Below are 57,251 nucleotides of genomic sequence, written 5' to 3' on the forward strand. Positions count from 1 at the left end.
ACCGACAGCCCGGCGGCCGACGGCGGGACCACCGGCGCGGAGGCGGCCGAAGCCGAGTCCGTCGAAGCCGAGTCCGCCCGAGCCGAGGCCGACGCCACCGAGCCGGCCGGTCCCGAAGCGACCACCACCGAAGCACCCGAAGCCGGTGCGCCCGAAGCCGGTGCGCCCGAAGCCGGTGCGCCCGAAGCCGGTGCGACGGAAGCCGAAGAAGTGGCCGAAGCCGGGCAGCCGACCGGTACCGAGGTGCCGGACGCCGAAGCTGTCGCAGCCGCCGAGGCCCCCGCGCCCGAGGGCGAGGCCGCCGACACGGCAGCTGCCGACACCGAGGCGCCCGCGACGGAGGCGCCCGCGACAGAGGCGCCCGAGCCCGGGACCGAGCCCGCCGACGCGGAGGCGGCCGACGCCGGATCCGAGCCCGTGGAAGCCCCCGAACCTGTGCAAGCCCCCGCACCCGTGGGAGACCCCGCGCCCGGGTACGCGGAGGCGGAGCGGGAGGCCGTGCATCGGCTGATGCGTGAGCGGCGCGACATCCGTAACGGCTTCCGGCCGGACCCGATCCCGCACGAGGTGCTGCTCCGGGTGCTGGAGGCGGCGCACACGGCGCCCAGCGTCGGCCACTCGCAGCCGTGGGACTTCGTGGTCATCCGCTCGGAGGAGACCCGGCGCACCATGCACGAGCTGGCCGAGCGGCAGCGCCAGGCGTACGCCAAGTCGCTGCCCAAGGGCCGGGCCAAGCAGTTCAAGGAAATGAAGATCGAGGCGATCCTCGACACCCCGGTCAACATCGTCGTCACCGCCGACCCGACGCGCGGCGGCCGGCACACGCTCGGCCGGCAGACGCAGCCGCAGATGGCGCCGTACTCCTCGGCGCTCGCCGTGGAGAACCTGTGGCTCGCTGCGCGGGCCGAGGGGCTGGGCGTGGGCTGGGTCAGCTTCTTCGACGAGCGGGAGCTGGTCCGCGCGCTGGAGCTGCCCGAGCATCTGGAGGTCGTCGCCTATCTGTGCGTCGGCTACGTCGACGAATTCCCGGACGAGCCCGAGCTGATGCAGGCGGGCTGGTCCAAGCGGCGCCCGCTGTCGTGGGTCGTCCACGAGGAGTCGTACGGGCGCCGTGCGCTGCCCGGTGCCGAGCCGACCGGCATGCTCGCGGAGACCCTGGGCACCATCCGCCCGCTGGACGCGAAGGCGCTCGGCGAGGCGTGGGAGCGGCAGAAGCGGATGACCAAGCCGTCCGGGGCGCTCGGCATGCTGGAGATCATCTCGGCGCAGCTGTGCGGTCTGTCCCGTAAGTGCCCGCCACCGGTGCCCGAGCCGGCCGCCGTCGCGGTCTTCGCGGGGGACCACGGGGTGCACGCGCAGGGGGTCACGCCCTGGCCCCAGGAGGTCACCGCGCAGATGGTGGCCAACTTCCTGGGCGGCGGGGCCGTCTGCAACGCGTTCGCCAACCAGGTGGGCGCCGAGGTGTGTGTCGTGGACGTCGGTGTGGCGGCCGAACTGCCCACCACCCCAGGTCTGCTGCCCCGAAAGGTCCGGGCAGGCACCGCGGACATGACCGCCGGGCCCGCGCTGACCCAGGAGGAGGTCGAACGTGCCCTGGAGGTGGGCATCGAGACCGCCCGCGATCTCGTCGCGGCGGGCAACAAGGCCCTGCTCACCGGCGAGATGGGCATCGCCAACACCACGGCGTCCGCGGCGCTGATCGCCGCCTGCACGGGAGCCGACCCGACAGAGGTCACCGGGCGCGGTACGGGCATCAACGACGAGACGCACGCCCGCAAGGTCGAGGTCGTCCGCAGGGCGCTGGAGCTCCACCAGCCCGATCCGGCCGATCCTCTGGGCATGCTCTCCGCCTTCGGCGGGCTGGAGCACGCCGCGATGGTCGGGCTGATCCTGGGCGGCGCCTCCCTGCGCACGCCCGTGATCCTCGACGGTGTCAGCGCCGGGGCCGCCGCGCTGGTGGCGCGTGCTGTGGCGCCCGAGGCGCTCGCCGCCTGCATCGCCGGGCACCGCAGCGCGGAACCCGGTCATGTCGCGGCCCTGACCAAGCTGGGGTTGCGGCCGCTGGTCGATCTCGATCTGCGGCTCGGCGAGGGCACGGGCGCGCTGCTGGCGCTGCCCATGGTGCAAAGCGCGGCCCGCGCGATGCACGAGGTCGCCACGTTCGACGCGGCGGGCGTCACCGAGAAGAGCTGACGCGCCGCACCGCGGGGCGGTGGGCGTCCCGGCATCCAGGCCGGGACGCCCACCGTGCCGACCCGTGGTGGGGCTGCCGCCGCCTCCGGAATCGGCCGTCTCCGTCCACCCCGGTGCTGTGGTCGCGCGTCCCGTGGCGGGGTGTTCGTCCCGGTCGTGATCTGCGAGACAGCAGCACAGCGCCGTCCCGCATAGGCTGTCCCTCACCGTCCCCCGGCCGCTCCATCGCCGCAGCGGCATCGTCGTCGGCTCGGTATGTGAGCCGGCCCGCTCTCCGAGAAGGATGCCGTCCCAGATGTCGGAAACCTCCGCCACTCCCGCCTACCCCGTAGGACTCCGCCTGGCCGGCCGCCGCGTCGTGATGGTCGGCGGCGGCACCGTGGCGCAGCGCCGCCTTCCGGCCCTGCTGACGGCGGGGGCGGACGTCACGGTCGTCGCACCCGAGGTCACGCCCTCCGTCGAGGCGATGGTGGCCGGTGGCGAGATCACCTGGGAGCGCCGTGCCTGGCGACCCGGTGACCTGGCCGACGCCTGGTACGCGCTGGCGGCCACCGACGACCCCGAGGTCAACGCGGCCATCGTCGCCGAGGCCGAGTCCCGCCGGGTGTGGTGCGTCCGTACGGACGACGCGGACGAGGGCACCGCGTGGACCCCGGCGACCGGTCGCAGCGACGGCATCACCGTCGCCGTCCTCACCAGCGGGGCGCAGGGTGCCGCCGGTCGCGACCCGCGCCGCTCGGCCGCCGTCCGGGACGCCATCGTCGCCCGTCTCGGGGACGGCACGCTCGTCGCGGAACAGCGCGGGCCGCGCACCGCGGGCGTCGCCCTGGTCGGCGGCGGACCCGGCGACCCGGACCTGATCACCGTGCGGGGCCGCCGGCTGCTGGCCCAGGCCGACGTCGTGGTCGCCGACCGGCTCGGCCCCCGCGACCTGCTGGACGAACTCCCCCCGCATGTCGAGGTCATCGACGCGGCGAAGATCCCCTACGGGCGCGCGATGGCGCAGGAGGCCATCAACGCCGTGCTGGTCGAGCACGCCAAGGCCGGTCGTTCCGTGGTCCGCCTCAAGGGCGGCGACCCGTTCGTCTTCGGCCGGGGCATGGAGGAGGCCGAACAGCTCGCGGCCGAGGGGGTCCAGGTCACCGTCGTACCGGGGATCTCCAGCTCCATCAGCGTCCCCGGCGCCGTCGGCATCCCCGTCACCCACCGGGGTGTGGCCCATGAGTTCACCGTCGTCAGCGGCCATGTCGCCCCCGATGACCCCCGGTCGCTGGTGGACTGGCCCGCGCTGGCCAGGCTGCGCGGCACCCTTGTGCTGCTGATGGCCGTGGAGAACCTCGGTGCCATCGCGGCCGCGCTGTGTGAGCACGGCCGCGCGGATGACACGCCTGTGGCCATCATCCAGGAGGGCACCATGGCGACCGAGCGCCGTGTCGACGCCACGTTGGCGACGGCTGCGGAGCGCGCCGCCGCCGAGGAGGTGCGTCCCCCGGCCGTCGTCGTGATCGGCGACGTGGTGTCGGTGCGGCAGCTCGGGTGAGGGCCCCCTCACGGGGCGCGCGCTCCCCGGATACGCGGCAGTAACGACGCATTGGCACTTCGAGCGGGACAGGGCAGTATCGGCCTGTGGCTACAGCATCCTCCCCCGGGACACCCGGTGACTCCCCGGCCCGCGGACTCGTCACCGTCGACGAACCCGACGACCCCCGGCTGCGCGACTACACGGGCCTGACCGACGTCGAGCTGCGCCGCAGGCGCGAGCCCGCCGAGGGGCTGTTCATCGCCGAGGGCGAGAAGGTCATCCGCCGCGCCCGGCAGGCCGGGTACGCGATGCGCTCGATGCTGCTGTCCGCGAAATGGATCGACGTCATGCGGGACGTCATCGACGAGGTGCCCGCGCCCGTCTACGCCGTCAGCCCTGAACTGGCCGAGCGCGTCACCGGCTACCACGTGCACCGCGGAGCGCTCGCCTCCATGCAGCGCAAGCCCCTGCCGACGCCCGGGGAACTGCTGGCCACGGCCCGCCGTGTCGTGATCATGGAGTCGGTGAACGACCACACCAACATCGGGGCCATCTTCCGCAGCGCCGCCGCGCTGGGCATGGACGCCGTGCTGCTGTCGCCCGACTGCGCCGACCCGCTCTACCGCCGCTCGGTCAAGGTCTCCATGGGTGCTGTCTTCGCCGTGCCGTACGCCCGGCTGGACAGCTGGCCCGGTGGCCTGGAGACGGTACGCGACGCGGGGTTCGAACTGCTGGCCCTCACCCCGGACGAGAAGGCCGTGCCCATCGACACCGCCGTCACCGCGGACGGCGCCGCGCGTGTGGCACTGATGCTCGGGGCCGAGGGCGACGGCCTGACCGCCCGCGCCCTCCGCGCCGCCGACGAATGGGTCCGCATCCCCATGGCGCACGGCGTCGACTCGCTCAACGTCGGCGCCGCCGCGGCCGTCGCCTTCTATGCCGTCTCCCGCGGCTGATCGGGCAACTCGGCCGCGGCGGCGCGCCCGCTTCCGCCCACGGCGCCTCGGCCCGACGGCGTGCGGCTACGGCACCTGCTGCGAGGCGCTGCCGAGGCCACGGGTCGGCCCCTCGCAGCCCTGAGCTGCCGCGATGCCGAGCGCGACCAGCAGGGTGACCGTCACGAAGACGATCAGCCGCTGCCGCAGCAGCCGTCGCTTGCGCGCGGCGGGGCTGAGCCCGCCGGGGCGGCCGCCCCTGGTGGCGGGGCGCCGGCGCCCGGTTGCGGCGGGTCTGCCGTCCGCCGTCCGCTCGCCGCCGCCCCGGGGTGGTGGCGGGCTCGCGGGGCGGCGGGCCGGGCGCTCCCCGCCCCTCCGGGCGGCGCTGCCGGTCACATGTCCCGCGTCCCGCGAGGGCCGCGACGCCCGCGAGGAGCCGGGCGCGGTCGGCCGGGGGGTGCGCGGCGTCGAGGCGTGCGGCGCGCTCGCCGCCCGCTCGCGCTCCCGGCCGGCACCGCTGCGCTGGGTGCGCTGCTGCGCGTGGTCCCGTGGCCGCCGCTCGCCGGCCGGCGGCTCGTGCCGCCGGTCGGGTACGGGCCTGCCGGGCGCGGATCCGCCGGTCACCGGCCGGGCGCCGGCACCCGGCCACTCGCCGTGCTCGGCGGCCCGGCCGGCGCCCAGCGCCGCGTCCCCGCCCTCGGACAGGCCGCGGGCCTCCCGCGCGGCGATCTCCTTGAGCCGCAGCGAGAGCTGCAGGGTGCTGGGCCGGTCCTCCGGCGACTTGACCAGGCAGGCGTGGATCAGCGGGGCCAGCGCTGCGTGCACGGCGTCCAGCTGCGGCTCCTCGTGCACCACGCGGTAGAGCATGACCTCCGAACTGCCCTGCCCGAACGGGGAGTCCGCCGTCGCCGCGTACGCCAGCGTGGCGCCCAGCGCGAACACGTCGGTGGCCGGGGTGACGGCCGCGCCCCGCACCTGCTCGGGCGCCAGGAAGCCGGGGGAGCCGACCGCGGTGCCGACGTGTGTCAGCGTGCTCGCGCCCGTCGCCCAGGCGATGCCGAAGTCGATGATGCGCGGGCCCTTGGGGGACAGCAGGATGTTCGAGGGCTTCAGATCCCGGTGCACCACACCCGCCTCGTGCACCGCGACCAGGCCCTCGGCGAGCGCGGCGCCGATCGAGGCGACCTGAGCGGCGGGCAGCGGACCGCCCTGGTGCACCTTGTCGTGCAGCGAGGGGCCGGGAACGTACTGGGTGGCGAACCAGGGGCGCTCGGCCTCCAGGTCGGCGGCCACCAGCCGGGCCGTGCACCCGCCGCGGATGCGCCGCGCGGCCGATACCTCGCGGGCGAAGCGGGAGCGGAACTCCTGGTCCTCGGCCAGATCCGGCCGGATCACCTTCAGCGCGACCCGCTGGCCGCGCCGGTCCGAACCGAGGTAGACCACGCCCATGCCGCCGGCTCCCAGGCGCCGGTGGAGCCTGAACGAGCCGACGACTCGCGGGTCCTCGCGCCGGAGCCGCATCATCGCCATGTCCGTTCCTACCTCCGGTGTCCGGTGGGCGAGTGCCCCACCTCCGGCGCCCGATGGGGGAGCAGCCCACCGCCGACCGGTCCGTCTGACGACCACAGCTTACGGACTGCCGTGGCAAGGCGACGATAGGCCGCGCACGCGGCGCCAGACGGAATGTCAGAGCCCGGTTGACGACGGGAATTCCGTTCGGCGCGCCGGTCGCGCACGCCCGTGCGCCCCGCCCCCGCGCCGTCAAAGCCGGGGCGGAGCACGATGTTTGACGCTGTGACGGATGAAGGGGCGGGGTGCGGTCACCCACGGCCGGGACCGTGCGCGGCCCTGCCCGGCCGGGCAGGGCCGCGGCTGCCGGACCGGAGCGCACGGGCGGCGGGGGAGTGAGAGAACTCACCCCTCGGGGTGTCCGAGCGACCGAGCGGCGGTACCCCCTGGGGGAAGACCCTGGCAAGGCTGACGGTGCCTCCACCCTGGGGAGTAGCCGGCCTCGCACCACGTCATCCTTCGGGAGGCCCCCGAGTCGGTACGCGCGCATGACGCCGTGGGCCACGCCCTTGCCTACTGTTGTGGTCAAGCGGCGGACGCAGCACTCGTCCCCCGAGGTCAGACGTCCGCCGCCCCAGACAACGATCAGGAGCGGACATGGCACACACGGCTGGGCGCACCACGCCCACAGGGAAGGGAAGGCTCTCGGCACTCGCCGACCTCGGCACCCGTCCCGGCGGCCGTCGCCATCCGCTGGTGGCAGCCGCCATGGTGCTGCCGCTCGCCCTCCTCCTCGGCCTCGTCACGGGCTGGGGCCGGATGGTGGTGACACAGGCGTCGTCCGTGGCCGGAATGCTGGGATCCTGAGCGATCCCAGGCCCGGTGGAGCGGACCGGGTCGGGGACTTCCGGCTTTACAGCCCCGTGGGGACGGGGGTGCGGCGGACGGCACGAGGCCCGGGTAGCTGGGGAGCTACCCGGGCTCTCGCGTATCCCACCCCCTTCGTCCACCGGGCCGCGCGGCGGGGCAGGTGCTCGCCGTACGTCGTGGTCGTCGACCCTTTGGAGTTCTCGTGGCCCTCCCCGACACCCCCGCCCGGAGCACGGCGCTGCACCGGGCCCTCGGTGAGCTCGCCGGGGGCCCCGAGGGCTGCCACGGCGAAGTGCTCGCCGAGCGTGCCGACGGCGTCGTCGTGCGGGTCGGCGACCGCGTCGCCAAGGCGCACGCCCCAAACGCCGATGCCGGGCCGCTGGACGTACGGCTACGGGTCGCGGCAGCCGGCGGGTACCGGGGGGTGCTGCTGCCCCCGGCCTCCGACGGCGGGACGGTGCCGCTGTCCAACGGGCGGGTCGCCAGCGTCTGGCCGTACGGGACCCCGGTGGACCCGGGCGACGCGGCAGCCGCCCCCTGGGAGGAGGCGGGCGCACTCCTGGCCCGGCTGCACACCGCGCCGCTCCCTCCCGCCACCCAACTCCCCGGCCCGCTGCCGCCGATGCGCGGCCCCACCAAGGCGGCCCGCGCCCTGGCGCGGATGCGGAGCGCCCCGCAGGGCAGCCACGCGGCGGCGGCCGACGTGGTCGAGCGGGCCTGGGCCGTACTGCCGCCGTGGTGCCGGGACGAGGAGCCGCCGCCCGAAGCCCGCACCCTGTGCCACGGGGACTTCCATCTGGGCCAACTCGTCCGGTACCCACGGCCCGACGGCCCTTGGCAGCTGATCGACGTCGACGATCTGGGCCTGGGCGATCCGGCCTGGGACCTCGCGCGTCCCGCTGCCTGGTACGCGGCCGGGATGCTGCCGACCGCCGAGTGGCAGCGCTTCCTCGGCGCGTACGCCCGTACGGTGCGGGCGGCTCTTCCGGCGCGCACCGCCCGCACGGCCCGGACCGACGGCGTCCCGCACTGCCTGGCCGGTCCCGATCCCTGGCGATATCTCGACGCGCCCGCCCGTGCGTTGACGGTGCAGGGCGCGGCGCTCGGCGTCGCCAAGGCCCGTACCGAGGGGCGGTCGCTGGACGAGGCGGAGGAGGCGTGCGTGGCCGCATGCGCCCGGATCGCCGCCCTCTTCGAACGAGCCGAACTCCCCACGCCGCAGGGGTCGTAGGGTGGTGCCCCGGCCGGCCGCGGCCGGTGGTGTCCGGTCATCGGTGAGCAGAACCGGTGGGCAACCGGGAGCGAGAGGAAGCCGACGTCATGATGCAGTGTCCCAAGTGCGGTGCGCCCATGCGCACGTACAACCGCAACGGTGTGCAGATAGAACAGTGCGACAACTGCCGGGGAATCTTCCTCGACTACGGCGAGCTGGAGTCCATCACCAGGCTGGAGGCCCAGTGGACGCAGTCCGCACCGCCGCCGCCCGGCCCGCAGGCTCCGCAGGCGTACCCCGCCGGCCCGGCCTGGGGCGCCCCGCACCAAGGCCAGCACGGCCACGGCTCGCACGGCCACGGCCACCACGGCCATGGGCACCGTGGAGGGCATCACGACCGGCGCGGCTTCGGACGGATGCTCTTCTCCTCCTGAGCCCTGCCCGGACGGGACCCGGACGGGGCCCGGGGGAAGGGACCCGTCCGTGGCGAGCGCCCTTGTCCGTGGTGGAGCGCCCTCGGAGACCGAAGAGGGCCCCGGCGAAACCGCCGGGGCCCTCTTGCGCGCTGGTGGACGATACTGGGATTGAACCAGTGACCTCTTCCGTGTCAGGGAAGCGCTCTCCCGCTGAGCTAATCGTCCGTGCGCGGTACTGGGATTGAACCAGTGACCTCTTCCGTGTCAGGGAAGCGCTCTCCCGCTGAGCTAACCGCGCGGAAGGTCCGGTGGTGACCGGACCCGGTGGACGATACTGGGATTGAACCAGTGACCTCTTCCGTGTCAGGGAAGCGCTCTCCCGCTGAGCTAATCGTCCTTGGAGGTGGAGACGGGATTTGAACCCGTGTAGACGGCTTTGCAGGCCGTTGCCTCGCCTCTCGGCCACTCCACCAGGTGCGGGGGCCCGGGAGGTCCCCCACGTCGAGCGGACGACGAGATTCGAACTCGCGACCCTCACCTTGGCAAGGTGATGCTCTACCAGCTGAGCCACGTCCGCAGTGCCTGTTCCGGGCCGTGCCCGGGAGGCCGCCCCCGCTGCGCTTGCGCGCCTCGGCGACGTGTTGAACTTTAGCGGATTCCCGGGCCAGCTCAAATTCCGTTTCCGCAGCGTGGCCGCCCAGCGGTCCGCGAGGCGGCCGCTCACCGGCCCCATAGACTCGAAACCGTGTCCGATCTGACCCCGCTCGCCCGCCTGGGCGGCAGCCTTGCCACCGACCTGCGCGATGTGACCAGCGACCCCGAGGCGCTCGACTCCTCGGGCTGGTGGGCCGTCGTCGCCGACTACGAGGGCGGGCTGTGCTGCGCCCGCTTCGGCGATGTGCGCCCCGCCCCGCTCCCGGCCCCGGTACCGGGCAGCTGGCGAGGGCCCGCGACCGACAGCTGGACCAGCTCGCTGGACCGGGCCGCCTACACCGAGGGCGTACGGCGGATCCGCGCTGCCATCGGCACGGGCGACGTCTACCAGGTCAACCTCTGCCGGGTCCTGTCCGCGCCGCTGCCCGACCCCTCCCCGGGGGCCAGTGACATCGACCAGCTCACGGCCCGGCTCGCGCTGGGCACCCCGGCGGCGTACGCGGGCACCGTGCGCCTCCCCGCGCACGGCGTCGAGATCGCGACCGCCTCCCCGGAGCTGTATCTGCGCCGTACGGGACGCACCGTCGAGTCCGGCCCCATCAAGGGCACCGGCCGCTTCGCGACCGACCTGGGGGAGAAGGAGCGGGCCGAGAACGTGATGATCACGGATCTGGTCCGCAACGACCTGGGCCGGGTCTGCGTGCCGGGGTCCATCACCGTTCCCCAGCTGTGCGCGGCCGAGCCCTACCGCGGGCTGGTCCATCTGGTCTCCACCGTCCGCGGTGAACTGCCCGGAACCGGGCAGGCCCCCGGCGCCGGGTCCGGCTCCGGCTCCGGGTCCGGAGCGTGGGCGCGGCTGCTGGAGGGCACCTTTCCGCCCGGTTCGATCACCGGAGCGCCCAAGTCCAGCGCCCTGCGGCTGATCGACGCGCTGGAGACGGTGCCCCGCGGCCCCTACACCGGGGGCATCGGCTGGGTCGACGCCGACCGGGACGTCGGCGAGCTGGCCGTGGGCATACGCACCTTCTGGATCGAGCGGGACCACCCGCGCGCGCTGCTGCGCTTCGGCGCCGGCGCGGGCATCATCTGGGACTCCGACCCGGAGCAGGAGTGGCGGGAGACCGAGCTGAAGGCTTCCCGGCTGCTCGCGGTAGCGTCGGGGGAGAACGACGGCCGACAGACCGCGGCGCACGCCCGGTGACCCAGCGGCCCCCAGCGGCTCCCCGAGGTGAACAGCAGTGAAGATCTGGCTCGACGGCGGACTGCGGGACGCACACAGCGCGAACGTCTCCGTGCTCGACCACGGGCTGACGGTCGGCGACGGCGTCTTCGAGACCATCAAGACCACCGACGGCACGCCGTTCGCCCTCACCCGGCATCTGCAGCGGCTCGCCTCCTCCGCACGCGGCCTCGGGCTGCCCGAGCCCGACCAGGACGAAGTACGGCGGGCCTGTGAGGCGGTCGTCCTGGCGAACCCCATGCCGTACGGCAGGCTGCGGATCACCTACACCGGCGGCCTCTCCCCGCTCGGCTCGGACCGGGGCGAGGCGACGCCCACCCTCGTCGTCGCCCTCGGCCAGGCGACCCGCAGGCCGGACACCACCTCGGTCGTCACCGTCCCCTGGACCCGCAACGAGCGCGGCGCGATCACCGGGCTGAAGACCACCTCGTACGCCGAGAACGTCGTCGCGCTCGCCCGCGCCCGCCAACACGCCGCCACCGAGGCCCTGTTCCCCAACACCCACGGTCAGCTGTGCGAAGGGACCGGCTCGAACGTCTTCGTCGTCCTCGACGGCGAACTGCACACTCCGCCGCTGTCCTCCGGCTGTCTGGCGGGCATCACCCGCGCGCTGGTGCTCGAATGGGCCGGCGCCCGGGAGACGGAACTGCCCATGGACGTGCTGGAGCGGGCCGAGGAGATCTTCGTGACCTCCAGCCTGCGCGACGTCCAGGCCGTGGCGCGGCTGGACGGCCGCACCCTGCCCGGCGCTCCCGGCCCGGTGACCGCCAAGGCGATGCGGGTCTTCGAGGAGCGCTCGGCGGCCGACATCGACCCGTGAAACCGGTGGTGCTGCAGTCGCCCGGCGGGTAGAACCGGACCGTGACGACCACCCTGCGCCCCACCGGTCCCGAGGGCCGCACTGCCGACGGCAGGCGCTCCCGGTCCTACGAGATCCGTGTCAACTCCCGCCCGGTGGGCGCCGTCGACCTCGCCGGCCCGCCCGACGACGGGCCCGCCTTCGGTCGGCTGGGGCGGCTCCACGTCGATCAGGGCGAAAGGCGACGGGGCAGGGGCACCGTCGCGGCGCTGGCCGCCGAGGAGATACTGCGGGGCTGGGGCTGCACCCATGTGGAGACGAGCGTCCCGGAGCCCCCCGCGGCGGACGGCAGCGAGGCGGAGCCACCCGTGGGTGTCCGCCTGCTGAGCGCCCTGGGCTATGCGGAACGCAGCCGTCACATGAGCAAAGAGCTGGGCGAACGCCCCGGACTGCCGGCCGGCAGCGCCGTCAGAGCGCTGACGGAGGCGGAGTTCGACGCCTGGTGGGAGGCGGGCTCCGACACCTTCGTCGACACCCTGGTCACCTGGGGCTTCACCCGCGAACAGGCCACCGCCAGGTCAGCGGCCGTCCGGCGCACGCAACTGCCGGACGGCGCCGCCAGTTCCGGCGCCCGGCTGAGCGTCCTCACCTGCCGGGGCACCGACGTCGGGACGCTGTGGCTCGGCTTCACCGGGCTGCCCCGCAGCGATGTGGACGCCTGGGTCTACGACGTCAATGTGATACCCGAACGGCGTGGGGAAGGCCATGGGCGCTCCCTCATGCTGGCCGCCGAGCGCATCTGTGCGGAGGCGGGGGCCGCCCGCCTCGGGCTCAACGTCTTCGCCGACAACCCCCGCGCCCGGCGGCTCTACACCTCGCTGGGCTACCGCCTGGTGGAGCGGTTCCACGTCAAGGCGCTGCTGTAGCCGGGCGCATTCACTCCTGGAGCAGCCGGTCGGCGATCTCCTCGATGCGCTCCCGCAACCCGTCCTGGCTCTTGCCGCCGTCCAGCCGCTGCCCGTCGATGACGTACGTCGGCGTGCCCTTCACACCGATCGCCTTGCCCTCGGCCTGGTCGGCGTCCACCACCAGCAGATGCCGGCCGTCGATCAGCGCGGAGGAGAACTCCTCGGCGTCCAGGCCCAGTTCGCGCGCGACCTCCATCAGCAGCTCCTCACCGCGTTCGCCCAGTTCCCCGGTGCGCGCCAGCACCGCCTCGGCGTACTGCTGACCCTTCCCCTGCTCGTAGGCCTCCTCGAAGGCCTGGGCAGCGGCGTAGGCGTGCTTGTGCTTCTCCAGCGGGAAGTGCCGCAGCCGGATCTCCAGCGCGTCGCCGTACCGCTCGCGCAGCGCCCGCAGGTCGGCCTGGGCCCGGTGGCAGTCCGGGCACTGCAGCTCGCACCACACGTCCAGCGTCGCGTTCGGCCGGGGGTGTGTGGTGCCGGAGTCGGTGGTGTTGTCCATGGTCACAGTCTCTCAGCCCCGAGGAGGGCCCCGACCCCGAGATGTCCCTGAACCGCGGACCGGGCCATGGCCGCCACCCCCCGCCCGGTGCGACGATGGAGACATGCTCACCACCACCGTCTGCGCCGCGCTCTCCGCGGCGGGCCTCGCCGTCGCCTTCCTGACGGCGTGGCGGCGCCGCTTCGCCGCCGCGACGCGCCTCGCCGCCGTCGCGCTGGTGCCGGTCGGGCTGGCGATGTCCGGGCTGGTCGGCCTCGGCGGCAAGATCGGCAGGGCGTTCGGCAACTGGGCGGCCGACCTGGTGCTCAAGCCGACCGTCTGGGCCGGTTTCGCCGTGCTCGCCTGCGCCGTCGTGCTGTGGATCATCGGCCGTGCCGCCGCCGGCCGTGCCGCGTCCAAGCCCGCCGACCGGCCGTCCCGCGCCACGGAGCCCGCCGCCGGGACGCCCGCTCTCGGGTCGTCCGGCCCGCCGGCCACCCAGCGCAAGGCCAAGCCCGAGAAGAGCAGGTCACGCAAGAGCGAGCCCGCCGCACCCGGCGAGGACTTCTCCGACATCGAGGCCATACTCAAGAAGCACGGCATCTGACCGGCCCGGCAGCTGACCGACTCGGGCTCCGGCAGCCCCGGCGTCCGGCGGGCGCGGCTTTAACATGCCCGCGGTGACGGAAGCGGGCCTTTGACCGGAAACCACCGGAAAAGGGGTCAAGCAGTCCGGCGGGGTCCCGGGGGCTGCGACATGATCGCGGCGAGATGGACACAACGCCGAACTCCGCGATCGAGCTCGACGAGCTGCCGCCCTCCGAGCCCAAGGGATGCCTGTACGCACTCTCCCAACCGCCGCTGATGCTGTTCCTCGCGGTGATCGCCGTGTTGATCGGTGCGGCGGGGGCGCACGACCTGCTCTTGCTGTGAGCGCCGGAGTGCGCGGGCGGCGCCCCGGAGGGATCAGCTGCCGGGGGTGGCCTCTTCCGACTCCCGGCGGCGGGCGCGGTAGGCGGCCACATGGAGGCGGTTGCCGCAGGTACGGCTGTCGCAGTAGCGGCGGGAGCGGTTGCGGGACAGGTCGATGAAGGCACGTCGGCAATCCGGAGCCGAACAGCGGCGCAGCCGGTCGAGCTCTCCGGAGACCAGGACGAACGCCAGCGCCATTCCGCAGTCGGCCGCCAGGTGCTGGGCGACGGAGGCGTCCGGCGCGAAGTAGTGGACGTGCCAGTCGTAGCCGTCGTGGTCGGTCAGCTGTGGCGTGGTCCCGGCCTCCGCCACCAGTGCGTTGATCAGCCCGGCCGCCGTACGCGAGTCCTCCGCGGCGAACACCTGCGCGAAGCGCTCCCGTACCTCCCGTACGGCCCGCAGATCCTCCTCGGTGAGCGTGCCGACGCCGCTGACGTCGTTGCGCTCGACGTAGGTGCGCAGGTCCGCCACGGACATCAGCGTGTCGGGGGTGTCGCCGTCCGCCATGGTGTTCAGCAGCTCGACCGCCTGGTCGAGCGCACACCGGGTGTCGTGGTTGATCTGCACGGGCCGCTCCTGCCGTGTCCGGGAACATCTCCGGCCTGATGCGGAAGCCTAGTCGCTGCGCCGCACGCGGGAGCCGGTCGTTTCCGGACGGTGCTCACCCCGTCGCGGAACGCAGCGACGCCGCCGCCGCGTAGGGATACGCGGCGGCGGCGTCGCAGTGTGCCGTTACACGAAGCGGTGCCGTGGCACACGGCTGCCGGGGACCGTCGGCCGTCGCCCCGAGTCGGACGGCCGCGGTGACCGGCGGTCTCAGCTCTCGGCGAGGATGTGCGAGAGCTCGGTGTCGAGGTCGAAGTGGCGGTGCTCGGTACCGGGCGGCACGGCCGCGTCGGTCCGCTTGAGGAAGGATTCCAGTGCCCGCGCCGGGGCCTCGAGCAGGGCCTCGCCCTCCGGAGAGCTGAGGGCGATGCATGCCACGGACTGGCCGTGGCTGCGGGACGGCCAGACTCGGACGTCCCCGGTGCCTGTGGGCCGGTGCAGGCCCTCGGCCAGGAGGTCGCGGGCGAAGACCCACTCCACGGTCTCCTCGGCACCGGTGTGGAAGGTGGCGTGCACGGCGTAGGGGTCCGCCGTGTCGTACCGCAGGCCCGCTGGTACAGGCAGTGAGGACTCGCTCGAAACAACGAGGCGCAGGTGCAGCTCACAGCTCACCGTTGTGTTCATAAGCGCCAGGGCCTTTCGCTCAGTGTGCGCTCGGGGATTCGCACGTCGGCGCAATCGACATGCCACCTACGCGCCGGTTGTAAACCCCTCTGACTGATTTGTGCGGAATCGAATCCTTCGTACGGCTCTTGTAGGTTTGAGGCGTACGGCCGATCCAGTGAACCGACCTCACCGAAAGGTGTCAGGTACCTTGTCCCTCATGACTGCGGAGAGTGACGCGATGCCGCGTGAAATCCGGGAGGACAAGCCGCTCGGCTCCCGTGCGCCGAGATTTGTGCAGGCTTCCCGGCCGCTGCACATGAGCTGGCGTGTCGTGATCTTCATCGTCGGCCTGGCGATCGTGGTCGGCGGCATCATCATGCTGCCGCTCCCGGGCCCGGGCTGGTTGGTGATCTTCGGTGGGATGGCCGTGTGGGCCACCGAGTTCGTCTGGGCGCAGCACGTCCTGCGCTGGACCAAGCGCAAGTACCACGAAGGTACCCAGTGGCTGAAGGAGCGCCGGACCGCCCGCAAGGAGCGCAAGCTGGCCCGGAGAGCGGAGCGGCGGTCCCGCTGATGGTCATGAGCACCCGCTGACATGCGGTAATGTTGAGCGCGCCGGCGGGCGATTAGCTCAGCGGGAGAGCGCTTCGTTCACACCGAAGAGGTCACTGGTTCGAACCCAGTATCGCCCACTCGATGCACCGGGGCCCGGAAGCGACCAGCTTCCGGGCCCCGAAGCGTTGCGGGGGAGATGAGCGCGTGGGCCGGGACCGGAACCACTACCGCTTCCGTACGGCATGGCAGATCCAGGCTCCGCCAGGACGCGTCTACACCGTGCTGGAACGCGTCGAGCGGTATCCCGAGTGGTGGCCGCAGGTGCGCCGGCTCTCCCGCACCGGCGAGGACAGCGCGACGTTGCATATCCGCTCCGCACTTCCCTATGAACTCTCCGTGACTCTGCGTCCCGTTCGGCGCGACCCGGCAGCCGGAATCCTCCAGATACACATGAGCGGCGACATGGACGGCTGGGCCCGCTGGACCATAGGCCCCGGCTCCGCTGCGGGCACCCCGGTGCTCTTCGAGCAGGAGGTGGAGGTCAACAAGCGGCTGTTGCGCATCTGCGCCGTCCCCGGCCGCCCCCTGTTCATCGCCAATCACCGGCTGATGATGCGCAGCGGTCTGCGCGGCCTGCGGGCCCTGCTGGAAAGGGGTTTGGATGAAGAGTGAGACGCACTGTATTGTTCTGCCCGTACCGCCGCACGACGGCGGAACACCCGGGGCGATTAGCTCAGTGGGAGAGCGCTTCGTTCACACCGAAGAGGTCACTGGTTCGAACCCAGTATCGCCCACCCCGTGTTCACCAGAGGCCGGACCGTCAGCAGACGGTCCGGCCTCTGGTGCTCGTCTTCCACCTCTGCTGCGTATCTCCGCTTCCTCACCTCCCCGACCTCCCGCTTCTCGTCCCCGAAGTGGCCGTTTGCGGCACCGATCCGTGGTCAGGAGAAGGAGGGAAGTGGCCGGGACACGGAGAGCGTGATGCGAGTCGCCGCCGACGACGATGAAATCCACTGGAGACGCGAACTGCCCGCGAGTAACACGGCAGCCACCTGGCGCGCCCGGCAGAAGCTGGGCACGGCAGCCCGAGCGATGCTGCGCGCCGGTGCCCTGGCCGCCCAGCGGGTCACCGGCTTCCACGGGGCGCGCGGCGAACGCCGGGCCGACGCGTTCACCGAGCGGGTGCGCTACGAGGAGAGCGCCGAGAAGGGCGGCGCGGGCCGACTGCTGACCGCCCGCGTCCCTGCGGGGCCGCAGGACGGCAGCCGGGAACTCGCGGTGCTCAGCCGCGCCCTGCGGGCAGCCGCCGACGCGGTGTCCCGCTATCGCGCCACCGGCGCCACGGAGCACTTCGACGCCGCTGTGGCCGACGGCTGCTGCGCCGAACTGACCGAATCCCTCTGCCAATTGGTACGCGGCACGGAGAGCGTGCAGATCACCCTGGCCTGGTCCCGGCGGGCCGGAACGCCGCCGGACTGCCCGCAGCGGCCGCTCCCCGTCGTCTTCACCCCCGGCGATCTGCCCGCACTGGAACAGGCCGGGCGGCACTACGAGCGTGCCGAGCCCTCCGTCCCCGTACGGGTGACCGGCACCGTGGTACGGCTGCGCCGCGCCCGGCCCGACGGACCCGGGTCGGTACGGCTGGACGTGCTGGCCGGGGCCGAGGTCACCCAGGTACGGGCCCGGCTGGACGAGGAGGGCTACCGCCGCGCCGTCCACGCCCATCTGGCGGGGCTGCCGCTGCGGATCGCCGGGCTGCTGGAGAGCAGAGGCGGCTTCCGGCGGCTCAGCGGCGCGTACGACGTCGCCCCCGTGCCGGTGCCCGAGGCGGCGCGGGAGCGGCTGCTGAAACGACTGCGCAACGACCTCGACGACTTCGAGCGCGGCATGGGCGGCTGACGGGCCCCGGCCGCGATCCCGCACGCACCGCCACCGCCGTACGGGAAGGTCCCGGGGTCGTGACCGTTTCGCGGTCGGGGGGCGTTGCTCGGTACGATTCGACGGCGCGGCGCATGTCCGCGCTCACGGCGTGGCGACGGCCGCGCGTCCCAGGTGAGAGTCAGGAGAGACCGGTGTCAGATGTCCGTGTGACCATCCAACGCGATTCCGAGCGGGAAGAGCGCGTGGTGACGACGGGCACTACGGCCGCCGCGCTCTTCGAGGGCGAGCGTTCCGTCGTCGCCGCCCGTGTCGCCGGAGAGCTGAAGGACCTCACCCACCCGCTGGCCGACGGGGACGAGGTCGAACCCGTCGAGATCACCAGCGACGACGGTCTGAACATCCTGCGCCACTCCACCGCACATGTGCTGGCGCAGGCCGTCCAGGAGCTCTTCCCCGAGGCGAAGCTCGGCATCGGTCCGCCCATCAAGGACGGCTTCTACTACGACTTCGACGTCGCGGAGCCCTTCACCCCCGACGATCTCAAGCGCATCGAGAAGAAGATGCAGCAGATCCAGAAGCAGGGCCAGCGCTTCTCCCGCCGCGTCACCACCGACGAGGCCGCCCGCGAGGAGCTGGCGGACGAGCCGTACAAGCTGGAGCTGATCGGCCTCAAGGGCAGCGCGGCGGACGCCGCCGAAGGCGCCTCGGCCGAGGTCGGCTCCGGCGAGCTGACGATCTACGACAACCTCGACGCCAAGAGCGGCGAGCTGTGCTGGAAGGACCTGTGCCGGGGCCCGCACCTGCCCACCACCCGGCTGATCCCCGCCTTCAAGCTGATGCGCTCGGCCGCCGCCTACTGGCGCGGCAGTGAGAAGAACCCGCAGCTCCAGCGGATCTACGGCACCGCATGGCCGACCAAGGACGAGCTCAAGCAGTACCTGGAATTCCTCGCCGAAGCCGAGAAGCGCGACCACCGCAAGCTCGGCACCGAACTGGATCTCTTCTCCATCCCCGAGGAACTGGGCTCCGGCCTCGCCGTCTTCCACCCCAAGGGCGGTGTCGTCCGCAAGGTGATGGAGGACTACTCGCGCCGGCGGCACGAGGAGTCCGGCTACGACTTCGTCAACACGCCGCACATCACCAAGGAGCGGCTCTTCGAGATCTCCGGGCACCTGCCGCACTACGCGGAGGGCATGTTCCCGCCGCTGGAGTTCGACGAGCAGAACTACCGCCTCAAGGCGATGAACTGCCCGATGCACAATCTGATCTTCCGTGCGCGGGGACGCTCCTACCGCGAGCTGCCGCTGCGGTTGTTCGAGTTCGGCACGGTCTACCGGTACGAGAAGTCCGGCGTCGTCCACGGGCTCACCCGCGCCCGTGGCTTCACCCAGGACGACTCGCACATCTACTGCACCAAGGAGCAGATGCCGGACGAGTTGGACAATCTGCTCACCTTCGTCCTCAACCTGCTCCGCGACTACGGTCTGAGCGACTTCTACCTCGAGCTGTCCACCCGCGACCCCGAGTCGGACAAGTTCATGGGCACCGACGAGGAGTGGGAGGAGGCCACCGAGGCACTGCGGCAGGCCGCCGGGAAGCAGGGCCTGGAGCTGGTCATGGACCCGGGCGGCGCCGCCTTCTACGGGCCGAAGATCTCCGTCCAGGCCCGGGACGCCATCGGCCGCACCTGGCAGATGTCCACCATCCAGGTCGACTTCCAGCAGCCCGCCCGCTTCGGGCTGGAGTACACCGCGGCCGACGGCTCCCGCCAGCAGCCCGTGATGATCCACCGCGCTCTCTTCGGCTCCATCGAGCGGTTCTTCGCCGTCCTGCTGGAGCACTACGCGGGCGCCTTCCCGGCGTGGCTCGCCCCGGTGCAGGCGGTCGGCATCCCGATCGGCGACGACCACGTTCCGTACCTGACGGAGTTCGCCGCCGCCGCGAAGGCCAAGGGGCTGCGGATGGAGGTCGACTCCTCGTCGGACCGGATGCAGAAGAAGATCCGCAACGCGCAGAAGGCGAAGACCCCGTTCATGGTGATCGCGGGTGACGAGGACATCGCCAACGGCGCGGTCTCGTTCCGCTACCGGGACGGGTCGCAGAAGAACGGCATTCCGCGTGACGAGGCCATCGCGGAGATCCTCGACGCCGTGGAGCGCCGCATCCAGGTGTGAGCGCACAGCGCCGAAGAGGAGGGGCGGTCCCGTCCGGGGGCCGCCCCTGCTCGTGTCCGGCGCCGTACGGCGCATAAGCTGGCCGGCATGACGAGCGAGCCGGAGCAGCAGATCGGAGTGGGGGCGCCGGACCAGTTCCAGCGCCTGTGGACGCCCCACCGGATGGCTTACATCCAGGGCGAGAACAAGCCGAGCGGCCCCGGCGCCGAGGACGGCTGCCCGTTCTGCACCATCCCGGAGAAGTCCGACGCGGACGGCCTGATCATCGCCCGCGGCGAGTACGTCTACGCGGTGCTCAACCTCTACCCGTACAACGGCGGCCACCTCATGACCGTCCCCTTCCGGCACATCGCGGACTACACCGAGCTGGACGACGCCGAGACGCTGGAGCTGGCGGAGTTCACCAAGCACGCGATGACGGTGCTGCGCCGCGTCTCCGGAGCCCACGGCTTCAACGTCGGGATGAACCAGGGCTCGGTCGCCGGGGCCGGTATCGCCGCCCATCTGCACCAGCACGTGGTGCCCCGCTGGGGCGGCGACACCAACTTCATGCCGGTGGTCGGCCACACGCGGGTGCTGCCGCAGCTCCTCGCCGACACCCGCGCGATGCTCGCCGAGGCGTGGTGACCCCTCAGGCGTCGTAGACGTCCGCCTTGAAGGGCTTGGCGTCCTGGACGGCGGCGCTGAGGTTGAGCGAGCGGCTGCCGAACTTCTCGACGTTGCAGCCGTTCTCCTCCAGCACCTTGATGGCGGCCGCGTGCACGACGCGCAGGACGGGTGTCGCCGCGCGCATCGCGTCGTCCGCCATGAACCGGTGCCGCCAGGGCTTCTTCGCCCAGGCGTGCCGCAGGCCGAACGGCTCGGGCAGCGAGAGCTTGCCGCCGAGGAAGTCCAGCACGGGAGGGAACCAGGTCAGCGGGGCGCGGGCGGCGAGGCGTACGACCTCCTTGGTCTCCACCAGCGGCAGCTTGACCGTGCGCGTCTCCCAGAACTTGACGCTCTTGGCGACCTCCTTGGTCTTGGCCTTCGGGCCGCTGGTGAACAGCCCGTCGACGGGACCGAGGGCGTGCCCGGTGACCTCGATGCGCAGCGTGTGGTGCAGCACGGTGACGGAGATCAGCAGGGTGATCACCAACTGGCCGTCCCAGAGCACGAACTGGACGCCCAGATAGTGCCGGTTGCCGGCGCCGAACTGCTGCTCGTTGCAGATGCGCTGTATCTCGAAGTCCTTGATGCGGTAGCCCTCGACCTCCTGGCCGTCGGGGCGCTTGACCTCCTTGGCACCCTCGGCGATGGGGGAGACGACCCAGTGCCGTATCGAGGGAGTGGGGAAGCCACCGGTGTGCAGCGGGCCGCGCTCCAGCAGGCGGAGCTGATCGTGGATGGAGCGGACGACGTCCCAGCTGCGGAACGGGTTGATCTCCTCGCCCTCGCGCGCCGGGGTCAGCTCTTCGGCGAGCTGCCAGCTGCCCCAGCGGGTGCCCATCCCGAGTATCCCCTTGGGGCCCGCGTAGTAGACCAGGTTGCTGGCCTGTTCGGCGGCCACCTTGGCCAGCCCGAGCCGGATGCGTTCGGCGCCCGCGTCGCCGGGGTCCTGGGGAACGGCTTCGGGGATCTTGGCGCCGACCCCCGTGCCACCCAGCAGGCTCTGCCACCGGCTGCGCAAGTCCTTGGCGTACCGCTCGCAGATCTGTTTGGCCCACACCCCGCCGATGATCGGCGCGACCAGCATGGCCCGCAGATAGATGCCCCAGAAGCCGCTGACCGGCAGCTTGATCGCGAACAGCACGACCAGTGCGCCCACGGCGACCAGCACCACCATGCCGATGGCGCCGGCGCGCTTGTCCTTGGACCCGGCGATCATGCGGCGCAGCTGGAAGGCGAGCAGCCACAGCAGCACACCGGGCAGGAACAGCAGACCGAAGAGGGCCATCACCATGGTCAGTCGGGCATCGCGCTGCTTGCGCACCCGGGTGGCGGCCAGGCAGTGCTCGACCACGGACTGGGGCTCGATGCCGAAGGACTGGATGAGCGGCTTGCGCGCGCCGCCGAGCAGCCGCGTCTGCACGGCCCGGGAGAAGGCTTCGCCCAGGTTGGGTTCGAACAAGGAGAGCCGGGGCTTTTTGAAACTGGCCTCGGGGTTGGCCGCGACGAGCTTCTCGACCTCGTCGTCCCGATAGGCGGCCGAGGCCAGCGCCTGGGTCGCCGCCGTCTGGCCGCCCGCCCCGGAGATGGGCACCTGGGCGCCCGGGGTGAACTCGGCTGCCACATCGGGCTGGCTGCTGAGATCGTCGAATCCGGCCACTGGGCCCCCACTCCGCCGCGTTGCTCTGGCCGACCACGACAGACGGCTTCCCAACTGCCGCGGTCGGCACACATCTTGCCTCAGCGGGTGGGAAGCGTCTGCCCCTGCCTGTCGTTCGCAGTCTGCGGGCCGTCCGTGGCTTGTCGCGCAGTTCCCCGCGCCCCTTACGGGGCGCATCTCTCCATGCGGGGCACGCTCAGTCCGCGGACTCCAGGATGCGCGCCGCCTGCTGTTGGGGCATCGGCTCGTGGCGGGCGTACGCACGTGAGAAGCGACCCGTGCCGTGCGACATCGACCGCAGGTCGATCGCGTACCTGCTGATCTCGATCTCGGGCACCGAGGCACGCACGGTCGTGCTGCCCGGCCCGGCCTGTTCGGTGCCCAGCACCCGGCCGCGCCGGGAGGACAGATCGCTCATCACGGCGCCCACGTACTCGTCCGGGACCTGGACCTCCACCTCGGCGACCGGTTCCAGCAGGTGGATCCTGGCCTGGGCCGCGCACTCGCGCAGGGCGAGTGCGCCCGCTGTCTGGAAGGCCGCGTCGGAGGAGTCGACGGAGTGCGCCTTGCCGTCGACGAGTGTGATCCGCACGTCCACCAGCGGGTGGCCGGCGGCCACGCCCTTGGCGGCCTGGGCACGGACGCCCTTCTCCACCGAAGGGATGAATTGGCGGGGCACCGCGCCGCCCACCACCTTGTCGACGAATTCGATGCCGGACCCGCCCGGGAGGGGTTCGACGGTGATGTCGCAGATGGCGTACTGACCGTGCCCGCCGGACTGTTTGACGTGCCGTCCGCGCCCACTGGCGGACGAGGCGAAGGTCTCCCGCAGCGACACCTTGTGTTCGACGGTGTCCACCTGCACGCCGTAGCGCGCCCGCAACCGCTCCAGTGCGACGTCCCGGTGGGCCTCGCCCATGCACCACAGCACCAGCTGGTGGGTGTCCGGGTTCTGCTCCAGCCGCATCGTCGGGTCCTCGGCGACCAGCCGGGCGAGGCCCTGGGAGAGCTTGTCCTCGTCGGCCTTGCTGTGCGCCTCGATGGCGACGGGCAGCAGCGGATCGGGCATCGCCCAGGGTGCCATCAGCAGCGGGTTGTCCTTGGCGGAGAGGGTGTCGCCGGTCTCGGCCCGGCCGAGTTTGGCCACGCATGCCAGGTCTCCGGCGATGGCCGCGTCCAAGGGGCGCTGGTGCTTGCCGAAGGGCGCGGACAGGGCGCCGATCCGCTCGTCCACGTCATGATCCTCGTGGCCCCGGTCGGCCAGCCCGTGCCCGGAGACGTGCACGGTCTCGTCGGGGCGCAGCGTGCCGGAGAAGACGCGGACCAGGGAGATCCGGCCGACGTACGGGTCGGAGGAGGTCTTGACGACCTCGGCGGCCAGCGGCCCGGCCGGATCGCACTCGAGTGCGGGACGCGGCTTGCCGTCCGGGGTGGTGACGGCCGGTATCCCGTGCTCCTCGGGGGTCGGGAATCCGCCGGTGATCAACTCCAGCAGCTCGATGGTGCCCAGACCCTGCTTGGCGCCGTCGGCGGGGGGTGCGGCGGCCAGCACGGGGTGGAAGGAGCCGCGGGCGACGGCCTTCTCCAGGTCCTCGATGAGTGTCTTGACGTCGCAGTCCTCGCCGCCGAGGTAGCGGTCCATCAGTGACTCGTCCTCGCTCTGCGCGATGATGCCCTCGATCAGCCGGTTTCTGGCCTCCGTGACGAGCGGCAGGTGTCCCTCGTCCGGGTCGCGTTCGGTGCGCTGTCCGTTCCCGTAGTCGAAGAGCCGCTGGGTGAGCAGTCCGATCAGGCCGGTGACCGGAGCCGTGCCGTCGGAGCGGCGTTCGCCGAGTGCGGGCAGGTAGAGGGGGACAACCGTGTCCGGGTCGTCGTCTCCGAGCACCTGCCGGCAGACGGTCGTCATCTCGTCGAAGTCGCCGCGGGCGGCGTCGAGGTGGGTGACGACGATCGCGCGGGGCATTCCGACGGCCGCGCACTCCTGCCACACCAGTCGGGTGGCCCCGTCCACGCCGTCGGCGGCCGAGACGACGAAGAGGGCGGCGTCCGCGGCACGCAGCCCGGCCCGCAGCTCGCCGACGAAGTCCGCGTAGCCGGGGGTGTCGAGGAGGTTGATCCGGATGCCGTTCCAGGCGACGGGCACCAGGGAGAGCTGGACGGAGCGCTGCTGCCGGTGCTCGATCTCGTCGTGGTCGGAGAGCGAGGTGCCGTCCTCCACCCTGCCGGGCCGGTTGATCGCGCCCGAGGCGAGGGCGAGGGATTCGACCAGAGTCGTCTTGCCGGCTTGGCTGTGGCCGACCAGTACCACGTTGCGTATCGCGGCGGGACGGTCGGCCGCTGCTGCCCTGCCGGCGGCTCCGGGGTGTGCGTTCGCTTTGTCGGCCATGTGTCCCGCCTTCCGGTTGTCACCTGCTGGAGCACGCTGGAGGGGCCGAGCGGTCGCGAAGACCACGGTTCTTCCGAGCTTTACACCGCTGCCGACAGGCGTCCATACGTGGCACACGGCACTACCCGACCGTGTGCGCCGAGTGCTTCCGGCGCGTGACTACGATGGGCCACCCGGTGGCCACACCGTCATCCGGCTCGCCCTCGACGTACCAGGGACGGTCATGCTGAACAAGTACGCGCGTGCGTTCTTCACGCGTGTCCTCACCCCGTTTGCCGCGATGCTGCTGCGCCGGGGCGTGAGTCCCGATGCCGTCACCCTGGTCGGCACCCTCGGAGTGACGGCCGGAGCCTTGATCTTCTACCCGATCGGGGAGTTCTTCTGGGGCACTGTCGTCATCACACTGTTCGTCTTCTCGGACATGGTGGACGGCAACATGGCGCGGCAGCTGGGCCGCTCCAGCCGCTGGGGAGCCTTTCTCGACTCCACGCTCGACCGGGTGGCGGACGCGGCGGTCTTCGGTGGTATCGCGCTGTGGTACGCGGGCCGCGGTGACGACCTGGTGCTGTGCGCGGTGACGCTGTTCTGCCTCTCCAGCGGGCAGGTCGTCTCGTACACCAAGGCGCGCGGCGAGAGCATCGGGCTGCCGGTCGATGTGAACGGCCTTGTCGAGCGGTCCGAGCGGCTGGTGGTCACCCTGGTGCTCGCGGGCCTCTCAGGCTTCGAGGCCACGTTCGGCGTCCCCCACATCGGCGTGCTGCTGCCGATCGCCCTGTGGGTGGTCGCGGTCGGCAGTGCGGTCACCCTCGGTCAGCGGGTGGTGACGGTACGCCGTGAGGCTGCGGAGGTGGACGAGGCGGAGCAGAGCCGGGGGGCTGCCGCCGAGGAACAGCAGGCCGCGGCGGGGGACGAGGCGGAGGAGAAGGGGAGGACCGCTTGAGCGCGCTGCGCGACCGGCTCACCGACTCGCTCTACGGGCTGGGCTGGGCGGGGGTCAAGAAGCTGCCCGAGCCCGCCGCCGCGGCGCTCGGCCGGCAGCTCGCCGACACGGTGTGGCGGCGCCGCGGCAAGGGCGTCACACGGCTGGAGGCCAACCTGGCCCGGGTGGTGCCGGACGCCTCGCCCGCCCGCCTGCGGCAGCTCTCGCAGGCGAGCATGCGCTCGTACCTGCGCTACTGGATGGAGTCCTTCCGGCTGCCCTCCTACAGCGAGCAGCACGTCCTGGACTGCGTCGACGTGGAGAACGTGCACCGGCTCACCGACGGGCTCGCCTCCGGACGCGGCGTGATACTGGCGTTGCCGCACATGGCCAACTGGGACCTGGCCGGCGCCTGGGCGGTGGCCGCGACGCGGCAGCCGTTCACCACGGTCGCCGAACGCCTCAAGCCGGAGAGCCTCTACGACCGGTTCGTCGCCTATCGGGAGAGCCTGGGCATGGAGGTGCTGCCGCACGGTGGCGCCTCCGCGCTCGGCAAGCTGGCGCGCAGGCTGCGCGCGGGCGGCTTCGTCTGCCTGGTCGCCGACCGTGATCTGTCCGCGAGCGGGATCGAGGTCGAGTTCTTCGGCGAGGCCACCCGGATGCCCGCGGGCCCCGCGCTGCTGGCCCAGCAGACCGGGGCCCTGCTGCTGCCCGTGACGCTCTGGTACGAGGCGCCGCCGCGGATGAAGGCCAGGGTCCACGAGCCGATCCCCGTGCCGCAGCTCGAAGGGGGGCGCCGGGAGCGGACCGCGGTCATGACGCAGGCCCTCGCCGACATCTTCGCCGCAGGCATCGCCGACCATCCGCAGGACTGGCACATGCTCCAGCGCTTCTGGCTCGCAGACCTGGAACCGGGGCCCGGGAAGACACCGGGGGAGGCCGCGGGCCCGGCCCCGGCCGCGGGTGAGCGGGGAACAGGATGAGGATCGGCGTCGTCTGCCCCTACTCGTGGGACGTGCCCGGCGGCGTCCAGTTCCACGTCCGCGACCTGGCCGAGCATCTGACCCGGCTGGGCCACGAGGTGTCCGTGCTGGCGCCCTCGGACGACGAGACGCCGCTGCCCTCCTACGTCGTCTCGGCGGGGCGCGCCGTGCCGGTGCCGTACAACGGCTCGGTGGCGCGGCTGAACTTCGGCTTCCTGTCCGCGGCCCGGGTGCGCCGGTGGGTGCACGAGGGCGACTTCGATGTGCTGCACATCCACGAGCCGGCCACCCCCTCGCTGGCGCTGCTGGCGTGCTGGGCGGCGCAGGGGCCCATCGTCGCCACGTTCCACACGTCCAATCCGCGCTCCCGGGCGATGATCGCGGCCTATCCGATCCTCCAGCCCGCGCTGGAGAAGATCAGTGCCCGGATCGCGGTGAGCGAGTACGCGCGCCGCACCCTGGTCGAGCACCTGGGCGGTGACGCGGTCACCATCCCCAACGGGGTCGACGTCGGCTTCTTCGCCGACGCCGAGCCCAAACCGGAGTGGCAGGGCGGGCCGGACGGTCACACGATCGGGTTCATCGGCCGGATCGACGAGCCCCGCAAGGGGCTGCCGGTGCTGATGAAGGCGTTGCCCGCCATCCTGGAGGCGGCCCCGGGCACCCGGCTGCTGGTCGCGGGGCGGGGGGACGAGCAGGAGGCGGTCGCCCAGCTCCCGCGGGCGCTGCGGGAGAGTGTCGAGTTCCTCGGCATGGTCAGCGACGAGGACAAGGCCCGGCTGCTGCGCAGCGTGGACCTGTACGTGGCGCCCAACACGGGCGGCGAGTCCTTCGGGATCATCCTGGTGGAGGCCATGTCGGCCGGAGCTCCGGTGCTCGCCAGCGACCTGGACGCCTTCGAGCAGGTGCTCGACGGGGGAGCGGCCGGCGAGCTGTTCCCCGTCGAGCAGGCCGACGCGCTGGCCGCCCGCGCCGTGGACCTGCTCGCCGACCCGGCGCGCCGCGCCGACCTGCGCAAGCGCGGCACCCGGCATGTGCGCAGGTTCGACTGGTCCACCGTCGGCGCCGACATCCTCGCCGTGTACGAGACGGTCGCGGACGGCGCCGCCTCCGTCGCCCCGGACGAGCGCACCGGGCTCCGCGCCCGGTTCGGCCTCGCCCGGGACTGAGCCCTAGGACCGATGGCCACGATGCCGACCCTCACCACCGTCATCTGGATCGTTGTCGCGCTGCTGCTCGTCGGCGTCTATCTGAGCTGGACAGCGGGGCGCCTGGACCGGCTGCACGCGCGGATCGACGCGGCCAAGGCGGCGCTGGACGCCACATTGCTGCGCCGCGCCTCCATCGCCCAGGAGCTGGCCACGGCCGGCGTCCTGGACCCCGCCGCCTCGATGGTGCTCTACCAGGCCGCGCACGGCGCCCGGCAGGCGGAGGAGGACCAGCGCGAGGTCGCCGAGAGCGAGCTGAGCCAGGCGCTGCGGGCCGTCTTCGCCGAGAGCGCCCAGCTGGAGGTCGTACGGGCGGCCCCCGGCGGGCACGAGACCGCCGCCGAGCTGGGCGCGGCGGTACGCAGGGTGCCGATGGCGCGGCGCTTCCACAACGACGCCGTACGTGCGGCACGTGCCCTGCGGCGGCACCGCACGGTGCGCTGGTTCCGGCTGGCCGGGCACGCCGCCTCGCCGCTGGCGTTCGAGATGGACGACGAGCCACCGCCGGTGCTGGCCGACCGGGGGCACCCCGCCGAGGACTGACGGCGCGGGCCACCTGTGCGGGCAACCGGTGCCCCGGCCGAAGTGGCCGGAGCCGTGCAGGCCACAGCCGGGTGATTGGCCCTTTTCGCGGGTGGGCCCGTTCGCGCAGGGTGGTCGCGGGCCTGAGAGGCCCCGTCGAACATCACTCTTCAGCGAGGTCGAACGTGTCAACTCCGTCCACCGCCCCCGACTCCCCCCAGGCGTCCGCCGCGCAGCAGCGCCCCGAGACCGGTACGGCCCGCGTCAAGCGGGGCATGGCCGAGCAGCTCAAGGGCGGCGTGATCATGGATGTCGTCACGCCGGAGCAGGCGAAGATCGCCGAGGACTCGGGCGCCGTCGCCGTCATGGCGCTGGAGCGTGTGCCCGCCGACATCCGCCAGGACGGGGGCGTGGCCCGGATGTCGGACCCCGACATGATCGAGGGCATCATCGAGGCCGTCTCGATCCCGGTGATGGCCAAGTCCCGTATCGGTCACATCGTGGAGGCCCAGGTCCTCCAGGCGCTCGGTGTCGACTACATCGACGAGTCGGAGGTCCTCACCCCGGCCGACGAGGTCAACCACAGCGACAAGTTCGCCTTCACCACGCCCTTCGTGTGCGGCGCCACCAACCTGGGCGAGGCCTTGCGCCGGATCGCCGAGGGCGCGGCCATGATCCGTTCCAAGGGCGAGGCCGGCACCGGCAACGTGGTCGAGGCCGTCCGGCACATGCGCCAGATCAAGAACGAGATCGGCAAGCTGACCGTCCTGGACAACAACGAGCTCTACGCGGCGGCCAAGGAACTGCGTGCGCCGTACGAGCTGGTCAAGGAGGTCGCGGTGGCGGGCAAGCTGCCGGTCGTCCTCTTCTCGGCGGGCGGTGTGGCCACCCCGGCGGACGCGGCGCTGATGCGCCAGCTCGGTGCGGAGGGCGTCTTCGTCGGCTCCGGCATCTTCAAGTCGGGCGACCCGGCCAAGCGCGCCGCGGCCATCGTGAAGGCCACCACCTTCTACGACGACCCCAAGATCATCGCCGATGCCTCCCGCGGTCTGGGCGAGGCGATGGTCGGTATCAACTGCGACACCCTCCCGGAGACGGAGCGCTACGCCAGCCGCGGCTGGTGATCGCCGCGGGTCCGGTGGCGGGCGGCACCGCCCGCCACCGGCACCCGTCCTCCCGCGCAGGCGCCCAGCGATCAAGAAGGACCGGTAAGTGACAGTGTCCGCACCGACGATCGGTGTGCTCGCCCTCCAGGGCGACGTCCGTGAACATCTGGCCGCCCTGGAGGCGGCGGGGGCGAAGGCCGTACAGGTGCGCCGCCTCGAAGAGCTCGACGCGGTCGACGGCCTGGTCATACCAGGGGGCGAGTCGACCACGATCAGCAAACTCGCCCTCACCTTCGGCCTCATGGACCGGCTCCGGGAGCGGGTCTCGGCGGGGATGCCCGCGTACGGCTCGTGCGCCGGGATGATCCTGCTCGCAGACAAGATCCTCGATCCGCGCTCCGGGCAGGAGACCATCGGCGGCATCGACATGATCGTCCGCCGCAACGCGTTCGGCCGCCAGAACGAGTCGTTCGAGGCGACCGTGGAGATGCCGGCCGTCCCCGGCGGACCGGTCGAGGGCGTCTTCATCCGCGCCCCCTGGGTCGAGTCGACGGGCGCGGCGGCCGAGACGCTGGCCTCCTACGACGGTCACCCGGTGGCCGTCCGCCAGCGGCACCTGCTGGCCACCGCCTTCCACCCGGAGCTGACCGGCGACCAGCGGGTGCACGCGCTGTTCACACAGATGGTGCGGTCAGCACACTGAGTCGCTGACGGTAGGATCTGCGCGTCGGGAGAAGTCGGGACTGTGAAGGAGCGAGGCTGTGTCCGGCCACTCTAAGTGGGCAACCACCAAGCACAAGAAGGCCGTGATCGATGCCAAGCGCGGCAAGCTCTTCGCGAAGCTGATCAAGAACATCGAGGTCGCGGCCCGGATGGGCGGTGCCGACCCGGAGGGCAACCCGACCCTCTACGACGCCATTCAGAAGGCGAAGAAGCAGTCGGTTCCCAACAAGAACATCGACAGCGCGGTCAAGCGCGGCGCGGGCCTGGAGGCCGGTGGCGCCGACTACGAGACGATCATGTACGAGGGGTACGGCCCCAACGGCGTCGCCGTGCTGGTCGAGTGCCTCACCGACAACCGCAACCGCGCCGCCTCCGACGTACGGGTCGCCATGACCCGCAACGGCGGCTCCATGGCCGACCCCGGCTCGGTCTCCTACCTGTTCAACCGCAAGGGCGTCGTCATCGTCCCGAAGAACGGCCGGACCGAGGACGACGTCCTCGCCGCCGTGCTGGAGGCGGGCGTCGAGGAGGTCAACGACCTCGGTGAGAACTTCGAGGTGATCAGCGAGGCCACCGACCTGGTCGACGTGCGTACGGCGCTGGTCGAGGCCGGGATCGACTACGACTCGGCCGAGGCCAGCTTCGTCCCCAGCATGCAGGTGGAGCTGGACGAGGAGGGCGCGCGCAAGATCTTCAAGCTGATCGACGCGCTCGACGACAGCGACGACGTGCAGAACGTCTTCGCCAACTTCGACGTGCCGGACGATGTGATGGCCAAGGTCGACGCATAGGCCCTCCCCCTGCGACGGTGAGCGGGTGACCCTGCCCGTCGGCTGCGGGCTGTCGGCTACGGGACGAGGGTCGTCGATGGCCGCCCGTCGCGCTGTTCCCCGCGCCCGACGGGCACGGCCCCGTTGCGGGGTGCCCGGTTCTGTCAGAGGTTCCCGATAACCTGCGGGAACACAGGCACGGTTGCACAGGGCACACCGGGAGAGGGGGATGGCATTGCGCGTGCTGGGGGTCGACCCGGGGCTGACCCGCTGCGGCATCGGCGTGGTCGACGGTGTCGCGGGGCGACGGCTGACCATGGCGGGCGTCGGGGTGATCCGTACGCCTGCCGAGGCGGAGATCCCCGAGCGGCTGGTGCTGATCGAGCGCGGACTGGAGGAGTGGCTGGATGAGCACCGCCCCGAAGCGGTCGCCGTGGAGCGGGTCTTCAGCCAGCACAACGTCCGCACCGTCATGGGCACCGCGCAGGCCAGTGCCGTGGCCATGCTGTGCGCGGCCCGGCGCGGACTGCCCGTGGCGCTGCACACCCCCAGCGAGGTGAAGGCCGCCGTCACCGGCTCGGGACGGGCCGAGAAGGCGCAGGTCGGCGCCATGGTGACGCGGCTGCTGGGGCTCGCGTCCCCGCCGAAGCCCGCCGACGCGGCCGACGCGCTCGCCCTCGCCGTCTGCCACATCTGGCGTGGCCCCGCGCACAACCGGCTGCAACAGGCTGTCGCCGCCCGGCAGGCCGCCCCCGCCTCAGGCAACCACCGTCCGCAGCCCCGCAGGAAAGGCACCGTTCGATGATCGCCTCCGTCTCGGGACCCGTCGCCGCGCTCGGCCCCGACTCCGCCGTGATCGAGGTCGGCGGAGTCGGTATGGCCGTCCAGTGCACGCCGGGCACGCTCGCCGGGCTGCGCATGGGCGAGCCGGCCAAGCTGGCCACCTCGCTGGTCGTACGGGAGGACTCGCTGACCCTCTACGGCTTCGCGGACGACGACGAGCGGCAGACCTTCGAACTGCTCCAGGCCGCCAGTGGGGTGGGCCCGCGGCTGGCCCAGGCGATGCTCGCGGTGCACAGCCCCGACGCGCTGCGGCTCGCCGTCTCCAGCGGCGACGAGAAGGCGTTGACCGCTGTGCCGGGCATCGGGAAGAAGGGTGCGCAGAAGTTGCTGCTGGAGCTGAAGGACCGGCTCGGCAAACCGCTGGGCGCGGTGCCCGCCTCGCGCGCCGCCGCCCGGGCCGCCGCGGGCTGGCAGGAGCAACTGCACGCCGCGCTGGTCGGCTTGGGATACGCGGCCAAGGAGGCGGACGACGCCGTCACGGCAGTGGCGCCGCAGGCGGAGGCCGTCGTCGCGGACGGCGGTGAGCCCCAGGTCGGTGTGCTGCTGAAGGCCGCCCTCCAGTCGCTGAACCGGGCACGGTGACACCATGAGCTTTGACGAACGGCTCGTCGACGCGGAGGTCGACAGCGACGAGCAGGCTGTCGAAGCCGCGCTGCGCCCCAAGCAGCTGGGGGAGTTCATCGGGCAGCCCAAGGTGCGCGAGCAGCTCGATCTGGTGCTGCGCGCCGCGCGGGCCCGCGGGGGCACCGCCGATCATGTGCTGCTGTCCGGCGCGCCCGGGCTGGGCAAGACGACGCTGTCGATGATCATCGCGGCCGAGATGGGCGCCCCCATCCGCATCACCTCCGGCCCCGCCATCCAGCACGCGGGCGATCTCGCGGCGATCCTCTCCTCACTCCAGGAGGGCGAGGTGCTCTTCCTGGACGAGATCCACCGGATGTCCCGTCCGGCCGAGGAGATGCTCTACATGGCCATGGAGGACTTCCGCGTCGATGTGATCGTCGGCAAGGGGCCGGGGGCGACGGCCATCCCGCTGGAGCTGCCGCCGTTCACGCTGGTCGGTGCCACCACCCGGGCCGGACTGCTGCCCCCGCCGCTGCGGGACCGCTTCGGCTTCACGGCGCACATGGAGTTCTACGAGCCGAAGGAGCTGGAGCAGGTCGTACACCGGTCCGCCCAGCTGCTGGAGGTGCGAACGGACCCGGAGGGCGCCGTGGAGATCGCCGGGCGCTCCCGGGGGACGCCGCGTATCGCCAACCGACTGTTGCGCAGGGTGAGGGACTACGCACAGGTCAAGGCCGACGGCGTCATCACCCGCGAGGTGGCGGCGGCGGCGCTGGAGGTCTACGAGGTGGACGGGCGCGGTCTCGACCGGCTCGACCGTGCGGTGCTCGGCTCGCTGCTGAAGCTGTTCGGCGGCGGCCCGGTCGGGCTCTCCACGCTTGCCGTCGCGGTGGGGGAGGAGCGTGAGACAGTGGAGGAAGTGGCCGAGCCGTTCCTCGTGCGCGAGGGGCTGCTGGCCCGTACTCCTCGTGGTCGCGTGGCCACACCAGCCGCATGGGCTCATATGGGTCTCACCCCGCCCCAGCAGTCCTCGCGGTCGGCTTCCGGAGGGCCGGGGCAACAGGGCCTGTTCGGAGCGTGACGGCGCGGAGACTCGTCGAGTCAGGAACCTCGGTGCCATGCTTGACGTTGTTCCATCGGCGAAGGCTCGCTTAGACTCCGCCGACGCCCTCCCTTTGCGGAGGCTTGCCCACCCCGAATACCCAGGCCGCTGAGACGCGGCCATGCGAAGGAATATCTTCCGCCGTGGATCCTATTGCTCTGCTCCCGTTCATTGTGATCATCGGGGCCATGTTCCTGATGACTCGCTCCGCCAAGAAGAAGCAGCGTCAGGCCGCTGAGATGCGCGACCAGATGCAGCCTGGCACGGGCATCCGCACCATCGGGGGCATGTACGCCGTCGTCAAGGAGATCCGCGAGGACAGCGTCCTTGTGGAGATCGAGCCCGGCACGCACGCGCTCTTCGCCAAGAACGCCATCGGCGCCGTGCTCTCCGATGAGGAGTTCGACCGCATCACGAACGGCCCCGAGGGCGAAGAGTTCGATGTCGACACGGTGGTTCCCGACGATGCCTCCTCGCTGACCCAGGACGAGGACGCTCCCTCCGACGCGAAGCCCGACCTTCAGAAGAAGGACGCCGGCGACGACGCCGACGCCGCCGGGAAGCAGGACGGCGAGGAGCCCGCCGAGGCGTCCGACGACGAGCCGAAGACGGACTCGGCCAAGGCCGACACCGCCGAGGCCAAGGACGGCAAGCGGGACGGGGACGCCGACTCCAAGTAAGGTCAGCGCCGCCGGGCTGGGGGAGAAGACCGGGTCCGGCGGCGTAGCACGTCCACAGACCACTTCGCGCGCCGCTGTGCCGCGCCCGGCCGAACTCGCGGGGCGGCACGGGCGGTTGGACAGGGAGAGACGAGAAGGTGGCAGCACCGAAGAGGGGTCGCAAGGCCTCCGGCGCCAAGGGGAGGCCGTGGCGCGCCCTAGGGCTGATTCTGGTGATCACGGCTGGGCTGGTCGTGGGAATGTTCGCCTCGGGCCACACGACGCCCAGGCTGGGCATCGACCTGGCCGGCGGCACCAGCATCACGCTGGAGGCGAAGAACCAGCCGGGCAAGCCCAACGCGATCAACAAGACCAACATGAACACCGCCGTCGGCATCATCGAGCGGCGCGTCAACGGTCTTGGCGTGACGGAGGCCGAGGTTCAGACCCAGGGCGACCGGCACATCATCGTCAACATCCCCAAGGGCACCAACTCCAAGCAGGCGCGCGAGCAGGTGGGCACCACGGCGCAGCTTGCTTTCCGTCCGGTGCTGACGCTGGCGCAGGCCCAGCAGCCGCAGAAGCCGCAGCCCAAGCCCTCCAAGTCCGGCAGCTCCGACAAGCAGGACGGCAAGAGCGGCCAGGACGGCAAGAGCGGTGAGGACGAGAAGGCGTCGCCCTCCTCCTCGCCGTCGGCCTCCGCGTCGTCCAACGGCCAGGGCCGCGCCGTCACCGAGGGGCTGACCGCCAGGACGGACGAGAGCCCCACCCCCAAGCCCGGCGAGTCCGGCGGGAAGAAGAGCCCGCAGCCCACGGCGCCGCCGCAGCAGCCCCAGGCCCCCGGCGTCTCGGCCGCACTCACCAAGAAGCTGAACGCGCTCGACTGCAGCACCAAGGAAGCGCGGGCCAAGGCCAGCGAGAAGGCCGCCAGCACCAAGGGTTCCGAGCCGGTCGTCGCCTGTGACGCCAAGGATCCGATCAAGTACGTGCTCGGTCCCGTCGCCGTGCAGGGCAAGAACGTCAGTGAGGCCAAGGCGGTCTTCGACCAGCAGCGCGGTCAGTGGATCGTCCAGATGTCGTTCAACGACAAGGGTTCCGACCAGTTCGGCGAGATCACCGGCAAGCTGTCGAAGAATCCGCAGCCGCAGAACCAGTTCGCCATCGTGCTCGACGGCCAGGTCCAGTCGGCGCCGACCGTCAACCAGCGACTGACCAACAACGCGGAGATCTCCGGCAGCTTCACCCAGGAGTCCGCGGAGGAACTGGGCAACATCCTCTCCTACGGTGCACTGCCGCTCTCCTTCGAGGAGTCGGACGTCACCACCGTCACCGCCGCGCTCGGCAGCGACCAGCTGGAGGCGGGTCTCATCGCGGGCGCCATCGGTCTCGCGCTGGTGATCGTCTATCTGGTGGCCTACTACCGCGGCCTCGCGCTGATCGCCATTCTCAGCCTGCTCGTCTCGGCGGTCATGACGTACACGATCATGACGCTGCTGGGTCCGGCGATGAGTTTCGCGCTCAACCTGCCGGCCGTCTGCGGTGCCATCGTCGCCATCGGTATCACGGCGGACTCGTTCATCGTCTACTTCGAACGTATAAGGGACGAGGTGCGCGAGGGCCGCACGCTGCGGCCGGCGGTCGAGCGGGCCTGGCCTCGTGCCCGGCGCACCATCCTCGTCTCCGACTTCGTCTCCTTCCTCGCCGCCGCGGTGCTGTTCATCGTCTCGGTCGGCAAGGTCCAGGGCTTCGCGTTCACGCTGGGCCTGACCACCGCGCTGGACGTGGTCGTGGTGTTCTTCTTCACCAAGCCGGTCATGACGCTGCTCGCCCGCAGGAAGTTCTTCGCCGACGGACATCCCTGGTCCGGCCTCGATCCCAAGCGGCTCGGAGCCAGGCCACCCCTGCGGCGCGGTCGCCGCACCGTCAGCACCGACACGAAGGAGGCCTGAGGTGTCCCGTCTCGGCAGTCTCGGCGCCCGGCTGTACCGCGGTGAGGTCGGCTACGACTTCGTCGGACACCGCAAGTTCTGGTACGGCCTGTCGATCCTGATCACCATCACGGCCATCGTCGGTGTCGTCGTCCGCGGCCTCAACATGGGCATCGAGTTCGAGGGCGGCGCCGTCTTCACCACGCCCAAGACCTCCGCCTCCGTGCAGCAGACCACGCACTCGGCGGAGGAGATCTCCGGGCACACCGCCATCGTCCAGGAGCTGGGCGACGGCGGTATGCGCGTGCAGATCGCCAGCGTCGACACCGAGACCTCCACCCAGGTCAAGGAGAAGCTGGCCGAGGAACTGCACGTCAACCCGGAGAAGATCGACGCCCAGCTGGTCGGCCCCAGCTGGGGCGAGCAGATCGCCAACAAGGCGTGGCAGGGGCTCGGGATCTTCATGATCCTGGTGGTGATCTATCTCGCCATCGCCTTCGAGTGGCGCATGGCGCTCGCCGCGCTCATCGCGCTGATCCATGACATCACCATCACCGTCGGTGTCTACTCGCTCGTCGGCTTCGAGGTCACACCGGGCACGGTGATCGGTCTGCTGACGATTCTCGGCTACTCGCTCTACGACACGGTCGTCGTCTTCGACGGTCTGAGAGAGGGCAGCAAGAACGTCACCAAGCAGACCAGGTACACCTACAGCGAGGTCGCCAACCGCAGCATCAACAGCACGCTGGTGCGCTCGATCAACACCACCGTCGTGGCGCTGCTGCCGGTCGCGGGTCTGCTGTTCATCGGCGGCGGGATGCTCGGTGGCGGCATGCTCAACGACATCGCGCTCTCCCTGTTCGTCGGCCTCGCCGCCGGCGCCTACTCCTCGATCTTCATCGCCACGCCGCTGGTCGCCGACTTCAAGGAGCGCCAGCCCGAGATGAAGGCCCTCGCCAAGCGGGTGCACGCCAAGCGGCTGAAGGCGGCCGAGCGTGAGGCCCACGAGCCGGGCGACGACCAGGACGGCGAGCAGGCCGACCCGGACGACGAGGCCCCGGACGGTGACGGCGGTGTCCGCCCCACCGTCACCGTGGACAACGGCCGCGACGGTGGCCCCGCGGCAGCGGGCGCCGGAGTCGCGGGGCAGCGGCGTCAGCCGACCTCCCGTGGCCGAGGCCGCGGCAGGCCGTCCGGAAAGCGCAGGTGAGCCGGTGAGCACGAGCGAGTCCTCAGCGGTCCCGCTGGTCCCCGCCGATGTACGGGAGCTGCTGACCAGCCGGATCCACGACGTGCCCGACTATCCGAAGCCCGGAGTGCTGTTCAAGGACATCACCCCGCTGCTCGCCGACGCCAAGGCGTTCGCCGTCCTCACCGATGTGCTGGCCGATCTCGCCGAGCAGCACGGGGCGACGAAGATCGTCGGTCTGGAGGCGCGCGGCTTCATCCTCGGCGCCCCCGCCGCCGTGCGCGCGGGCGTCGGCTTCGTGCCCGTCCGCAAGTCCGGCAAGCTCCCGGGCGCCACGCTCTCCCAGACGTACGACCTCGAGTACGGCAGCGCCCAGATCGAGGTGCACTCCGCGGGGTTCACGGAGGGCGACCGGGTGCTGGTGATCGACGACGTACTGGCCACCGGCGGCACCGCCGAGGCGTCCGTCCAGCTCATCCGGCGCACCGGTGCCGAGGTCGCGGGCGTGGCCATACTGCTGGAGCTCGGCTTCCTGGAGGGACGCAAGCGGCTGGAGCGGGCCCTGGCGGGTGCGCCGCTCGACGTCCTCGTCACCGTCTGAGCCGACCACCCGCAGCCTGGTCCGACCACTGCACCGTCCCGTCCTGGGACACCGGCCGAGGGCACAAGGCGGCCACCCGATACGTTCTACGGGGCGTACCCCGGCACCGAAGGCCGGGGGAGGGTGGCCGCCTTCGTCGTCCTCCCGTCCCGTCCGGGCGGGCCCGTCCCCGTGCGGGTGGCTACCATGGCAGTCCGACCTGGGGTCCACCGAGGAGTGCTCTTGCCAGACGAGGCCCAGCAGCTCACCGCCGCGCAGCGCCAGGAAGCGGAGGCCGCGGGCGAGGCGGCCCGGCGCCGGTCCGGCGCCGCGGCCAACGGCGGGCTGCCCTCGAAGAGCGAGGGCAGCGGCCGGTCCCGCGCCGCCGACGCCTCCGGGAAGCAGACCGCAGCCCCGGGCCGCGGCGGCAGGGGCGGCGATCGCGGAAAGGGCGCCGAGAACGGTGCTCGCGACCGTGTGGCGCCCGCCCGCGCCGTCTCCGGGGTATCGGGCCGCTCCGGGTCCTCCAACCGCGTACGCGCCCGTCTGGCGCGTCTGGGGGTGCAGCGGTCCAGCCCGTTCAACCCCGTCCTGGAGCCGCTGCTGCGGATAGTGCGCAGCAACGACCCCAAGATCGAGTCCTCCACGCTCCGCCAGATCGAGCGCGCCTACCAGGTCGCCGAGCGCTGGCACCGCGGTCAGAAGCGCAAGAGCGGCGACCCGTACATCACCCACCCCCTCGCCGTCACCACGATCCTCGCCGAGCTCGGCATGGACCCGGCGACGCTGATGGCGGGGCTGCTGCACGACACCGTCGAGGACACCGAGTACGGGCTCGACACACTGCGTCGCGACTTCGGCGACCAGGTGGCCCTCCTGGTGGACGGCGTCACCAAGCTGGACAAGGTCAAGTTCGGTGAGGCGGCGCAGGCCGAGACGGTGCGCAAGATGGTCGTCGCGATGGCCAAGGACCCCCGCGTCCTGGTGATCAAGCTCGCCGACCGGCTGCACAACATGCGCACGATGCGCTACCTCAAGCGGTCCAAGCAGGAGCAGAAGGCCCGCGAGACGCTGGAGATCTTCGCGCCGCTCGCCCACCGGCTGGGCATGAACACCATCAAGTGGGAGCTGGAGGACCTCGCCTTCGCGATCCTCTACCCCAAGATGTACGACGAGATCGTGCGGCTGGTGGCCGAGCGGGCCCCCAAGCGGGACGAGTACCTGGCCGTCGTCACCGACGAGGTCCAGGCCGATCTGCGCGCCGCCCGTATCAAGGCCACCGTCACCGGGCGGCCCAAGCACTACTACAGCGTCTACCAGAAGATGATCGTCCGCGGCCGGGACTTCGCGGAGATCTACGATCTGGTGGGCATCCGCGTCCTGGTGGACACCGTGCGCGACTGCTATGCCGCGCTGGGCACCGTCCACGCCCGCTGGAACCCGGTTCCCGGGCGGTTCAAGGACTACATCGCGATGCCCAAGTTCAACATGTACCAGTCGCTGCACACGACGGTCATCGGGCCCGGCGGCAAGCCCGTCGAACTGCAGATCCGCACCTTCGACATGCACCGCCGCGCCGAGTACGGCATCGCCGCGCACTGGAAGTACAAGCAGCAGGCCGTCGCCGGTACCTCCAAGGTGCGCACCGACGTGCCCAAGAGCGCGGGCAAGGGCGGTGCCAACGACGAAGCGATCAACGACATGTCGTGGCTGCGCCAGCTGCTCGACTGGCAGAAGGAGACCGAGGACCCCGGCGAGTTCCTGGAGTCGCTGCGCTTCGACCTCTCCCGCAACGAGACCTTCGTCTTCACCCCCAAGGGCGACGTCATAGCGCTCCCGGCGGGCGCCACCCCCGTCGACTTCGCCTACGCCGTCCACACCGAGGTCGGCCACCGCACCATCGGTGCCCGCGTCAACGGCCGGCTGGTGCCCCTGGAGTCGACCCTCGACAACGGCGACACCGTCGAGGTCTTCACCTCCAAGGCGTCCGGCGCCGGGCCCTCCCGGGACTGGCTCGGCTTCGTCAAGTCACCGCGCGCCCGCAACAAGATCCGCGCCTGGTTCACCAAGGAGCGCCGTGACGAGGCCATCGAGCAGGGCAAGGACGCCATAGCGCGGGCCATGCGCAAGCAGAACCTGCCCATCCAGCGCATCCTCACCGGCGACTCGCTGGTCACCCTCGCCCACGAGATGCGCTACCCCGACATCTCCGCGCTCTACGCGGCGATCGGCGAGGGCCATGTCTCGGCGCAGAACGTCTGCCAGAAGCTGGTGCAGGCGCTCGGCGGGGAGGACGAGGCCAAGGAGGACATCGCGGAGACGGCTCCGCCGATGCCCGCGCGCAGTTCGCGGCGGCGCTCCACGACCGACCCGGGTGTCGTCGTCAAGGGCGCGGGCTCGGACGTGTGGGTCAAGCTGGCCCGCTGCTGTACGCCCGTGCCGGGCGACCCCATCATCGGATTCGTCACCCGCGGCAACGGCGTCTCGGTGCACCGCGCCGACTGCGTCAACGTCGACTCCCTCACCCGGGAGCCGGAGCGGATCCTGGATGTCGAGTGGGCGCCCACCCAGTCGTCCGTCTTCCTGGTCGCCATCCAGGTCGAGGCCCTGGACCGCTCCCGCCTCCTCTCGGACGTCACCCGCGTCCTGTCCGACCAGCACGTCAACATCCTCTCGGCCGCCGTGCAGACCTCCCGCGACCGGGTCGCCGTCTCCCGCTTCACCTTCGAGATGGGCGACCCCAAGCACCTCGGCCACGTACTGAAGGCAGTACGTGGCGTGGAGGGGGTGTACGACGTCTACCGCGTCACCTCTGCGCGGCGCCCGCAGTAAGGCCCCGGGGTGTGGGGGCGGTGCCCCCACACCCATGGCGGTCAGCCCTGGAACTCCTGGAGGCCCTTGAGGGCCTGGTCCAGGAGGGCCTGGCGACCGGCCAGCTCTTGTTCGAGCTTGGCGGCCTTGGCCTCGTTCCCCGCGGCGCGGGCCTGCTCGATCTGGGCCTTGAGCTTGTCGACCGCGTCCTGGAGCTGACCGGCCAGCCCGGTGGCGCGGGCCCGCGCCTCCGGGTTGGTGCGGCGCCACTCGGCTTCCTCGGCCTCCTGGATGGCGCGCTCGACGGCGTGCATCCGGCCCTCGATCTTCGGCCGTGCGTCGCGCGGCACATGGCCGATGGCGTCCCAGCGCTCGTTGAGGGAGCGGAAGGCGCTCCGTGCTGCCTTCAGATCGGTGATGGGCAGCAGCTTCTCCGCCTCGGCGGCCAGCTCCTCCTTCCGCGCCAGGTTCTCCCGCTGCTCGCTGTCACGCTCGGCGAAGACCTCGCTGCGGGCCTGGAAGAAGATGTCCTGGGCGCCGCGGAAGCGCGCCCACAGATCGTCCTCGTGCTCACGCTGCGCCCGGCCGGCGGCCTTCCAGTCCTGCATCAGCTCGCGGTACTTGGCCGCGGTGGGACCCCAGTCGCGCGAGCCGGAGAGCGCCTCGGCCTCGGCGACCAGCTTCTCCTTGCGCTGCCGCGCCTCCTCGCGCTGCGCGTCCAGCTGTGCGAAGTGCGCCTTGCGGCGCTTGGAGAACGCCGAGCGGGCGTGCGAGAAGCGGTGCCACAGTTCGTCGTCGCTCTTGCGATCCAGCCGCGGCAGGCCCTTCCAGATGTCCACCAGCGCCCGCAGCCGCTCCCCGGCCGCCCGCCACTGCTCGCTGCGGGCCAGCTCCTCGGCCTCGGCGACCAGTTCCTCCTTGGCGCGGCGCGCCTCCTCGGCCTGCTGCGCCTTGCGGGCCTTGCGCTCCTCACGGCGCTGCTCGACGGTCTCGGTGAGCTGGTCGAGCCGGGCCCGCAGCGCCTCCAGGTCGCCCACCGCGTTGTGCGCGTCGATCTGCTCGCGCAGATGGTCGATCGCGGCGGTGGCGTCCTTGGCGGACAGATCGGTCGTCTTCACCCGGCGCTCAAGCAGGTCGATCTCCACGACCAGACCGTCGTACTTGCGCTTGAAGTAGGCGAGGGCCTCGTCGGGCGAGCCCGCCTGCCACGACCCGGCGACCTTCTCGCCGTCGGCCGTACGCACGTACACAGTCCCCGCGTCGTCGACGCGGCCCCACGGGTCGCTGCTCACAGCGCCTCCTCCACAAGATGCCCGCGGGGGCTGTGGCCCCCCGGCATCGTCCACGTATCTCGTCACAGTCAACATAGGCGACCGGCGCCCGCGCTGTCCGCATCCGGCGAGCGGCGAATTGCCGGTCGGAAGCGGTTCGCCGAACCGTACCGCGCGGGCGGCGACGGCCGGTCGGTCAGGACTTACGGACCGTAGCCTTGTCGATCACCACGGTTGCGTTGGGCGGGCCGTCACCCTGCGGGGAGGCCACACCCGCCTTGGCGATCTTCTTGAGCACCTTCATGCCCGAGTCGGAGACCTTGCCGAACGGTGTGTATTTGGGCGGGAGCTTACTGTCCTCGTAGACGAGGAAGAACTGGCTGCCTGCGGTGTCCGGGCCGCTGTTGGCCATCGCGACGGTACCCGCGGGGTACTCGGCGCCCTTGAGGTTCTCGTCGGACAGCTCGTAGCCGGGGCCGCCGCTGCCGGTGCCGGTCGGATCCCCGCACTGCAGCACGTGCAGCTGGGGCTGGTCGGTCATCCGGTGGCAGCGGGTGTGGTCGAAGAACTTCTGGCCCGCCAGGAAGTGGAAGGAGTTGACCGTGTGCGGCGCCTCGCCGGCGTCCATGTCGATGTCGATACCGCCGCAGGTGGTCTCCAGCCGCATCGTGTACGAGGCCGACTCGTCCACCTTCATGGGCGGCTCCTTCTTCCACTGCTTGCCGGTCGGCCTGCCCTTGGCCGGCTTCTCGCAGGGGTCCGGGGCCTTGCTGGTGGGAGGCGCGGAGGGCTGGTCGGCCGCGGCGTCGTCCTTCTCGTCCCCGTTGAGCCCGCCGGAGGCGGCGTAGGCCCCGCCCATCGCCAGGACCATCACCAGTCCGAGGGCGATCGAGACGTTGCGTATACGGGCTTTGCGACGGGCCGCCTCCCGCCGCTTGAGCTGCCGCTCGTACTTCTGACGGGCGAGCTGCTTTCTGCGCTGCTCACTGCTGACCACGGTCTCGTCTCCTTCGAGGCGTTAGGCGGGGCGTTGGGCGAGGCGTCTTCGAGGCGTCGTACCTGCGGACCTCACGTACCGTATACGCCACCTGCACGGATTCGCGCCGCCCGTTACGGGTTCGCCGCACGCGGACCCGCGCCGGTAGGCTGGCAGCTGCCTGACCGGCGACGGGCCTGCTCGGCCGCGTCGTCGCCCCTCCGCTGTCGGACGAATGAAGGACGATCGTGCTCGTTGCCGGGTTCCCCGCCGGGGCCTGGGGGACCAACTGTTATCTGGTCGCCCCGGCCGCAGGCGAGGAGTGCGTGATCATCGATCCGGGCCACCAGGCCGCGCAGGGTGTCGAGGAGGCCGTCGCCAAGCATCGGCTCAAGCCGGTGGCGGTGATCCTCACGCACGGTCACATCGACCACGTCGCCTCCGTCGTCCCGGTCTGCGGCTCGCACGACGTGCCCGCCTGGATCCACCCGGACGACCGCTACATGATGAGCGACCCGGAGAAGGCGCTGGGGATGACCATCGGGCAGCCGCTGATGGGCGAGCTGACGGTGGGCGAGCCGGACGACGTCGAGGAGCTGTCGGACGGCGCGGTGCTGAACCTGGCGGGGCTGGAGCTGACCGTCGCGCACGCGCCCGGCCATACCAAGGGGTCGGTGACCTTCCGGATGCCCGAGCAGGCGGATGTGCCGCCGGTGCTGTTCTCGGGCGACCTGTTGTTCCCCGGCTCCATCGGCCGCACCGATCTGCCCGGCGGCGACCCGGACGAGATCCTCCGGTCCCTGGCGCGTGTGTGCCTTCCGCTGGAGGACGAGACCGTGGTCCTGCCCGGACACATGCACCAGACGACCATCGGCCGCGAGCGCGCCACCAACCCCTTCCTGCGACAGGTGGCGGAGCACGGCCCGGGAGGCGGCGGCACCGACGCCGCAGCCGCCCCGCGACGAGGAATGTGACGAGAAGCCACGTGAGCACCTACAAGGCCCCCAAGGGCACCTACGACCTGCTGCCGCCCGACTCCGCGAAGTACCTCGCCGTGCGCGACGCCATCTGTGCACCGCTGCGCAGGTCCGGTTACGGCTATGTGGAGACCCCCGGGTTCGAGAGCGTCGAGCTGTTCGCACGCGGTGTCGGCGAGTCCACCGACATCGTGACCAAGGAGATGTACACCCTCACCACCAAGGGCGGTGACGAGCTGGCCCTGCGCCCCGAGGGCACCGCCTCGGTGCTGCGTGCCGCGCTGGAGGCCAACCTGCACAAGGCGGGCAACCTCCCGGTGAAGCTGTGGTATTCGGGTTCGTACTACCGCTACGAGCGCCCCCAGAAGGGCCGGTACCGCCACTTCTCCCAGGTGGGCGCCGAGGCGCTGGGTACCGAGGACCCGACGCTGGACGCCGAGCTGATCATCCTGGCGTACGACGCGTACCGCTCGCTGGGGCTCAGCGGCTTCCGGCTGCTGCTCAACTCCCTGGGCGACCGCACCTGCCGGCCGGTCTACCGGGCCGCACTGCAGGACTTCCTGCGCGGCCTCGAACTGGACGAGGACACCCGGGCCCGCATCGAGATCAACCCGCTGCGCGTGCTGGACGACAAGCGGGAGAGCGTGCGTCGCCAGTTGGCCGAAGCGCCGATGATGCGCGACCACCTGTGCGAGGAGTGCAAGGCCTTCCACGAGGAGGTGCGGGCGCTGCTGACCGAGGCGGGCGTGCCCTTCGAGGACGACCCCCGACTGGTGCGCGGTCTCGACTACTACACCCGTACCACTTTCGAGTTCGTCCACGACGGTCTCGGCTCGCAGTCGGCCATCGGCGGCGGCGGCCGGTACGACGGCCTCTCCGAGATGATCGGCGGGCCCGCCCTGCCGTCCGTCGGCTGGGCACTGGGTGTGGATCGCACGGTGCTGGCGCTGGAGGCCGAAGGGGTCGAGCTCGAACTGGCACCGGCCACCGAACTGTTCGCCGTCCCCATCGGCGACGAGGCACGCCGACGGCTGTTCGGCCTGGTCACCGAGTTGCGCCGGGAGGGCGTCGCCGCCGATCTGGCGTACGGCGGCAAGGGCATGAAGAACGCCATGAAGTCGGCCAACCGCTCCGGAGCCCGGTTCGCGCTGCTGCTGGGGGAGCGTGACCTCGCCGAGGGCGTGGCCCAGCTCAAGGACCTCACCAGCGGCGAGCAGACGGCGTTGCCACTCGATCGGGTGGTGGCCGAAGTGCGGGCCAACCTGCGGTGAGCGCAGGGCCGGTTGGGGCAGAATGTGCCCGGTACCGGCCATGGACCAGATGACGGGACGAAAAGGCTATGACGACGACGGCACCCCTCGACGAGGCGCACGTGGGCGCGGACGCACCGAAGGGGGGTGCCGTGGGCGCGAGCCGGGCCTTCGCCTGGATGCTCATCGTCACCGGCGCCGCCGGACTGCTCGCGTCCTGGGTCATCACGCTGGACAAGTTCAAGCTGCTCGAGGACAAGAACTTCAAGCCGGCGTGCAGCATCAACCCGGTCGTCTCCTGCGGCAACATCATGGAGAGCGACCAGGCTTCGGCCTTCGGCGCCCCCAACCCCATGATCGGGCTGGTGGCCTACGGCGTGGTCATCTGTGTCGGTGTCACCCTGCTCACCCGCACCGGCTTCCCGCGCTGGTACTGGCTCACCTTCAACGCGGGCTGCGTGTTCGGCGTCGGCTTCGTGACCTGGCTGCAGTACCAGTCGCTCTACACCATCGGGAACCTGTGCCTGTGGTGCTGCCTGGCCTGGGTCGCGACGATCATCATGTTCTGGTACGTGACCGCGCACAACGTCCGCAACGGCTTCCTGCCGGCCCCCGCGGCGGTGCGCGGCTTCGCCGACGAGTTCCCCTGGGTGCTCCCGGTGCTGCACATCGGAGTGATCGGCATTCTGGTCCTCACTCGCTGGTGGGACTTCTGGACCAGCTGAGCCCCGGCCCTCGGGCGGCCCGGCGGGCGGCACGACTGTCAGTGGGCTGACTTAGGGTTTCGGGTGTGGAGCCCGATCTTTTCACCGCAGCAGCAGAGGACCGCCAGGCCAAGGACCCGTCCGCCAGCCCTCTCGCCGTCCGGATGCGCCCGCGCACCCTGGACGAGGTCGTGGGGCAGCAGCATCTGCTGCGCCCCGGCTCCCCGCTGCGCCGACTGGTGGGGGAGGGCGGCGGCGGCCCTGCCGGAACGTCCTCCGTGATGCTGTGGGGGCCGCCCGGCACCGGAAAGACGACCCTCGCGTACGTCGTCAGCCAGGCCACCGACAAGCGGTTCGTGGAACTGTCGGCGATCACCGCCGGGGTCAAAGAGGTGCGCAGTGTCATCGACGGCGCCCGCCGCGCCTCCGGTGCGTACGGCAAGGACACCGTCCTCTTCCTCGACGAGATCCACCGCTTCAGCAAGGCCCAGCAGGACTCGCTGCTGCCCGCCGTGGAGAACCGCTGGGTCACGCTGATCGCGGCCACCACCGAGAACCCGTACTTCTCGGTGATCTCCCCCTTGCTCTCCCGTTCCTTGCTGCTGACGCTGGAACCGCTGACCGACGACGACATCCGCGGCCTGCTGCGCCGCGCCGTCGCCGACGAACGCGGCCTCGCGGGAGAGGTGACGCTCCCCGAGGACTCCGAGGACCATCTGCTGCGGATCGCCGGTGGCGACGCGCGGCGCGCACTGACGGCTCTGGAGGCGGGAGCGGGCGCCGCCCTGGCCAAGGGGGAGGGCGCCATCTCGCTGGCCACCGTCGAGGAGGCCGTCGACCGCGCCGCCGTGAAGTACGACCGCGCCGGTGACCAGCACTACGACGTGGCCAGCGCGCTGATCAAGTCCATCCGGGGCTCCGACGTGGACGCCGCACTGCACTACCTCGCCCGGATGATCGAGGCCGGGGAGGATCCGCGGTTCATCGCCCGCCGCCTGATGATCTCCGCGAGCGAGGACATCGGGCTGGCGGACCCGACCGCGCTGCAGACGGCTGTCGCCGCCGCGCAGGCCGTCGCGATGATCGGCTTCCCCGAGGCGCGCATCACCCTCGGCCACGCCACCGTCGCGCTGGCGCTCGCGCCCAAGTCGAACGCGGCGTATCTGGCGATCGACGCGGCGCTGGCCGATGTGCGGGCGGGGCTGGCCGGGCCGGTTCCACCGCACCTGCGGGACAGCCACTACAAGGGATCGCAGAAGCTGGGCCACGGACAGGGATATCAGTACCCGCACGATCTGCCGGGCGGTATCGCCGCCCAGCAGTACGCGCCGGACGCGGTGCACGGGCGCCGCTACTACGAGCCGACCCGCCATGGTGCGGAGGCGCGCTACGCGGAGGTTGCCGACCGAGTGCGGGCCCGCCTGCGCGGCGAACCGGAGTGACCTCCTGCGTACCTCGTTCCGATGAGGGGCTGCCCCTGTCTGCCCGTTGCGGGCTGCGCGTCCGTCGTGGCCGGTCGCGCAGTTCCCCGCGCCCCTTCGGGGCGCATCCCCTTGCCGGGAGTGCCCCATGAAGCAGACAGTCAAGCTTGCGGGGTAGCCAATCAGGGGCGCGGGGAACTGCGCGACAAGCCGTAAAGCACCCGCAGTCTGCAAACGGCGGGCAAGGGCAGCCCCCGGCCAGCCCCCGAGAGGGAGCGCCCCTAACCACCGGCCGCGAACAAGGTGTGCATCGCGTGCCGCAGCTCCGCGACCGTGCCGACCGGCTCGGTGAAGTCGAAGCGGGCGTCCATGCACGGTCCCGTACCGCTCCAGCCCCGTACCCGCAGCCCGAACCGGTCGAGCGCCAGCGGAACCGCCTGCTCCCACCCCTGGCAGGCGCACAGCCCGCGCACCTGCTCCTGGTGCGCGGCGGCCAGGTGCTGCAGGAGCTCGGCCTCATGTGCGGCGAGCGGATCAGGCGCGGCGGCGGCGAAGTCGTCGGGTTCCACGGCTTCCTCGCCCCACAGATCGTCGACGTAGGCCTCGCCGACCTCCAGCCGCAGCATGCGCCGGGAGGTTCCGGCCACGGGGGCGTAGGGGGCGGCCTCGGCGAGCAGCCGGGCGCAGACGGCGCGGTCCTCCCCGCGTACGGGGGTGAGCCAGCCGGCGACCCAGGCCCGGCCCCGTAGCCGGTGCGGTACGGAGACGGGCGCCACATCAGTGATCTCCATCACCGCCGCGAGGTCGTCGTCCTGCGCGTAGGAACTCACGCGCGCTTCCAACGAGTCCGCCGGGACCAGCAGCAGGACGTCTCCATCGGGGGTGACGGTGCGGGCCTCGGGCACTCCGGCGCCGGGTTCCCGCAGGTCGGGCTCGGCCCCGGGAATGGTCAGCAGGGCGGATACGCTGGATTGCGCGAGGGTTCGTACACGTTCGGCGGCGGTCGGCTGCCGGGCGTCTTCCACGGGACGCGGCTGTTCCTCCTCGGCGTCGGTGCCAGGCGGGGAAATCCCAGGTCGAAACATACGTGCTCCTCGGCTAAGGTAAGGCTCACCTAACTTACACGGAGGTCCGTTCAACGTGAACCAGTCGCGTCCCAAGGTCAAGAAGTCGCGTGCCCTGGGCGTCGCGCTGACCCCGAAGGCCGTCAAGTACTTCGAACAGCGCCCGTACCCGCCCGGGGAGCACGGCCGGGGCCGCAAGCAGAACAGTGACTACAAGGTCCGTCTGCTGGAGAAGCAGCGCCTGCGCGCGCAGTACGACATCAGCGAGAGCCAGATGCGGCGCGCCTACGAGCGTGCCCGCAAGACCGGAGAGAAGACGGGCGAGGCGCTGGTCGTCGAGCTGGAGCGGCGGCTGGACGCCCTTGTGCTGCGCTCCGGTCTGGCCCGTACGATCTACCAGGCCCGGCAGATGGTGGTGCACGGCCATATCGCGGTCAACGACCGCAAGGTCGACAAGCCGTCCTTCCGCGTCCGTCCCGACGACGTGGTGATGGTCCGCGAGCGCAGCCGCGACAAGTACCCCTTCCAGGTCGCCCGTGAGGGTGGCTACGCGGGCGAGGGCGAGACCCCGCGCTATCTGCAGGTGAACCTGCAGGCGCTCGCCTTCCGCCTGGACCGGGACCCCAACCGCAAGGAGATCCCGGTCATCTGCGACGAGCAGCTGGTCGTCGAGTACTACGCCCGCTGACCGCTCGCTTCGGCCCAGCCCCGCCAGCCCGCCTGCCCGGCGCCGGTTCTCCTCCGGTACGGGCACGGCGGGCTGCGGCGTTCCCGGGGCGCCCGGCAACGGGGCGCGTCCGACGGGCGCTTGCCCGGCCTCCGCACGGAAGGGACTCCCCGGCCCGTAATGCGGTACGGAGGCGGCGGCCCGGCGCGATAAGGTCGGTGTCTCGTACGCCGCCGCGGTCGGCCACCCGGCGAGCGGCGGCCGACCCCCATGACCATCAAGGGAAGCGGTGCAGCGTGTCCGGTGGAGAAGTGGCCGGCCTCCTCGTGGCCGTCTTCTGGGCGATCCTGGTGTCGTTCCTCGCCGTTGTGCTGGTGAGGCTCGCCCAGACGCTCAAGGCGGCGACCAAGCTGGTGACAGGTGTGACGGAGCAGGCAGTCCCCCTCCTGGGAGAGGCGTCGGCGACCGTCCGGTCCGCACAGACCCAGCTCGACCGCGTCGACGCCATCGCGACGGACGTCCAGGAGGTCACCTCCAACGCCTCCGCGCTCTCCTCCACCGTCTCGACCGCCTTCGGCGGCCCGCTCGTCAAGGTCGCCGCCTTCGGCTACGGCGTCCGGCGGGCCCTGGGCCGCAAGGACACGCCCGAGCGGGAGACGCGCGGTGGCCGGAAGGTCGTCGTCAGCCGCACCGTACCCGCCGCCCGCCGCGGCGGCCGCAAGCGTGGAAGGGGCTGAGCGCAGATGTTCCGCCGTGCCTTCTGGTTCACCACCGGCGCCGCCGCCGGTGTCTGGGCCACCACCAAGGTCCAGCGCAAGATCCGCAGCCTCGCGCCCGACGCGCTGGCGGTGCGCGCTGCCGACAAGGCCGTCGAAGGCGGCCACCGGCTCCGCGAGTTCGCGCTCGACGTGCGCTCCGGCATGGTCCAGCGGGAGAGCGAACTCAAGGACGCGCTGGGCCTGTCGGTGGCCGAGGAGGCCGACCGCTACCGGGAACTCCCGGCCGGACAGCCCGCCTCCGTCTCGCGGCAGCAGGGCAAGCGCCTCCCGCGGCAGCAGCGCAAGCGGCAGCTCGGCGGGGTACTCCCCGGGCCTGCGGCCGGGAGGAGCCGGCAGGCTCCGCCGCTTCGCCCCGACCCGCTGGACCCCCAGGACCAGCGGTCCACCCCCAACCACCCGAACGACCGGAATGAGGACCACTGATGGAGTCGGCTGAAATCCGCCGCCGCTGGCTGCGCTTCTTCGAGGAGCGAGGGCACCACGTCGTGCCATCGGCGTCGCTGATCGCGGACGACCCGACGCTGCTGCTGGTCAACGCGGGCATGGTGCCCTTCAAGCCGTACTTCCTGGGCGAGACGACCCCGCCCTGGCCGCGGGCCACCAGCGTGCAGAAGTGTGTGCGTACGCCGGACATCGAAGAGGTCGGCAAGACCACCCGGCACGGCACCTTCTTCCAGATGTGCGGCAACTTCTCCTTCGGCGACTACTTCAAGGAGGGGGCCGCCAAGCTCGCCTGGGAGCTGCTGACCTCCTCGCAGGAGCAGGGCGGCTACGGACTCGACCCCGAGCGCCTGTGGATCACCGTCTACGAGCAGGACGACGAGGCCGAGCGCATCTGGCGGGACGTCGTCGGCGTGCCCACCGAGCGCATCCAGCGGCTGGGCATGGAGGAGAACTACTGGTCCATGGGCGTGCCGGGCCCGTGCGGACCCTGCTCGGAGATCAACTACGACCGCGGCCCGGAGTTCGGCCCCGAGGGCGGGCCCGCCGTCAACGACGAGCGCTACGTCGAGCTGTGGAACCTCGTGTTCATGCAGTACGAGCGCGGCGAGGGCTCCACCAAGACGGACTTCGAGATCCTCGGCGAGCTGCCCAGCAAGAACATCGACACCGGTCTCGGCCTCGAACGCCTGGCGATGGTGCTGCAGGGCGTGCACAACATGTACGAGATCGACACCTCGCGCGCCGTCATCGACAAGGCCACCGAGCTGACCGGTGTCGCCTACGGCGCCGCCGAGGAGAGCGATGTGTCGCTGCGTGTGGTGTGCGACCACATCCGCACCTCCGTGATGCTCATCGGTGACGGTGTCACGCCCGGCAACGAGGGCCGCGGCTATGTGCTGCGCCGCATCATGCGCCGCGCCATCCGCAACATGCGCATCCTGGGCGCCACCGGGCCGGTGGCCGAGGACCTGATCGATGTCGTCATCACGACCATGGGTCAGCAGTACCCCGAGCTGATCACCGACCGGAAGCGGATCGAGACCGTCGCGCTGGCCGAGGAGGCCGCCTTCCTCAAGACGCTGAAGGCCGGCACCAACATCCTCGACACCGCCGTGGCCGAGACCAAGAAGTCGGGCAGCACGGTGCTGCCGGGCGACAAGGCGTTCCAGCTGCACGACACCTGGGGCTTCCCCATCGACCTCACCCTGGAGATGGCCGCCGAGCAGGGGCTGTCGGTGGACGAGCGGGGCTTCCGCCGGCTGATGAAGGAGCAGCGGGAGCGCGCCAAGGCCGACGCCAAGGCCAAGAAGACCGGCCACGCCGATCTGTCGGCCTACCGAGAGATCGCCGACACCGCCGGGGCGACCGCCTTCACCGGCTACGGCGAGACCGCCGGTGAGGCCACCGTCGTCGGGCTGCTGGTCGACGGTGTCTCCTCGCCCGCCGCCACGGAGGGCGACGAGGTCGAGGTCGTCCTCGACCGCACCCCGTTCTACGCCGAGGGCGGCGGTCAGCTCGCCGACACCGGCCGCATCCGGCTGGAGGGCGGCGCCGTCATCCAGGTGCGCGACGTCCAGCAGCCGGTGCCCGGCGTCAGTGTGCACAAGGGCTCCGTCCAGGTCGGTGAGGTCACCGTCGGCTCGTCCGCCTACGCGGAGATCGACAGCGACCGCCGCCGCTCCATCGCCCGCGCTCACAGCGCCACCCACCTCACCCACCAGGCGCTGCGGGACGCGCTCGGTCCGACGGCTGCCCAGGCCGGCTCGGAGAACGCCCCCGGCCGTTTCCGCTTCGACTTCGGCTCGCCCACCGCCGTCCCCGGCACCGTGCTCACCGACGTCGAGCAGAAGATCAACGAGGTGCTGGCCCGGGAACTCGACGTGCACGCCGAGTACATGGGCATCGACGACGCCAAGAAGCAGGGCGCGCTGGCCGAGTTCGGTGAGAAGTACGGCCAGACCGTGCGCGTGGTGACCATCGGTGACTTCTCCAAGGAGCTGTGCGGTGGCACGCATGTGCACAACACGGCGCAGCTCGGGCTGGTCAAGCTGCTGGGCGAGTCCTCCATCGGCTCCGGCGTACGCCGCGTCGAGGCCCTGGTCGGTGTGGACGCCTACAAGTTCCTGGCCCGCGAGCACACCGTCGTCTCGCAGCTGACCGAACTGGTCAAGGGCCGCTCCGAGGAGCTTCCCGAGCGCATCTCCGGGATGCTGACCCGGCTCAAGGACGCGGAGAAGGAGATCGAGCGGTTCCGCGCCGAGAAGGTCCTCCAGGCCGCCGCCGGGATCGCCCAGAACGCCAAGGACGTCCGCGGCACCGCGCTGGCCGCCGCCCGGGTGCCGGACGGCACCACGGCCGACGATCTGCGCACCCTGGTGCTCGACGTACGCCAGCGGCTCGGCAGCCGTCCGGCCGTGGTGGCGCTGTTCGCCGTCACAGGCGGCCGCCCGCTCACGGTCATCGCCACCAACGAGGCCGCCAGGGACGCCGGGCTGCGCGCCGGTGACCTGGTGCGTACGGCGGCCAAGACCCTCGGTGGCGGTGGCGGTGGCAAGCCGGACGTCGCCCAGGGCGGCGGCCAGAACCCCGAGGCCGTGGACGACGCCGTGGCCGCCGTCGAGCGCCTGGTCGCCGAGGCCGGGGGCAACGCCTGATGGTTCCGGACGACGCCGCGCCCCGGAAGGACGCCGAGGGCCCGGCGTCCTTCCGGCGCGGCAGGCGGCTGGCCGTCGATGTCGGGGACGCCCGGATCGGGGTCGCCGGCAGCGACCCCGACGGGCTCCTCGCCACTCCGGTCGAGACGGTGCCCGGCCGTGACATCGCGGCGGCCCAGCGTCGGCTCAGGGCGCTGGTCGAGGAGTACGAGCCGTTGGAGGTCGTGGTCGGGCTGCCCCGTTCGCTCAGCGGCGGGGAGGGTCCGGCGGCGGCGAAGGTGCGCGGTTTCGCTCAGGAGTTGGCGAAAAACATCACACCGGTTCCGGTCAGACTGGTCGACGAACGCATGTCGACGGTCACCGCGGCACAGGGCATGCGAGCCTCCGGAGTCAGTTCCAAAAAGGGACGTTCACGCATCGACCAGGCGGCTGCCGTGGTGATTCTGCAGAGCGCGCTGGAGACGGAACGGATCTCGGGCCGCCCCCCGGGGCACTGCGTCGAGGTGGTTGTCTGATCGCAGTGCGGTAACGTTCCGCGCGACACGGCAGCCGCCGATGCACACGCGTGACGCACTCGTACGGAACTCGTCCGGTGCGGGGACTCCGGCGCAGGCGTCCGGTGCGTCACCGGCTGCCGCTCTCGCGTCGCAAGGGGATCGATGACTGACTATGGCCAGGGACATGGCTCCCAACCGTGGCACCCCGACGACCCCCTCTACGGGGATCAGGAGTGGGACGGTGGCCGGCAGCCCGAGTATCAGGGCGGCTGGAACCAGGCCCCCCAGCAGGGGGAGTATTCCGGCCACCCCGGCCCCCAGCAGCAGTACGCGGAGCAGTTCACGGAGCAGCAGTACCAGCACCACCAGCAGTACGCGGCCCAGCAGCAGTACGGGCACGGCGGCTGGGACGGCGCCCAGCAGGCGGCCCCCGGTGCCGGGCAGCACTACGATCCGTCGTACGCCGGGCAGCAGGTGGACCCGTACGGCACGGGGGAGTACCCGTCCGGTGAGTACGGCACGGGCGAGTACGCGACCGGGGAGTACCACACCGGCGGGTATGCGAACGGGAACTACGGCACGGGGGAGTACCCGGCGCCCGGGCACTACACGGAGTACCCGAGCGGTGAGTACAGCACCGGTGAACACCACACCGGTGAACACCACACCGGCGCATACGGAACCGGCGCGTACGGCACGGGGGAGTACCGCACCGGCGAGTACAGCACCGGCGAGCACCCCGGCTACTACGCCCAGCAGGGCGGCTACCCGGACCAGCACGCCCCGCACCCGCAGCAGCACCCCGTCCCCCAGCCACGGCAGCCGTCCGGCCCCGCGGCCGATCCGGAGACCGGCTGGGACCCGGGTCCCGATCAGGGCGAGCACGCCTTCTTCCGGGACCGCGACGAGGACCTGGCCGAGTACGAGGACGACTACGACGAGGACGGCGACCGCGGCCGACGAGGCCGCGAGGGCGGCACCAGGACCAGGCGCGGGCGCGGCTGCGGACTGGTGATCTCGGCCGCTCTGATCGCCGGGGTAAGCGTCGTCGGATACTTCGGCTACGACTTCTACCAGACCCACTTCGGCCCGGCCCCCGACTACGCGGGCGAGGGCACCGGCGAGGTCATGGTCGACATCCCCGACGGCGCCTCGCTCGCCGACATGGGGCAGGTCCTGGAGAAGAAGGGCGTCGTCAAGAGCCCCGGCGCCTTCGTGGAGGCGGCCGGCAGCAAGAGCATCCAGGCGGGCACCTACACCCTGCGCAAGAAGATGTCCGGCGCCAGCGCGGTCGAGATGATGCTCGACCCGGCCAGCCAGAACGGCCTCATCGTCGCCGAGGGCTGGCGCGCCACGAAGATCTACGCGGAGATCGACAAGAAGCTCGACGTGGCGAAGGGCACCACGAAGAAGGCCGCCGAGTCCGGCGGTCTCGGCCTGCCCGAGTGGGCGCACGGCAAGCCGGAAGGTTTCCTCTTTCCCTCCAAGTACAGCATCGGGGAGAAGAGCAAGCCCAAGGACGTGCTGCGCAAGATGGTCAAGCGGGCGGAGTCCGAGTACGCCAGGACGGGGCTGGAGCAGAAGGCGAAGGCGACCGGCAAGACGCCGGAGCAGATCATCACCATTGCCTCGCTCATCCAGGCGGAGGCGCAGGAGGACGACGAGTTCGGCAAGGTCTCGCGCGTCATCTACAACCGGCTCGACAAGGACATGCGGCTCGGCTTCGACTCCACCATCAACTACGCGATGGGCCGCTCCACGCTGAACACCTCGGTCGCCGACACCAAGTACCCGTCCCCGTACAACACCTATCTGCACAAGGGGCTGCCGCCCGGCCCGATCGGCAACCCCGGGCACCAGGCGATAGAGGCGGCGCTCAAGCCGACCAAGGGTGACTGGCTGTTCTTCGTCACGGTCAAGCCCGGCGACACCCGCTTCACCGACAGTGCGCACGAACACCAGAAGAATGTCGAAGAATTCAACAAGGAACAGCGCAAGAAGTAAGGAGAACGGCGGCTGATGCCATCCACCCTCTCGCAGGAGGCCCGGCGCGCCGCCGTCCTCGGCTCGCCGGTCGCCCACTCCCTCTCCCCGGTGCTCCACCGGGCCGCCTACGCAGAACTCGGCCTCGACGGCTGGACCTACGACCGATACGAGGTGGATGAGAGGGGCCTCGCCGGCTTCCTCGCCGGCCTGGGCGAGCGGGAGGGGTCGGCCGGGCGGTGGGCGGGGCTCTCCCTGACCATGCCGCTGAAGCGTGCCGTCATCCCGCTGCTGGACGAAATCAGCGGGACGGCCGCCTCCGTGGAGGCCGTCAACACGGTGGTCTTCACCGAGGACGGGCGCCGCACCGGGGACAACACCGACATTCCCGGCATGATCGCCGCACTGGAGGAGCGCGGCATCCACACCGTCGAGAGCGCCACCGTGCTCGGCGCGGGCGCCACGGCCTCCTCCGCGCTCGCTGCCCTCGCCCGGATCTGCGAGGGCGAGGTCACCGCGTATGTACGGAGTGAGGAGCGGGGCCGGGAGATGCGGGGCTGGGGGGAACGGCTCGGGATCACCGTACGGACGGCCGACTGGACGCGGGCCGCCGAGGGGCTGCGGGCGCCGCTGGTCATCTCCACCACCCCCGCGGGCGCCACCGACGGGCTCGCCCAGGCCGTGCCCGCCTCGGGCGGCACCCTCTTCGACGTCCTCTACGACCCGTGGCCGACCGCCCTGGCCCACTCCTGGAACGGCGCCGTCATCGGTGGGCTCGATCTGCTGGTGCACCAGGCGGTGCTGCAGGTCGAGCTCATGACCGGGCACCGGCCGGCGCCGCTGGCCGCGATGCGCGCCGCCGGGGAGGCGGAGCTGCGGGCCCGCGCCGGCTGACCGGGCCGCTGCCTCCCTCCCGGGGCTGTACCGGGGCGCCGCCCACATGCCGAGACGGGGTCGGCTCGGGGGGAGGGCGCTCCCACCGGCATGGGAGGATCGGACCCAGGAAAACCCCAGGAAGTGGGACGGGCCGCACGGCGGCCGAGAGGAGCACCGTTGAGCAGGTTGCGCTGGCTGACCGCGGGGGAGTCGCACGGCCCCGCACTCGTGGCAACCCTGGAGGGCCTTCCCTCCGGCGTCCCGGTGACCACCGAGATGGTCGCCGACGAGCTGGCCCGCCGCCGTCTCGGCTACGGCCGCGGCGCCCGGATGAAGTTCGAGCGCGACGAGGTCACCTTCCTCGGCGGCGTACGCCACGGCGAAACCCTCGGCTCGCCGGTCGCGATCATGGTGGGCAACACCGAGTGGCCCAAGTGGGAGCAGGTGATGGCGGCCGACCCGGTCGACCCCGCCGAGCTGGAACAGCTGGCCCGCAACGCCCCGCTCACCCGCCCCCGCCCCGGCCACGCCGACCTCGCGGGAATGCAGAAGTACGGCTTCGACGAGGCCCGCCCGATCCTGGAGCGCGCCTCCGCGCGGGAGACCGCCGCGCGGGTCGCGCTCGGCACCGTCGCCCGCTCGTTCCTGCGGGAGACGGCCGGCGTCGAACTCGTCTCGCACGTCGTGGAACTGGGCGCGGCGAAGGCTCCGTACGGCTCGGTCCCCGAGCCCGGGGACGTGGCGCGGCTGGACGCCGATCCGGTGCGCTGCCTGGATGCCGGGGCGAGCGAGGCGATGGTCGCCGAGATCGACCAGGCGCACAAGGACGGCGACACCCTCGGCGGCGTCGTCGAGGTCGTCGCGCACGGTGTGCCCGTCGGGCTCGGCTCGCATGTGCACTGGGACCGGCGGCTGGACTCGCGGCTGGCCGGAGCGCTGATGGGGATCCAGGCCATCAAGGGTGTGGAGTTGGGCGACGGCTTCGGTCTCGCCCGGGTGCCGGGCTCCCAGGCCCACGACGAGATCCTGGCCACCCCGGACGGCATCCGCCGCGCTTCGGGGCGCAGCGGCGGCACCGAGGGCGGGCTGTCCACCGGTGAACTGCTGCGTGTGCGGGCCGCCATGAAGCCGATCGCGACCGTGCCCCGCGCCCTGGGCACCGTCGATGTCCGCACCGGCGAGGCCGACAAGGCGCACCACCAGCGTTCCGACGTGTGCGCGGTGCCCGCGGCGGGCATCGTCGCCGAGGCGATGGTCGCGCTGGTGCTGGCGGACGCGGTGGCCGAGAAGTTCGGCGGGGACAGCGTGGGCGAGACCCGTCGCAATGTGCGTGGCTTCCTCGACAACCTGGAGATCAAGTGACCGGGCCCGTCATCGTGCTCGTCGGCCCGATGGGGGTCGGCAAGTCGACCGTCGGCGCGATCCTCGCCGAGCGGCTCGGTGTGACCTGCCGCGACACCGACCAGGACATCGTCGAGCGGGTCGGCAAGCCCATCTCGGAG

53 protein-coding genes and 7 tRNA genes (2 of these 60 only partly in view) are annotated in these 57,251 nt (G+C 71.5%); 46 read left to right on the forward strand and 14 right to left on the reverse strand.

Annotated elements, in window-relative coordinates; genetic code table 11:
* The 3 genes from cobT to JW613_RS16320 form a co-directional block, all read left to right on the forward strand.
* A protein-coding gene (gene cobT, locus JW613_RS16310; RefSeq protein WP_209211553.1) for a nicotinate-nucleotide--dimethylbenzimidazole phosphoribosyltransferase crosses the window boundary here: on the forward strand, positions 1-2,193 show its 3' portion. Its footprint begins 2,118 nt before the window's first position; the window shows 2,193 of its 4,311 coding nt (coding positions 2,119-4,311); its start codon lies off the left edge, out of view; the stop codon is at positions 2,191-2,193.
* A gap of 295 nt (positions 2,194-2,488) precedes the next feature.
* Positions 2,489-3,733, forward strand: coding sequence for a uroporphyrinogen-III C-methyltransferase (gene cobA, locus JW613_RS16315; RefSeq protein ID WP_209211554.1), 1,245 nt, complete (start codon positions 2,489-2,491; stop codon positions 3,731-3,733).
* Between the two features lie 86 nt (positions 3,734-3,819).
* Positions 3,820-4,671: a TrmH family RNA methyltransferase gene (locus JW613_RS16320; protein WP_209211555.1), complete on the forward strand. Its 852-nt coding sequence runs from the start codon at positions 3,820-3,822 to the stop codon at positions 4,669-4,671.
* Between the two features lie 66 nt (positions 4,672-4,737).
* Here JW613_RS16320 and JW613_RS16325 read toward each other — a convergent pair whose 3' ends face one another.
* Positions 4,738-6,180 (reverse strand): serine/threonine-protein kinase, encoded by a 1,443-nt coding sequence (locus JW613_RS16325; RefSeq protein ID WP_209211556.1) that lies wholly within the window; start codon positions 6,178-6,180, stop codon positions 4,738-4,740.
* A 636-nt stretch (positions 6,181-6,816) separates the two neighbouring features.
* Here JW613_RS16325 and JW613_RS16330 point away from each other — a divergent pair.
* The 3 genes from JW613_RS16330 to JW613_RS16340 all read left to right on the forward strand — a co-directional run bounded on the left by JW613_RS16330 (position 6,817) and on the right by JW613_RS16340 (position 8,676).
* Positions 6,817-7,026, forward strand: coding sequence for a hypothetical protein (locus JW613_RS16330; protein ID WP_099878760.1), 210 nt, complete (start codon positions 6,817-6,819; stop codon positions 7,024-7,026).
* A gap of 205 nt (positions 7,027-7,231) precedes the next feature.
* On the forward strand, positions 7,232-8,260 hold the full coding sequence (locus JW613_RS16335) for a phosphotransferase (RefSeq protein ID WP_372447950.1): 1,029 nt from the start codon (positions 7,232-7,234) through the stop codon (positions 8,258-8,260).
* 92 nt (positions 8,261-8,352) lie between these two features.
* The gene (locus JW613_RS16340) at positions 8,353-8,676 is read left to right on the forward strand and encodes a TFIIB-type zinc ribbon-containing protein (protein ID WP_209211745.1); all 324 of its coding nucleotides are present in this window, start codon (positions 8,353-8,355) and stop codon (positions 8,674-8,676) included.
* 132 nt (positions 8,677-8,808) lie between these two features.
* On the opposite strand, the gene JW613_RS16345 is transcribed toward JW613_RS16340, so the two are convergent.
* The 5 genes from JW613_RS16345 to JW613_RS16365 form a co-directional block, all read right to left on the reverse strand.
* A tRNA-Val gene (locus JW613_RS16345) sits at positions 8,809-8,883 on the reverse strand.
* Position 8,884: 1 nt separating this feature from the next.
* Positions 8,885-8,956, reverse strand: a tRNA-Val gene (locus JW613_RS16350).
* Between the two features lie 27 nt (positions 8,957-8,983).
* A tRNA-Val gene (locus JW613_RS16355) sits at positions 8,984-9,055 on the reverse strand.
* A 1-nt stretch (position 9,056) separates the two neighbouring features.
* Positions 9,057-9,130 (reverse strand) — tRNA-Cys (locus tag JW613_RS16360).
* Between the two features lie 32 nt (positions 9,131-9,162).
* Positions 9,163-9,235, reverse strand: a tRNA-Gly gene (locus JW613_RS16365).
* A 168-nt stretch (positions 9,236-9,403) separates the two neighbouring features.
* On the opposite strand from JW613_RS16365, the gene JW613_RS16370 reads away from it, so the two are divergent.
* The 3 genes from JW613_RS16370 to JW613_RS16380 are packed head-to-tail and all read left to right on the forward strand — an operon-like array spanning position 9,404 to position 12,277.
* Positions 9,404-10,513 (forward strand): chorismate-binding protein, encoded by a 1,110-nt coding sequence (locus JW613_RS16370; RefSeq protein WP_209211557.1) that lies wholly within the window; start codon positions 9,404-9,406, stop codon positions 10,511-10,513.
* A 37-nt stretch (positions 10,514-10,550) separates the two neighbouring features.
* Positions 10,551-11,372: an aminotransferase class IV gene (locus JW613_RS16375; protein ID WP_209211558.1), complete on the forward strand. Its 822-nt coding sequence runs from the start codon at positions 10,551-10,553 to the stop codon at positions 11,370-11,372.
* A gap of 41 nt (positions 11,373-11,413) precedes the next feature.
* Entirely contained in the window at positions 11,414-12,277 is an 864-nt protein-coding gene (locus JW613_RS16380) for a GNAT family N-acetyltransferase (protein WP_209211559.1), read from the forward strand.
* A gap of 10 nt (positions 12,278-12,287) precedes the next feature.
* Here JW613_RS16380 and JW613_RS16385 read toward each other — a convergent pair whose 3' ends face one another.
* Positions 12,288-12,815: a DsbA family protein gene (locus tag JW613_RS16385; protein WP_209211560.1), complete on the reverse strand. Its 528-nt coding sequence runs from the start codon at positions 12,813-12,815 to the stop codon at positions 12,288-12,290.
* A gap of 103 nt (positions 12,816-12,918) precedes the next feature.
* On the opposite strand from JW613_RS16385, the gene JW613_RS16390 reads away from it, so the two are divergent.
* Both JW613_RS16390 and JW613_RS16395 read left to right on the forward strand, forming a co-directional pair.
* A complete protein-coding gene (locus tag JW613_RS16390; RefSeq protein WP_209211561.1) occupies positions 12,919-13,401 on the forward strand; it encodes a hypothetical protein in 483 nt (160 codons plus the stop codon).
* A gap of 164 nt (positions 13,402-13,565) precedes the next feature.
* Positions 13,566-13,727 carry a hypothetical protein gene (locus JW613_RS16395; protein ID WP_019360026.1) on the forward strand — a complete coding sequence of 54 codons (162 nt, stop codon included), beginning with the start codon at positions 13,566-13,568 and terminating at the stop codon, positions 13,725-13,727.
* Between the two features lie 33 nt (positions 13,728-13,760).
* Here JW613_RS16395 and JW613_RS16400 read toward each other — a convergent pair whose 3' ends face one another.
* Both JW613_RS16400 and JW613_RS16405 read right to left on the reverse strand, forming a co-directional pair.
* Positions 13,761-14,333, reverse strand: a complete 573-nt coding sequence (locus JW613_RS16400; RefSeq protein ID WP_209211562.1) for a CGNR zinc finger domain-containing protein — start codon at positions 14,331-14,333, stop codon at positions 13,761-13,763.
* 249 nt (positions 14,334-14,582) lie between these two features.
* Positions 14,583-14,996 carry an SsgA family sporulation/cell division regulator gene (locus tag JW613_RS16405; RefSeq protein WP_026005227.1) on the reverse strand — a complete coding sequence of 138 codons (414 nt, stop codon included), beginning with the start codon at positions 14,994-14,996 and terminating at the stop codon, positions 14,583-14,585.
* Between the two features lie 199 nt (positions 14,997-15,195).
* On the opposite strand from JW613_RS16405, the gene JW613_RS16410 reads away from it, so the two are divergent.
* From JW613_RS16410 to JW613_RS16440, 7 genes are all read left to right on the forward strand, one after another.
* Positions 15,196-15,552 (forward strand): TIGR02611 family protein, encoded by a 357-nt coding sequence (locus JW613_RS16410; RefSeq protein ID WP_099878742.1) that lies wholly within the window; start codon positions 15,196-15,198, stop codon positions 15,550-15,552.
* 46 nt (positions 15,553-15,598) lie between these two features.
* Positions 15,599-15,670, forward strand: a tRNA-Val gene (locus JW613_RS16415).
* A gap of 67 nt (positions 15,671-15,737) precedes the next feature.
* The gene (locus tag JW613_RS16420; protein WP_307865923.1) at positions 15,738-16,205 is read left to right on the forward strand and encodes an SRPBCC family protein; all 468 of its coding nucleotides are present in this window, start codon (positions 15,738-15,740) and stop codon (positions 16,203-16,205) included.
* A 50-nt stretch (positions 16,206-16,255) separates the two neighbouring features.
* Positions 16,256-16,327: transfer RNA gene (locus JW613_RS16425), tRNA-Val, on the forward strand.
* Positions 16,328-16,514: 187 nt separating this feature from the next.
* Entirely contained in the window at positions 16,515-17,432 is a 918-nt protein-coding gene (locus JW613_RS16430) for a hypothetical protein (protein WP_209211564.1), read from the forward strand.
* A 173-nt stretch (positions 17,433-17,605) separates the two neighbouring features.
* Complete coding sequence (gene thrS, locus JW613_RS16435) at positions 17,606-19,588, forward strand: threonine--tRNA ligase (RefSeq protein WP_099878735.1); 1,983 nt, start codon at positions 17,606-17,608, stop codon at positions 19,586-19,588.
* A gap of 87 nt (positions 19,589-19,675) precedes the next feature.
* Complete coding sequence (locus JW613_RS16440) at positions 19,676-20,215, forward strand: HIT family protein (protein ID WP_209211565.1); 540 nt, start codon at positions 19,676-19,678, stop codon at positions 20,213-20,215.
* A 4-nt stretch (positions 20,216-20,219) separates the two neighbouring features.
* Here the strand turns inward: JW613_RS16440 and JW613_RS16445 are convergent, their stop codons facing one another.
* Positions 20,220-21,893 carry an AbeC-like domain-containing protein gene (locus tag JW613_RS16445; protein WP_209211566.1) on the reverse strand — a complete coding sequence of 558 codons (1,674 nt, stop codon included), beginning with the start codon at positions 21,891-21,893 and terminating at the stop codon, positions 20,220-20,222.
* 196 nt (positions 21,894-22,089) lie between these two features.
* Positions 22,090-24,279 carry an elongation factor G-like protein EF-G2 gene (locus JW613_RS16450; protein ID WP_209211567.1) on the reverse strand — a complete coding sequence of 730 codons (2,190 nt, stop codon included), beginning with the start codon at positions 24,277-24,279 and terminating at the stop codon, positions 22,090-22,092.
* A 223-nt stretch (positions 24,280-24,502) separates the two neighbouring features.
* On the opposite strand from JW613_RS16450, the gene pgsA reads away from it, so the two are divergent.
* The 15 genes from pgsA (at position 24,503) to JW613_RS16525 (ending at position 40,207) form a co-directional block, all read left to right on the forward strand.
* Positions 24,503-25,219 (forward strand): phosphatidylinositol phosphate synthase, encoded by a 717-nt coding sequence (pgsA, locus tag JW613_RS16455; protein ID WP_209211568.1) that lies wholly within the window; start codon positions 24,503-24,505, stop codon positions 25,217-25,219.
* Positions 25,216-26,181: a phosphatidylinositol mannoside acyltransferase gene (locus tag JW613_RS16460; RefSeq protein ID WP_209211569.1), complete on the forward strand. Its 966-nt coding sequence runs from the start codon at positions 25,216-25,218 to the stop codon at positions 26,179-26,181. The genes pgsA and JW613_RS16460 overlap by 4 nt, the downstream gene beginning before the upstream one ends.
* A complete protein-coding gene (locus JW613_RS16465) occupies positions 26,178-27,350 on the forward strand; it encodes a glycosyltransferase family 4 protein (RefSeq protein ID WP_209211570.1) in 1,173 nt (390 codons plus the stop codon). Before JW613_RS16460 ends, JW613_RS16465 begins: the two co-directional genes overlap by 4 nt.
* A 21-nt stretch (positions 27,351-27,371) precedes the next feature.
* The gene (locus tag JW613_RS16470; protein ID WP_099878720.1) at positions 27,372-27,932 is read left to right on the forward strand and encodes a LemA family protein; all 561 of its coding nucleotides are present in this window, start codon (positions 27,372-27,374) and stop codon (positions 27,930-27,932) included.
* 164 nt (positions 27,933-28,096) lie between these two features.
* Positions 28,097-29,035: a pyridoxal 5'-phosphate synthase lyase subunit PdxS gene (gene pdxS, locus JW613_RS16475; RefSeq protein WP_209211571.1), complete on the forward strand. Its 939-nt coding sequence runs from the start codon at positions 28,097-28,099 to the stop codon at positions 29,033-29,035.
* A 94-nt stretch (positions 29,036-29,129) separates the two neighbouring features.
* Positions 29,130-29,720 carry a pyridoxal 5'-phosphate synthase glutaminase subunit PdxT gene (gene pdxT / locus JW613_RS16480; RefSeq protein WP_209211746.1) on the forward strand — a complete coding sequence of 197 codons (591 nt, stop codon included), beginning with the start codon at positions 29,130-29,132 and terminating at the stop codon, positions 29,718-29,720.
* 58 nt (positions 29,721-29,778) lie between these two features.
* Complete coding sequence (locus tag JW613_RS16485; RefSeq protein ID WP_209211572.1) at positions 29,779-30,531, forward strand: YebC/PmpR family DNA-binding transcriptional regulator; 753 nt, start codon at positions 29,779-29,781, stop codon at positions 30,529-30,531.
* Positions 30,532-30,745: 214 nt separating this feature from the next.
* Positions 30,746-31,315, forward strand: coding sequence for a crossover junction endodeoxyribonuclease RuvC (gene ruvC, locus JW613_RS16490; RefSeq protein ID WP_209211747.1), 570 nt, complete (start codon positions 30,746-30,748; stop codon positions 31,313-31,315).
* Positions 31,312-31,935, forward strand: coding sequence for a Holliday junction branch migration protein RuvA (gene ruvA / locus JW613_RS16495; RefSeq protein ID WP_209211573.1), 624 nt, complete (start codon positions 31,312-31,314; stop codon positions 31,933-31,935). Before ruvC ends, ruvA begins: the two co-directional genes overlap by 4 nt.
* Positions 31,936-31,939: 4 nt before the next feature.
* The gene (gene ruvB / locus JW613_RS16500) at positions 31,940-32,998 is read left to right on the forward strand and encodes a Holliday junction branch migration DNA helicase RuvB (protein ID WP_209211574.1); all 1,059 of its coding nucleotides are present in this window, start codon (positions 31,940-31,942) and stop codon (positions 32,996-32,998) included.
* Positions 32,999-33,162: 164 nt separating this feature from the next.
* Positions 33,163-33,699: a preprotein translocase subunit YajC gene (gene yajC, locus JW613_RS16505; RefSeq protein WP_099878707.1), complete on the forward strand. Its 537-nt coding sequence runs from the start codon at positions 33,163-33,165 to the stop codon at positions 33,697-33,699.
* A gap of 137 nt (positions 33,700-33,836) precedes the next feature.
* The gene (gene secD, locus JW613_RS16510) at positions 33,837-35,627 is read left to right on the forward strand and encodes a protein translocase subunit SecD (RefSeq protein WP_209211575.1); all 1,791 of its coding nucleotides are present in this window, start codon (positions 33,837-33,839) and stop codon (positions 35,625-35,627) included.
* 1 nt (position 35,628) lies between these two features.
* The gene (secF, locus tag JW613_RS16515) at positions 35,629-36,816 is read left to right on the forward strand and encodes a protein translocase subunit SecF (RefSeq protein WP_209211576.1); all 1,188 of its coding nucleotides are present in this window, start codon (positions 35,629-35,631) and stop codon (positions 36,814-36,816) included.
* Positions 36,817-36,820: 4 nt separating this feature from the next.
* Entirely contained in the window at positions 36,821-37,396 is a 576-nt protein-coding gene (locus JW613_RS16520; RefSeq protein WP_209211577.1) for an adenine phosphoribosyltransferase, read from the forward strand.
* Between the two features lie 222 nt (positions 37,397-37,618).
* Complete coding sequence (locus JW613_RS16525; protein WP_209211578.1) at positions 37,619-40,207, forward strand: RelA/SpoT family protein; 2,589 nt, start codon at positions 37,619-37,621, stop codon at positions 40,205-40,207.
* A gap of 41 nt (positions 40,208-40,248) precedes the next feature.
* On the opposite strand, the gene JW613_RS16530 is transcribed toward JW613_RS16525, so the two are convergent.
* Both JW613_RS16530 and JW613_RS16535 read right to left on the reverse strand, forming a co-directional pair.
* Positions 40,249-41,478 carry a DUF349 domain-containing protein gene (locus JW613_RS16530; protein WP_209211579.1) on the reverse strand — a complete coding sequence of 410 codons (1,230 nt, stop codon included), beginning with the start codon at positions 41,476-41,478 and terminating at the stop codon, positions 40,249-40,251.
* Positions 41,479-41,653: 175 nt separating this feature from the next.
* On the reverse strand, positions 41,654-42,454 hold the full coding sequence (locus tag JW613_RS16535; protein WP_209211580.1) for a peptidylprolyl isomerase: 801 nt from the start codon (positions 42,452-42,454) through the stop codon (positions 41,654-41,656).
* A 227-nt stretch (positions 42,455-42,681) separates the two neighbouring features.
* Here JW613_RS16535 and JW613_RS16540 point away from each other — a divergent pair, with 227 nt between their 5' ends.
* From JW613_RS16540 to JW613_RS16555, 4 genes are all read left to right on the forward strand, one after another.
* Positions 42,682-43,407 carry an MBL fold metallo-hydrolase gene (locus JW613_RS16540; RefSeq protein ID WP_099878694.1) on the forward strand — a complete coding sequence of 242 codons (726 nt, stop codon included), beginning with the start codon at positions 42,682-42,684 and terminating at the stop codon, positions 43,405-43,407.
* Positions 43,408-43,418: 11 nt separating this feature from the next.
* Positions 43,419-44,681 carry a histidine--tRNA ligase gene (gene hisS, locus JW613_RS16545; RefSeq protein WP_209211581.1) on the forward strand — a complete coding sequence of 421 codons (1,263 nt, stop codon included), beginning with the start codon at positions 43,419-43,421 and terminating at the stop codon, positions 44,679-44,681.
* A 68-nt stretch (positions 44,682-44,749) separates the two neighbouring features.
* Positions 44,750-45,385, forward strand: a complete 636-nt coding sequence (locus tag JW613_RS16550) for a vitamin K epoxide reductase family protein (RefSeq protein WP_209211582.1) — start codon at positions 44,750-44,752, stop codon at positions 45,383-45,385.
* 65 nt (positions 45,386-45,450) lie between these two features.
* The gene (locus JW613_RS16555) at positions 45,451-46,806 is read left to right on the forward strand and encodes a replication-associated recombination protein A (protein WP_209211583.1); all 1,356 of its coding nucleotides are present in this window, start codon (positions 45,451-45,453) and stop codon (positions 46,804-46,806) included.
* 260 nt (positions 46,807-47,066) lie between these two features.
* Here the strand turns inward: JW613_RS16555 and JW613_RS16560 are convergent, their stop codons facing one another.
* Complete coding sequence (locus JW613_RS16560) at positions 47,067-47,870, reverse strand: DUF2470 domain-containing protein (RefSeq protein WP_209211584.1); 804 nt, start codon at positions 47,868-47,870, stop codon at positions 47,067-47,069.
* A 55-nt stretch (positions 47,871-47,925) separates the two neighbouring features.
* Here JW613_RS16560 and rpsD point away from each other — a divergent pair, with 55 nt between their 5' ends.
* The 9 genes from rpsD to JW613_RS16605 all read left to right on the forward strand — a co-directional run.
* Positions 47,926-48,537 (forward strand): 30S ribosomal protein S4, encoded by a 612-nt coding sequence (gene rpsD / locus JW613_RS16565; protein ID WP_099878684.1) that lies wholly within the window; start codon positions 47,926-47,928, stop codon positions 48,535-48,537.
* 290 nt (positions 48,538-48,827) lie between these two features.
* Positions 48,828-49,253, forward strand: coding sequence for a DUF948 domain-containing protein (locus tag JW613_RS16570; protein ID WP_099878682.1), 426 nt, complete (start codon positions 48,828-48,830; stop codon positions 49,251-49,253).
* 6 nt (positions 49,254-49,259) lie between these two features.
* Positions 49,260-49,718 (forward strand): DUF6167 family protein, encoded by a 459-nt coding sequence (locus JW613_RS16575; RefSeq protein ID WP_209211585.1) that lies wholly within the window; start codon positions 49,260-49,262, stop codon positions 49,716-49,718.
* Positions 49,718-52,393, forward strand: a complete 2,676-nt coding sequence (gene alaS / locus JW613_RS16580) for an alanine--tRNA ligase (protein WP_209211586.1) — start codon at positions 49,718-49,720, stop codon at positions 52,391-52,393. The genes JW613_RS16575 and alaS overlap by 1 nt, the downstream gene beginning before the upstream one ends.
* Positions 52,393-52,908, forward strand: a complete 516-nt coding sequence (gene ruvX, locus JW613_RS16585) for a Holliday junction resolvase RuvX (protein ID WP_209211587.1) — start codon at positions 52,393-52,395, stop codon at positions 52,906-52,908. The genes alaS and ruvX overlap by 1 nt, the downstream gene beginning before the upstream one ends.
* 144 nt (positions 52,909-53,052) lie before the next feature.
* Entirely contained in the window at positions 53,053-54,894 is a 1,842-nt protein-coding gene (mltG, locus tag JW613_RS16590; RefSeq protein ID WP_209211588.1) for an endolytic transglycosylase MltG, read from the forward strand.
* Positions 54,895-54,909: 15 nt separating this feature from the next.
* A complete protein-coding gene (locus tag JW613_RS16595) occupies positions 54,910-55,767 on the forward strand; it encodes a shikimate dehydrogenase (protein WP_209211589.1) in 858 nt (285 codons plus the stop codon).
* 159 nt (positions 55,768-55,926) lie between these two features.
* The gene (gene aroC, locus JW613_RS16600) at positions 55,927-57,111 is read left to right on the forward strand and encodes a chorismate synthase (protein ID WP_209211590.1); all 1,185 of its coding nucleotides are present in this window, start codon (positions 55,927-55,929) and stop codon (positions 57,109-57,111) included.
* On the forward strand, positions 57,108-57,251 hold the start of the coding sequence (locus tag JW613_RS16605; RefSeq protein WP_099878669.1) for a shikimate kinase. It continues 390 nt past the right edge of the window; 144 of the gene's 534 nt are visible here — the first part of the coding sequence; its start codon is at positions 57,108-57,110; the stop codon falls past the right edge of the window. The genes aroC and JW613_RS16605 overlap by 4 nt, the downstream gene beginning before the upstream one ends.

The organism is Streptomyces smyrnaeus (genome assembly GCF_017676345.1).
GTDB lineage: Bacteria > Actinomycetota > Actinomycetes > Streptomycetales > Streptomycetaceae > Streptomyces > Streptomyces smyrnaeus.

Coding starts and splice junctions, on each gene's coding strand:
- JW613_RS16410 (WP_099878742.1), top strand. CDS start 15,196: ATGACTGCGGAGAGTGACGCGATGCCGCGTGAAATCCGGGAGGACAAG.
- JW613_RS16390 (WP_209211561.1), top strand. CDS start 12,919: ATGCTCACCACCACCGTCTGCGCCGCGCTCTCCGCGGCGGGCCTCGCC.
- ruvX (WP_209211587.1), top strand. CDS start 52,393: ATGGTTCCGGACGACGCCGCGCCCCGGAAGGACGCCGAGGGCCCGGCG.
- JW613_RS16465 (WP_209211570.1), top strand. CDS start 26,178: ATGAGGATCGGCGTCGTCTGCCCCTACTCGTGGGACGTGCCCGGCGGC.
- JW613_RS16325 (WP_209211556.1), bottom strand. CDS start 6,180: ATGGCGATGATGCGGCTCCGGCGCGAGGACCCGCGAGTCGTCGGCTCG.
- JW613_RS16405 (WP_026005227.1), bottom strand. CDS start 14,996: ATGAACACAACGGTGAGCTGTGAGCTGCACCTGCGCCTCGTTGTTTCG.
- JW613_RS16470 (WP_099878720.1), top strand. CDS start 27,372: ATGCCGACCCTCACCACCGTCATCTGGATCGTTGTCGCGCTGCTGCTC.
- JW613_RS16450 (WP_209211567.1), bottom strand. CDS start 24,279: ATGGCCGACAAAGCGAACGCACACCCCGGAGCCGCCGGCAGGGCAGCA.
- pgsA (WP_209211568.1), top strand. CDS start 24,503: ATGCTGAACAAGTACGCGCGTGCGTTCTTCACGCGTGTCCTCACCCCG.
- JW613_RS16560 (WP_209211584.1), bottom strand. CDS start 47,870: ATGTTTCGACCTGGGATTTCCCCGCCTGGCACCGACGCCGAGGAGGAA.
- JW613_RS16595 (WP_209211589.1), top strand. CDS start 54,910: ATGCCATCCACCCTCTCGCAGGAGGCCCGGCGCGCCGCCGTCCTCGGC.
- JW613_RS16575 (WP_209211585.1), top strand. CDS start 49,260: ATGTTCCGCCGTGCCTTCTGGTTCACCACCGGCGCCGCCGCCGGTGTC.
- ruvA (WP_209211573.1), top strand. CDS start 31,312: ATGATCGCCTCCGTCTCGGGACCCGTCGCCGCGCTCGGCCCCGACTCC.
- JW613_RS16385 (WP_209211560.1), bottom strand. CDS start 12,815: ATGGACAACACCACCGACTCCGGCACCACACACCCCCGGCCGAACGCG.
- JW613_RS16395 (WP_019360026.1), top strand. CDS start 13,566: ATGGACACAACGCCGAACTCCGCGATCGAGCTCGACGAGCTGCCGCCC.
- mltG (WP_209211588.1), top strand. CDS start 53,053: ATGACTGACTATGGCCAGGGACATGGCTCCCAACCGTGGCACCCCGAC.
- JW613_RS16340 (WP_209211745.1), top strand. CDS start 8,353: ATGCAGTGTCCCAAGTGCGGTGCGCCCATGCGCACGTACAACCGCAAC.
- cobA (WP_209211554.1), top strand. CDS start 2,489: ATGTCGGAAACCTCCGCCACTCCCGCCTACCCCGTAGGACTCCGCCTG.
- JW613_RS16440 (WP_209211565.1), top strand. CDS start 19,676: ATGACGAGCGAGCCGGAGCAGCAGATCGGAGTGGGGGCGCCGGACCAG.
- JW613_RS16430 (WP_209211564.1), top strand. CDS start 16,515: ATGCGAGTCGCCGCCGACGACGATGAAATCCACTGGAGACGCGAACTG.
- ruvB (WP_209211574.1), top strand. CDS start 31,940: ATGAGCTTTGACGAACGGCTCGTCGACGCGGAGGTCGACAGCGACGAG.
- JW613_RS16550 (WP_209211582.1), top strand. CDS start 44,750: ATGACGACGACGGCACCCCTCGACGAGGCGCACGTGGGCGCGGACGCA.
- alaS (WP_209211586.1), top strand. CDS start 49,718: ATGGAGTCGGCTGAAATCCGCCGCCGCTGGCTGCGCTTCTTCGAGGAG.
- JW613_RS16330 (WP_099878760.1), top strand. CDS start 6,817: ATGGCACACACGGCTGGGCGCACCACGCCCACAGGGAAGGGAAGGCTC.